The organism is Sodalis sp. RH21 (assembly GCF_047324175.1).
In the GTDB taxonomy this organism is placed as follows: Bacteria; Pseudomonadota; Gammaproteobacteria; order Enterobacterales; family Enterobacteriaceae; genus Acerihabitans.
In genome coordinates, this window is the sequence record NZ_CP178732.1 from 2,533,462 (window position 1) to 2,590,102 (window position 56,641).

The following is a 56,641-nucleotide window of genomic DNA, read 5'->3' on the forward strand; positions in this document are numbered from 1 at the left end:
CAGTAAAATTGCCGGCGATCCTGAATCCGAAGCGGTGGCGGCGCTGGTCTCCCTGGGGTATAAACCTCAGGAGGCCAGCCGCATGGTGAGCAAGGTGGCGCGGCCGGATGCCGATTGTGAATCGATAATCCGCGACGCCCTGCGTGCCGCGCTGTGAGGTAGAGGATGATTGAAGCAGACCGCTTGATTTCCGCCGGCGTGGTGATTGCCGAAGAGGTGATAGACCGGGCCATCCGGCCGAAAACCCTGGAAGACTATATCGGCCAGCCCCATGTGCGCGAGCAAATGGAGATTTTTATCGAGGCGGCCAAAATGCGCGGCGACGCGCTGGACCATTTGCTGATCTTCGGGCCGCCCGGGTTGGGTAAAACCACCCTGGCGCATATTATCGCCAATGAAATGGGCGTCAACCTGCGCAGCACCTCCGGGCCGGTGCTGGAAAAACCGGGCGACCTGGCGGCGATGCTGACCAACCTTGAGCCCCACGACGTGCTGTTTATCGATGAAATCCATCGCCTGTCGCCGGTGGTGGAAGAAGTGCTTTATCCGGCGATGGAAGATTACCAGCTGGATATCATGATCGGCGACGGACCTGCCGCCCGCTCCATTAAAATTGAGCTGCCGCCCTTTACGCTGGTGGGGGCGACTACCCGCGCCGGTTCGCTGACCTCGCCGCTGCGCGACCGTTTTGGCATCGTCCAGCGCCTGGAGTTTTACCAGGTGGCGGATTTACAGCATATCGTCAAGCGCAGCGCGGCGTGCCTGGAGCTGAACATTACCGAATCCGGCTCCCTGGAAATCGCCAAACGCGCGCGCGGCACGCCGCGCGTCGCCAATCGCCTGCTGCGCCGGGTCAGGGATTTCGCCGAAGTGCGCGCCCAGGGCAATATTACCGACGCAGTGGCGGTCGATGCCCTGAACATGCTGAACGTCGATACCGAGGGTTTCGATTTTATGGACCGCAAGCTGCTGCTGGCGATTATCGATAAATTTGTCGGCGGGCCGGTCGGCCTGGATAACCTGGCGGCGGCCATCGGCGAAGAGAAAGAGACCATTGAAGACGTGCTGGAGCCGTTTTTGATCCAGCAGGGATTTATCCAGCGCACCCCGCGCGGGCGTATCGCCACCGCCCATGCCTATAAGCACTTCGGCATCGTGCGCGGCGAGCTGTAAAGCCAGGCCGGTATCGCCGGCGCGGCAATCAAATGCGCTGGCGGTTAAACAAGCTTAATAAAAACAGCACCGAGGCGCAGAGCACCACGGACGGTCCGGCCGGCGTGTCGTACCAGGCGGAGAAGGCCAAACCGCCGGTAACGGCAATCATGCCCGCCGCTACGGCGAACAGCGCCATCTGCTCCGGCGTACGCGCAAAGCGGCGCGCGGCGGCGGCGGGAATAATCAGCAGCGAAGTGATAATCAGCGCGCCGACAAATTTCATCGCCAGGCCGATGGTCAGGGCGGTGACCAGCATCAACAGCATCTTCACGCGCGGCAGCCGAATGCCGTCCACATGGGCCAGCTCGGGGCTAATGGTTACCGACAACAGCGCCCGCCATTGCCAGGCCAGCACCATCAGCACCACCGCCACGCCCAGGGCGATAAGCGCAATATCATCCAGCGTCACCGACAGCAGATCGCCAAACAGATACGCCATCAGATCAACACGCACGTTGGACATCAGGCTGACCACCACCAGCCCCAGGGACAACGCGCTGTGGGCCATGATCCCCAACACGGTGTCTATGGCCAGCTGCGGGTAGCGCTCCAGCCATACCAGACCCAACGCCAATAACAAGGTCACCGAAATCACCGCGTAAAAGGGATTGATATTGAGCAGCAGGCCGAACGCCACGCCCAATAACGAGGCATGGGCCAGGGTATCGCCAAAGTAGGACATCTTGCGCCATACCACAAACGATCCCAGCGGCCCGGCCGCCATGGCCAGCAGGACGCCGGCCAGCCAGCCGGGCAACAGCAGTTCGATCATGACGGGCCGCCTTCGTGCCGATGTATCACCTGGCCTTGCAAATCATGCCCGTGGTTATGGCGATGCCGGTAGATGGCCAGCTGTTCCACGCCGTGATAACCGAACATGGCGATGAACTCCGGATGGGCCGACACGATTTCCGGCGTGCCGGAACAGCAAATATGCTGGTTCAGGCACAGCACGTCGTCGGTTTTCGCCATCACCAGATGCAAATCATGGGAGACCATCAACACCGCGCAGCCCAGCGTATGGCGGATTTTATCGATAAGATCGTACAGGGCCACCTGGCCGTTTACGTCCACGCCCTGGGTCGGTTCATCCAATACCAGCAACTGCGGCCGGTTGAGCAGCGCGCGCGCCAGCAGCACCCGCTGCATTTCCCCGCCGGACAGCTTTTGCATCGGCTGCTCCAGCAGATGATCGGCCTGGACCTGTTCGAGCGCGGGAAGGACGTCGGATTTTTTAACTCCCGGACGCAGGCGCATAAAACGGCCTACCGTCAGCGGCAGGGTGACATCCAGGTGAATTTTTTGCGGTACATAACCGATACGCAGTTTTGTCTCGCGGCGCAGCGTACCGCCGGTGGTGGGCACCAGGCCGAGCACTACGCGCACCAGCGTCGATTTTCCCGCGCCATTAGGCCCCATGAGCGTAAGAATGCGCCCGGGATATAAAGAAAACGAGACGTTGCGTAAAACCTGTTTTTGCCCGAAAGAGACGGAAATTTGATTTAGCGTTACCAGACTGATCATGTGAATTACGGTTACGAAACGGCTAAAATGTTATAATATCACACACCTTACCGTTGCCGAAGAGAATTATCATCATGAATCCACAGAAGAAAAAAACCATCCGGCTGCTGTTGGCCGGGCTTTGCGTGCTGGCCGTCGCCAGCGGCCAGGCCCGTGCCAATATCGTCACCTCCATTCGGCCGCTGGGTTTTATCGCCTCCGCCATCGGCGACGGGGTGATCGCCACGGACGTATTGCTGCCGGACGGCGCCTCTCCCCATGATTATGCGCTGCGTCCTTCCGATATCCGGCGCATCCAGCAGGCCGACTTGATGATCTGGGTCGGCCCGGAACTGGAGGCATTCTTGACTAAACCGGTGGGAACATTACCCGCCGGCAAAAGCCTGACGCTATCCGCCTTGCCCGCCATTGCGCCGCTGCTGATGAAAGGGGACGACCATGAGGAAGAAGCGGATCATGGTGCCGACGACCACCATCACGGCGAATATAATATGCATATCTGGCTGTCTCCCGCCATCGCGGCCCAATCCGCCATCGCCATTCATGACCAATTATTGCGGCTGATGCCCGATAAAAAATCACAATTAGACGCGAATCTACTGTTTTTCACCGCATCATTGACAAAAAATGACAAAAATATCGCTACAATGCTAGCGCCGGTGAGCGGTAAAGGCTATTTCGTGTTTCACGATGCCTATGGTTATTTTGAAAAAAAATATGGTTTGACCCCGCTGGGGCATTTTACCGTAAATCCCGAAATACAGCCGGGCGCTCAGGCACTACATCACATTCGAACACAGTTGGTTGAGCAAAAAGCCGCGTGCGTTTTTGCTGAGCCGCAATTCAGGCCAGCCGTTATCAACGCTGTCGCCAAAGGAACCCTTGTCCGTATCGGCACGTTGGATCCCTTGGGAAGCGGTATCGCATTGGGCAAGGACAGTTATATAAACTTCTTGCTGCAATTGACGAACCAGTACGTGAGCTGCCTGGAGAAGAACTCATGAGGATAGGAATCAGTGCAGCAGATACTTCGCTCTCTCACCCTTGCGTATAATAATCTGCCCAGACCCCACCGCGTAATGCTGGGGTCGTTGACCGTGGTGACCCTGGCCGTCGCGGTCTGGCGTCCCTATGTATACTCCCCGGTTATGGAACCCACGGCGCCTCCCCGCACCGCACCGGCCGTTAACCAACCCGTGCAGGAACTTACCCCCGAAGCCAGCGAACCCATCGATCAATCCGCCGCGGATAACGATGACGACGTGCCGCCGGAAGACGATCTAGACGAGAAGGTCGCAGGTGAGACGGGGGTCCATGAATATGTCGTCTCCACCGGCGATACGCTAAGCAGCATCCTGACCCAGTACGGCATCGATATGTCGGATGTCAGCCAGTTGGCCCAGCAATTCCCGCAATTACGTAATCTGAAGATCGGACAGCAAATTTCCTGGACCCTTACGGACGCCGGCGAACTGCAGCGCCTGACTTGGGAAATGTCGCGCCGCGAAACCCGCACCTACGATCGCGTGGGCAATAATTTCAAAGAGAGCATCGCCAACCTGGCCGGGGAATGGAAAAACACCAGTCTCACCGGGGAAGTGAACGGCAGTTTTGTGAATAGCGCCCGTGCGGCGGGATTGTCCAGCGCAGAAGTCAGCGCGGTGATCAAGGCGATGCAATGGCAGCTCGATTTCCGCAAATTGCAAAAAGGCGACCAGTTCGCCGTCCTGACTTCGCGCGAAATGCTGGATGGGCGCAGCGAACAAAGCGAACTGGTGGCCGTGCGCCTCAACACCGGCGGCAAAGATTATTATTCGTTCCGCGCCGAGGACGGCAAATTCTATAACCGCGACGGGGCGGGCCTGGCCAAAGGTTTTATGCGTTTTCCCACCACCAAGCAGTTCCGGGTGTCGTCCAATTTTAATCCCCGCCGGTTAAATCCGGTTACCGGACGCATAGCGCCGCACCGCGGCGTAGATTTCGCCATGCCGGTGGGCACGCCGGTAATGGCCATCGGCGACGGCGAAGTGGTGGTCAGTAAAAACGGCGACGGGGCCGGCAATTACGTGGCCATTCGCCATGGGCGCCAATACATGACCCGCTATATGCACCTGAAAAAATTACTGGTGAAACCGGGTCAGAAAGTGAAACGCGGCGATCGCATCGCGCTGTCGGGCAATACCGGGCGCTCCACCGGCCCGCACCTGCATTATGAAATCTGGATCAACCAGCAGGCGGTCAACCCCCTGACGGCAAAACTTCCCCGTACCGAAGGGCTGGCCGGTAAGGAACGGCTGGACTATCTGGCGCAGGTTCGTGAAGCCATGCCGCAACTGCAATTCAATTGATATGTTATCTTAACGGCAAGCGAAAGATGATCGCTTGCCGTTTTATGTTTATCATTATCGCGACGGTACGCTAAGCAGGGCCAGAGAGCCCGCCTAATCAATTGACGTCACAGGTCATTGACCTTTTTTGGCAATTGACAGCAAAGAGAGTTGCATGGAAAACGATAATAAAACCAACGCCATTGAGTTTGTTCCGCTATTTAAGCCCGCCTTTTATCATCCCCGTTATTGGGGCGTCTGGTGCGGCATCGGCCTGATCGCCGGGGCAACGTATATACCTCCCCGCCTGCGTGACCCGGTTTTGGGGGCCATCGGCCGCCTGGCGGGCAAAGTCGCCAAAGGCGCCCGCCATCGCGCCCGGGTTAATTTGCAATACTGCATGCCGGAATTAAGCGAGCCGGCGCGCGAACAGATCATCGACGATATGTTTGCCACGGTGCCCCAGTCAACGGTGCTGATGGCCGAACTGGCGTGCCGTGACCCCGAGCGGCTGCTCAGCCGGGTGCAATGGCACGGCGCGGAGATCATCGAACAGGCCACGCAGCAGCAGCGTAATATTATTTTCCTGGTGCCGCACGGCTGGGCGGTGGATGTGCCCGCCATGCTGATGTCATCCCAGGGGCACAAGGTCGCCGGTATGTTCCATAATCAGCGCAATGAGCTGGTGGATTATATGTGGAACCGGGTGCGCCGTCGTTTCGGCGGCCGTCTGCATGCGCGCAACGACGGCGTCAAACCTTTCGTCACGTCGGTGCGCCAGGGCTGGTGGGGGTATTACCTGCCGGATCAGGATCATGGCCCCGAGCACAGCGAATTCGTGGATTTTTTCGCCACCTACAAAGCGACGCTGCCGGCTATAGGGCGTTTGATGAAAATTTGCCGGGCGGCGGTAATCCCGTTATTCCCGGTATATAACAGTAAAACCAGCCAGCTCGATATTTACGTGCGCCCGCCGATGGATGATATCGCCGCTGCGGACGATCGCGTTATTGCCCGGCGCATGAACGAGGAAGTGGAGAATTTGGTCGGGCCGAACCCGGAGCAGTACACCTGGATTTTGAAACTGCTGAAAACCCGCAAACCCGGTGATAAAGATCCCTACAAACGGCAGCGCTGAGGAAAGCAAGGGCGCCGGGAGGCGCCCTTGACTATATTCAACTACCTTGGGATGGGCGTTATTCCACCCGCAGGATGCGGCTGGTATTGGTGGTGCCGACCATGCTCATTACATCGCCCTGGGTGATGATTACCAGATCGCCGGACATCAGGAACCCTTTGTCCCGCAGCAGGTTGGCGGCGCTGGTTGCCGCTACCACGCCATCGCCGTCGCTGTCGAAATAGACCGGCGTAACGCCGCGGTAGAGCGCGGTGAGGTTGAGCGTGTGCTCATGGCGCGACAGGGCGAATATCGGCAGACCGGAGCTGATACGCGACATCATGAGCGAGGTGCGGCCGGATTCGGTCATGGTGATAATGGCGCTGACGCCCTTGAGATGATTGGCCGCGTACATGCTCGACATCGCTATCGCTTCTTCGATATTGTCGAATTGCACATCCAGGCGATGCTTGGACACGTTGATACTGGGGATCTTTTCCGCTCCCAGACATACCCGCGCCATGGCCGCCACCGTTTCCGCGGGGTATTGGCCCGCCGCGGTTTCAGCGGACAGCATCACCGCATCGGTGCCGTCGAGCACGGCATTGGCCACATCCATGACTTCGGCGCGGGTAGGCATCGGATTGGTAATCATCGACTCCATCATCTGGGTGGCGGTAATCACCGCGCGGTTAAGCTTGCGCGCCCGGCGGATCAGTTTTTTCTGGATGCCCACCAGTTCCGGGTCGCCGATTTCCACGCCTAAGTCCCCGCGGGCCACCATCACCACATCGGAGGCCAGGATTATATCGTCCATGGCTTCGTCGCTGGCCACCGCTTCGGCGCGCTCCACCTTGGACACGATCTTGGCGTTGCAGCCGGCGTCGCGGGCCAGCCGGCGCGCGAGGTTCAGATCCTCGCCGGTACGGGGAAAGGACACCGCCAGATAATCCACGCCGATTTTTGCGGCGGTAATGATATCGGCCTTATCTTTTTCGGTCAGCGCCGGGGCCGACAATCCGCCGCCCATTTTATTAATGCCTTTATTATTGGACAGCGGGCCGCCCACGGTCACTTCGGTAAATACCTTCATGCCCTGGACTTCGCGCACCTTCAACTGCACGCGGCCGTCATCCAACAGCAGGATATCGCCGGGCACGACATCGCCAGGCAAGCCTTTATAATCGATACCGACTTGTTCCCGATCCCCTTCACCGACACCCAGATTGGCGTCCAGAAGAAACTTATCGCCCACGCTCAGGAACACCTTGCCTTCCCTGAAAGTCGAAACGCGAATTTTTGGTCCTTGTAGATCCCCAAGGATTGCCACGTGCCGTCCGAGCTTGGCAGCAATTTCACGAACTTTATTGGCACGGGTGAAATGGTCTTCCGCGGTGCCATGGGAGAAATTGAGGCGTACCACGTTGGCTCCGGCAGCAATAATTTTTTCCAAATTATTGTCACGGTCGGTGGCGGGCCCCAGTGTGGTTACAATCTTGGTTCTTCTGAGCCGTCTGGACATTGATAACTCCGTTGACTTGGATATTAAGGTGTTGCAAAAAATATCGGATCTTCCGCTTCCGGCGGATGATAACCCTGCTTGGCCGCCCGTCGGCATGAATCCGGCTGTGCTAAAATGTTCCTCACCTTTACGGCGATTCGGTCAGTTGCGGAACTTTAATAAAATTTATTTTTCATATAATACGGTATTAATCAAATTTATATGTTGCGGAATCTGCTTTATCAAAGCGCGATTCCTTCAAAGCTTCCTTGACCCTCTTCAAGTTATCCCTGAATTTAGCGCCGCGGCGCAAAGTAAATCCGGTGGCCAGCACGTCGATCAGGGTCAATTGCGCAATTCTCGATATCATTGGCATAAAGACATCGGTATCCTCTGGTACGTCAAGGGCCAGGGTCAGCGAGGCTTCATAGGCCAGGGGAGAGAACTGCGACGTGATGGCGATAACGGTGGCATCATTCTCGCGCGCCAGTTGCGCCAGGTCCACCAGCATTTTTGTCCTGCCGGTATGGGAGATAAGCACCACGACGTCCCCTTCGCTGGAGTTCATGCAGCTCATGCGCTGCATAACGATATCTTCCGAGTAGACGATGGGGATATTAAAACGGAAAAATTTGTTCATGGCGTCGTGGGCCACCGCCGCGGAGGCGCCTAAACCGAAAAACGAGATTTTTTTGGCCTGGGTGAGCAAATCCACCGCCCGGTTCACCGCTGCGATATCCAACCGGGTTTTCACCTGCTCCAGGCTGGCCATGGTAGACTCGAAAATTTTCACGGTATACGAATCGACGCCGTCATTCTCGTCCACATTACGGTTTACATAAGGTGTACCATTAGCCAAACTCTGTGCGAGCTGTAATTTGAAATCGGGGTAACCCTTGGTATCCAGGCGGCGGCAAAAACGGTTGACGGTCGGCTCGCTTACCTCCGCCATCCGGGCCAGGATGGCTATGCTGGAATGAATGGCGGTTTGCGGGGCGGCCAGAATGACCTCTGCGACCTTACGCTCTGATTTACTCAGCAATTCCATATGACCGTTGATTTTGTCCAGCATGTTCATAAGTAAATAGCTCATGGTTTTAGCCGATTTCACACAAAGGAGAAATCATTACCGATTTGATGAAATATACTACGTGCCGTAGCGCAAAGGCAGCTAATCCGGTGGCCAGGCGAGTTTTTTTGCCAGACTATGACCTGTGTCTAACTTTCAGAACTGTAATGTATTGACAATATCGTTAATAAATTACATTTTCGTTGCGGGCATTTTGGCGATTTTAGCCAAAAAACGGGTTGTGTCCCGGTTTTTCTAGCATTTTACTGGCCGGCATCAAAAAAAAACCATTTTATATGTAATAAAATTACAAACATCCTGCACGAGGAGAGGAACATGGCGGTAACATCCATAGCCCAGGCATGCGATCTGGTGATTTTCGGCACTAAAGGCGATCTGGCCCGCCGGAAATTATTGCCTTCTTTGTATCAATTGGAGAAAGCCGGTTCCATTCATCCGGAGACGCGCATTATCGGCGTCGGCCGTGCTGATTGGGACGTGAAAGCCTACGTCAAGGTGGTGCGCGAAGCATTGGAAACCTTTATGAAAGAGCCCATCGACGAGAAGCTCTGGAAGACGCTCAGCGGCCGCCTGGATTTTTGCAATCTTGATGTCAACGAAAGCAAGCATTTCAGCAAACTGGCGGACAAACTCGATCAAGAGGCCCGCGTTACCATCAACTATTTCGCCATGCCGCCCAATACCTTCGGCGCCATTTGCCAGGGCCTTGGCCTGGCCGGCCTGAATAAAGAACCGAGCCGGGTCGTGATGGAAAAACCCCTGGGCACCGATTTGGCCTCATCCAGGGTTATTAACGATCAGGTCGCCGAATACTTTAAAGAGTGCCAGGTTTATCGCATCGACCACTACCTGGGCAAAGAAACGGTGCTCAACCTGCTGGCGCTGCGGTTCGCCAACTCGCTGTTCGCCACCAACTGGGACAATCGCACCATCGATCACGTGCAGATCACCGTCGCGGAAGAAGTGGGTATCGAAGGGCGGTGGGGGTATTTCGACAAAGCCGGCCAGATGCGCGATATGATTCAAAGCCATCTGCTGCAAATCCTGACCATGATCGCCATGTCGCCGCCCTCGGATCTGACCACCGACCGTATCCGTGACGAAAAGGTCAAGGTACTGCGCTCGCTGCGTCCGATCGATCATTCCAATGTGCGCGATACCACGGTGCGCGGGCAATATACCGCCGGTTTCGTACAGGGCAAAAAGGTGCCCGGCTACCTGGAAGAAGAGGGCGCCAATAAAAGCAGCCATACCGAAACCTTTGTTTCGATCCGGGTGGATATCGATAACTGGCGCTGGGCCGGCGTACCGTTTTACCTGCGTACCGGGAAACGCCTGCCGACCAAATGTTCCGAAGTCGTGGTGTACTTCAAGAACCCCGCGCTCAACTTGTTCCGCGACTCCTATCAGGAACTGCCGCAAAACAAGCTGACCATCCGTTTGCAGCCGGACGAAGGCATGGATATCCAAATACTCAACAAGGTGCCGGGGCTTGATCACAAACATCGCCTGCAAACCACCAAGCTGGATTTGAGCTTCTCCGAAACCTTCAACCAGGAACATCTGGCCGACGCTTACGAACGGCTGCTGCTGGAAACCATGCGCGGCATCCAGGCGCTGTTCGTGCGCCGCGACGAAGTGGAAGAGGCCTGGACGTGGGTGGACTCGATCATGGACGCCTGGGCGTCGGATAATGACGCGCCCAAGCCTTACCAGTCGGGCACCTGGGGGCCGGTGGCCTCGGTAGCCATGATCACCCGCGACGGGCGTTCCTGGAACGAGTTCGAATAAACCGGCGGATGGCACCGGCGCGGATTATCCGCGCCGGACATATTTAGCCGCGGGTTTGGGCTATTTTCAGCCAAACGCGCTGCCAGGGTTAACAGGTCATTTTTACGACACGCTAATGCGGCAACGTTTTACGATAAAAGTTATTGCGGTAAAAGTTATTACGGTAAAAGGTGCGGCCGGTTATTTGCGCCAACGCAAATCCCCGTGGCAGGGGCGCGCCATTTCAAACACCTTTGCCTTTAAGGCAAGACAGGAGAGACACAGACATGAAAAATTGGAAAACAAGCGCGGAAACCATCCTGACATCGGGCCCGGTAGTGCCCGTAATCGTTATCAACAAGCTGGAACATGCGGTTCCTTTGGCGAAAGCGCTGGTGGCCGGCGGCGTGCGCGTATTGGAAGTGACGCTGCGCACCGCCTGCGCGCTTGACGCTATCCGCGCCATAGCCAAAAACGTTCCGGAAGCGATTGTCGGCGCGGGTACTGTGACCAACGTGCAGCAATTGGCCGAAGTGACCGAAGCCGGCGCGCAGTTCGCCATCAGCCCCGGTTTGACCGCTACGCTGCTCAAAGCGGCCACCGAAGGCAGCATCCCGCTTATTCCCGGTATCGCCAGCGTATCCGAACTGATGCTGGGCATGGACTACGGCTTGCGTGAATTCAAGTTTTTCCCGGCCGAAGCCAACGGCGGCGTTAAAGCGCTGCAAGCTATCGCCGGGCCGTTCTCGCAGGTTCGTTTCTGCCCGACCGGCGGCATTTCACCGAAAAACTACCGTGATTACCTGGCGCTGAAAAGCGTACTGTGTATCGGCGGTTCCTGGCTGGTGCCGAATGACGCCCTGGAAGCCGGGGATTACGCGCGCATCACCGAACTGGCTAAAGAAGCGGTAGCCGGCGCCAAGCTGTAAGCGTCATGGCGTAATGCGTAGCGGTACTTTACTTTGTTAAGGCTTCCCCGCAGGGGGAAGCCTTTTTTCCGGCCTCTACCGGCTCAGCCGGCGACCTTGACCGCCGCCGCGCAGCGTTTGGCTTCGCTGACGGCCTCTTCTACCGTATCCGCCATCGCCAGGGCCACGCCCATGCGGCGCTTGCCGCCGATCGCGGGTTTACCGAATAGTCTGATTTGCGTATGGCCCTGCAAGGCCAGCTCAAGGCCGCTAAAGCTGACGTTACCGCTCTCCAGCTCAGGCAGGATTACCGCCGACGCCGCCGGGCCATATTGCCGGATAGCGCCTACCGGCAGCCCGAGGAAGGCGCGCACATGCAACGCGAACTCGGAGAGATCCTGGGACATCAGCGTGACCATGCCCGTGTCATGGGGGCGGGGCGACACTTCGCTGAAAATCACCTCGTCGCCGCGCACAAACAGCTCGACTCCGAACAACCCCCGGCCGCCCAGGGCGGTAACCACTTTTTCCGCGATATCCCGCGCCCGCTGCAACGCCAGCGCGCTCATCCGCTGCGGCTGCCAGGATTCCCGGTAATCGCCGTCTTCCTGGCGGTGGCCGATGGGTTCGCAAAAATGAATCCCGTCCACGGCGCTGATGGTCAGCAAAGCGATCTCAAAATCAAAGGCAACCAGCCCTTCCACAATCGCTTTGCCGCCGCCGGCGCGCCCGCCGAGCTGCGCGTATGTCCAGGCGTCGTCCAGTTTAGCCGGATCGCGTACCAGACTTTGTCCCTTGCCCGAAGAACTCATTACCGGCTTGATAATCAGCGGATAGCCAATCTTGGCCACTGCCCGATCCAGCTCGGCCCGATCGCTGGCAAAAGCGTAGGCCGATGTGGGCAATGCCAGGGTTTCCGCCGCCAGGCGCCGGATGCCTTCGCGGTTCATGGTCAGCCTGGTGGCCTGGGCGCAGGGCACCACATGATGCCCCTCCTGTTCAAGGGCGACCAACATATCGGTGGCAATGGCTTCAATTTCCGGCACGATAAAATCGGGGCGTTCCGCTTCGATAAGCGCGCGCAGCGCGGCGCCATCGAGCATATCGATCACATGGGCGCGATGGGCGACATGCATCGCCGGCGCGTCGGCGTAGCGATCGACGGCAATGACTTCCACGCCCAGACGCTGGCATTCAATCGCCACTTCTTTACCCAATTCACCCGACCCCAGCAGCATCACCCGAGTCGCGCCGGCGCGCAACGCTGTTCCAATGGTTACCATTCGCATTCACCTGACTTGATAAAAATTGCGCGCAGTATAAACGAAAACGTTTGCCTATGCAGCAGGCGGGCAAGCACGGCCGCTTTTTGGCGCCGGATTTGATAAATCCCTTTCTCAAGCGAAATTTAACAGGCTATTATCATTCAATACCTTGAGAAAAGGATAACCAGAACAGTGGAGGCTTTATGCAAAAAATGGGAATCGGGCTGCTAGGCGTAATGGCGGTCGGCATGATGCTATCGTCACTCGCGGGCGCAGCGGACCAGGCCCCGCCGGTTGAACCGCAGACCTCGACCGCGCAACCCCCGGCAGACGCCGAGTCGGGCGCTCAACAGCCTGCCGGCCAGACTGACGCCAAGCCGCCCGCCAATGCCGTGCCGGCACCGGCGCCAACGCCGCCGGCGGATAATGCCGCTCCCGATAGCAGCGCCCCGGCCGACAAACCGGCGCCCGTCAACGCCGATAAAAAGCCCGCCGCCGAGAAAAAAAACGCTGTCGGGCAATCCGTGACGGGGAACGCCGCCGAAGCCAACAAGGTATCCGCGGCCAACAAAGCGCAGTCCAAAAAAGGGCAACCGCCCAGAACCTTCAAAGTATCGCCCTGTCCCGATCTCAACGCTCCCCAGGTTGCGGAACTGATTAAACAGGATTATACCCAGAATCGCTTTCCCCGCGCCGATGACGATAAAAAAGCGCTGGGCGAAACGATTGTCACCCAGGTTAACCCCGAGGATATCACCGGCAGCGGCGATAACTGGCAGGCACCGTTGAAAATTCGCGGACAAAGCGCCGACCGCGCTTTTGCGGTAACGCTGGATTGCCAGGCAGGTGAAATAAGTTACGCCTTGCAGCCCTAATCCCCGCTGTTTCGCGGTTTCTCCGGCGGTGCGGATGATTGCGCGCCGCCGGTTTGGTCTCTTGAATATCCCGCCTTGCCCCGCAGGCTTCTTTGCAAACCCTTTTAATAAATTGACAATAAATCGTCTATTTTGGTGGACAGGGATCGTGCAGCGATCCGAACTCACCAAGGGGACGGCTATGAACCAATGGATGCAAAAAATCCAAACGATGGTCCAGCAAAAGGGCGGGCAGGGCGATAGCGCCAACCTGGCCAATCTATTGGCTCCCGGTGCGCTCGGCGGCTTGGTCGGCCTGCTGATTGCCAATAAATCGTCGCGCAAGGCCATCGGCGCGGTGGGGAAAAACGCCCTGTTCATCGGGGGCGGCGCCGCATTGGGGGCGGTGGTGTGGGATCAATATAAAAAGCGCATGCGCGACGCCCAGCCCCAGGCCGTGCCCGCCGCCCAGCCAAGCCCTATCGATCGGCGCGCCCAGCGGTTGATCATGGCGCTGGTATTCGCCGCCAAAGCCGACGGGCATATCGATGACACTGAACGGCAATCCATTCAACAACATATTCACCAACTGGGCTGGGGCGACGAAGTAGAGCACCTGGTGCAGGACGCCATAATCCAGCCGCTGGACCCGGAGCGTCTGACCCGTGATATCCGCACCGAGGACGAAGCGCTGGAAATCTATTGCCTGAGCTGCGCGGTGGTGGATGTCGATCATTTTATGGAGCGAAGTTATATGGATGCCCTGGCACGGGCGCTTAAAATTCCGGATGATGTAAAAACCGAGCTTGAACAGCGGGTTAATTCCCAGGTCAGCGTTGTCGCCGTCCCATAACCCGACGCGGTGAGCGCCGGGCGCCGCTGCCGCTGCGCTTGGCAACCCGCCGGATTCGTGCCACTCTGTTTCTTATGCAAATAAGGAAGGGTGCGTATGATATTTCCCCCAATAGCTGAAAAAAGGCCTCATACATTAACCGTGCATGGTGAGACACGGATCGATAATTATTATTGGCTACGTGATGACAAGCGGGAAGACCCTGCCGTGCTCGACTACCTTGCCCAGGAAAACACCTATGGCGAAACCATGATGGCCGGCCACGACGAGCTGCGTCACAAACTCTTTACCGAAATGGTGGAGCGCATCCCGCAGCAAGACCGTTCGGTGCCTTACATCCGTCGCGGTTACCGCTATCAAAGCCGCTATGAGCAAGGCAACGAATATGCCATTTATACCCGCCAGCCGGCGGAACCGGCCGACGGGGATACGTGGGAAATCCTGCTCGACGGCAACCAGCGGGCGGCGCAAAGCGAGTTTTATACCATGGGGTCGCTGGAAATAAGCCCCGACAACGCCATTATGGCGGCGGCGGAAGATTTCTTGTCGCGCCGCCTGTACGGCATTCGTTTTAAAAACCTGGCCCGCGACTCCTGGTATCCGGAAGTCATCGAAAACGCCTCATCGGGGTTTGAATGGACCAATGATTCCAAAATTCTCTACTACGTCCGCAAACATAAAAAAACGCTGCTGCCCTATCAGGTCTACCGCCACCGGGTCGGCACGTCGACGGATCTCGACGAACTGGTGTATGAAGAACAAGACGACGCTTTTTACGTCAGCGTGCATAAAACCACCTCCGAGCGTTATATTATTATTGCCTTGGGTAGCACGACGTCCGGCGAAATCCTGCTGCTGGACGCGGACGACCCCAGCGCGACGCCGCAGCTGTTCCTGGCCCGCCGCCACGACCATGAATATTCGCTGGACCATTTTCAGGGCTATTTTTACCTGCGTTCCAATCGCGACGGTAAAAACTTTGCCCTGTATCGCAGCGAAACGCCTGATGAACGGCAGTGGCAGCCGCTGATTCCCGCAAGGGACGACGTCGTGCTGGAAAGTTTCACGCTATTTACCGATTGGCTGGTGCTCGAAGAACGGCATCAAGGCCTGACCAGCCTGCGGCAAATTCATTGGGAAACCGGGGAAGAGAAGGGCATCGCTTTCGACGATCCCACCTATGTGACCTGGCTGGCCTACAACCCCGATCCGCAAACCCAGTGGGTACGCTATGGTTATTCTTCCATGACCACGCCTACCACCCTGTTCGAATTGAATATGGCCACCGGCGAGCGCAAGCTGCTCAAACAGTCCCTGGTGAAAAACTTCGACGCGGAAAACTACCGCAGCGAACGGCTATGGGTCACCGCCCGCGACGGCGCCGAGGTACCGGTTTCGCTGGTGTATCGCAAGGATCTGTTTCATCACGGCCGCAACCCCCTGCTGGTATATGGTTATGGTTCTTATGGCAGCAGCATGGACCCTGATTTCAGCGCCAGCCGCCTGAGCCTGCTGGACCGCGGTTTTGTGTTTGCCCTGGCGCATATACGCGGCGGCGGCGAACTGGGCCAGCAATGGTATGAAGACGGCAAGCTGTTTAACAAGCTAAATACCTTCACCGACTTTATCGATGTGAGCCGGTATCTGCTTAAGCAAGGCTATGGGGATGAGCAGCAGGCCTTCGCCATGGGCGGCAGCGCCGGCGGGCTGTTGATGGGCGCGGTGATCAATATGGCGCCGACGCTGTTCAAGGGCGTGGTGGCGCAGGTACCGTTCGTGGATGTCGTGACCACTATGCTTGATGACAGCATTCCGCTGACCACCGGCGAATATGACGAGTGGGGCAATCCGGAAGAGAAGGCCTATTATGACTATATGCTGCGCTACAGCCCTTATGACCAGGTAAGCCCGCAACCCTATCCCCATCTGCTGGTCACCACCGGCCTGCACGATTCCCAGGTGCAATATTGGGAACCGGCCAAATGGGTCGCCAAGCTCAGGGCCGTCAAAACCAATGACAACCTGTTGCTGCTGTGCACCGATATGGATTCCGGTCACGGCGGTAAATCCGGGCGTTTCAAGGGTTATGAAGGAATAGCGATGGAGTACACTTTTATCCTTTCCCTGGCCGGGCAGGAACAGCAATAGCCGCCGGCAGCGCGTTAACGCGCTGCTTCTCCCTGGCTCAGGTAATGATTAATGCTAAAGCGCATATCCGCCGATAAATCCTTCAGGTTGCCCAACATCCATTTCAGATAGCCCGGGTCCTCCTTGGCGATGCGCTCCATGGGCTGGCCGCGGTATTTGCCGAATTTCAAGGTGGTCACCAATGTTGCCTGGTTGCTGAGCGCCACCATTTCCGCCGCGCTCCAGCCGGAATCGGCCATGATTTTCACCAGCAGCGCCGCCGTCACATAACAATCATACAAAGCGCGATGCGGATAAAGCCCGTCGGGCACGGTCACCGACAGGTTCAGGGCATAACGCAGATATTGATTGCTATATTTCAAGCCGGGATAGAGCTTGCGGGCAAGTTTGACGGTGCAAATCCACTCGCCGTGCATTTCCGGCAGCATGCGCCGGTCGAACGCGGCATTGTGCGCGACATAATAGGGGCTGCCGTGATAGCGGCCGACCGTTTTGGCGATACGCGGCTTATCCGCGACCATCTCTTCGGTAATATGATGGATGGCCATGGCCTCATAGCCGATGGCGCGGTCGGGGCAAACCAGGTCGCTCATCGGGTTGGTCAACAGGCCGTTTTCCACGTCAACCGAAGCAATCTCGACAACACCGCCTTCCAGGCCACAGGTTTCAGTATCAATGACACGAAAAGTCATGGTTTTTCCTATTCAGGGTACGAATGACTATTATGACCTGAATAGCAGCAACAAAAAACCCGCATCAGATGCGGGTTTATCATTGGCTCGCCTAAATTAAACGATATCAGGCTGGGTCTTTCTGTTGCGCTTGTCAGCGCGTTTTTCTTCCGGCGATTTTAACGGTTTCTTTTTCGCGTCTTTTTTACGATCCATTCCCTTACTCATATTTGCCTCTCTGTAAAAGAACCGGAAATGTAGGAATGATTAACTGCCAGTTGGCTAAGATAATCAAGTCAATTTGTGCTATTCCGCCACCCCAGGGGGACTACCAGAGGAGCGGCGAACGCCGGTACGGCGGGCTTGGGAGGGATAACGGCCAGCTTCCAGAACCCGCGATCGTGCTTATTGCGGACCGGCGGCAAAACCAGTATAGAGCAGGGCGGGATTATTTTCTCGGTTCATAGGGCAAACGGGAAAAATTTAACGATGCCTGGCGATAAAATGCCACCCGCTCGCGAAAGTAATCGCGCAACCGCTCCGGTTGTTCCCGTTCGATCTGCTCGGCAACTACCGGCATGTTGTAGCGTTCCTTGAAGGCGACGCCCGAAGCCGCCAGATCGACATTGATCTTGTCCATCACCTCAGCGTCGAGTTTTGCCAAATTATATTCCATACCACCTCCTGCGGCCGATAAGGGACAACGATGCTAAAAATAATGGACGGCGCTTAAAAACGCAAGGGCGGCGGACGCCATCGGGATAGAAATAATAATCGTTTGTATTCACAACGCCGGTGCGGCTAATGCGGCAATAATATTTTTCATTTTATTTCTCAATTCATAATACAAATAAGAATGCCTATCAATTCCATTTTGAATAATTAATTTATAGCAGGTCGATTTCATGGAAATAAATATTTAATATATTGATTTGTATGGTCTATTTAATTAGTATGCCATGCAGGTTAAATAATAGTATATATTTTGTTATCATTTGGGCATAATGATTGCGTCTACTTTTTAATTACCGGAACAAGGAAGCCTGCCCATGTTAAAACAAGAAATGGCTAATAAGCTTAACGAACAGCTAAATCTGGAATTTTTTTCCGCTAATCTTTATCTGCAAATGAGCGCCTGGTGCAGCGATAAAGGTTATGAAGGCGCCTCCGCTTTCCTGAAGACCCAGTCTCTTGAAGAGATGGATCATATGCGCCGCCTGTTCGATTACCTCAACGACGCTGGCACCATGCCGGTGCTGGGCGCCATCGAGGCGCCGCCCACCGGCTTTACGTCGCTGGCTGAACTGTTCAAACGCACCTACGAGCATGAGCAGATGATCACCCAGAAGATCAACGAACTGGCTCATGCGGCCATCACCTCTCAGGATTACTCCACGTTTAACTTCCTGCAGTGGTATGTGTCCGAACAGCATGAAGAAGAAAAATTGTTCAAATCCATTCTCGATAAACTGTCGCTGGTTAATACCAGCAACGGCGGGCTGTTCTTTATCGATCAGGATCTGAAAAAAATGAACGGCGGCGATAACACCCCCGCCGCGATTTAATCCCCGGCGCCGCCCTTGGCCAGGGCGCGCTCGACAGAAGTCCCGGCAATCGCTATCATCAGCTTGCGTCCAGGTAAGCGGAGCAGCGGCGCCGGGGCTTTTTTTATCCCCGGTTATTTCCTGCCCGGTATCGCGATAAAACCCCTACGGCTGCGCAATGGACGGCAAGCGTCGGTATAACCGACATGGCATGTTTCAGTATAAGGAAATGACGTTAATGTCCAGCCTTCGTATTACCGCCCCCGCCGTTGCGCTGATACTGACGGCGCTCACCGGCTTTGCGGCGCAGCAAGCCCAGGCCCATGCGCATCTCAAATCGCAATACCCGGCCGCCGGCGCCACCATGAGCGCCGCCCCCCAGGCGTTAACCATGACCTTTAGCCAGGGCATCGACCCCGCGGCCAGCGGCCTGGCGCTCACCGGGCCCGGCAACGTTCCTATTCCCACCGGCGTGATAAAAGCCGATCCGGCTAATCCCGCCCATATCATTATCCCAATCGATAAGCCTCTGACCGCCGGCGTTTATCAGGTGCAATGGCATGCCGTTTCCGTTGACGGCCATACCACCGAAGGCCGCTATCACTTCAGCGTAAAATAAATGATAAGCCTAGCGGCCAGCTACTCCGCCTGCCGATTTGTTCATATTGCCGCTATCATGCAGGGGTTCGGCATCGCTTTGTTTTGTGAATGCCTGGCTCCCGCCCGCCTGCGCGTCGCTTTGCGTAATTCCCTGGGCGGCGCCACCCGGATTATGGCATGGCTCAGCCTGCTGACGTCCGCGGGCATCCTGGCCCTGCAAGCCGGACAAATGGGCGACGGCTGGCCGCAAACCTTGAGTCCAGCCGTTTGGCTGGCGGTCTTAAACACCGCATTTGGGTCGGTATGGCTATGGCACCTGGCGGTGGCGCTGCTGGCGGTTTTAGCGGCGGGCCTGCATACCCTGTCGGCCATGCGCCATCGTCTCCTGCTCGCGGCGTTAAGCGGCCTGCTGATAAGCCAGGCCCTGGTGGGGCATTCCGCCATGTACGACGGAATGCGGGGCGCCTTGCAGCGCGGCAACCAAATATTGCACCTGTTCTCGGCGGCCTGGTGGCTGGGATGCCTCTTGCCGTTGCTGATCTGTTTGCCCCGGCTGCGCGGCGTGGGGCGCAACGATGCGCTGCACGCGCTGGTAAGATTTTCGCGCAGCGCCCATTTTGCCGTGGCGCTGGTGATTTTCAGCGGTTTGGTCAACACCTGGCTGGTGCTTGGCCAATGGCCGCTGGATTGGGCGTCCGCCTACCAGCGCCTGCTGTTGTTTAAAATCGCCGCTGTGGTGCTGATGGTGGCCCTGGCCATCACCAACCGCTATGCCGTGGTGCCGGCCATGGGACGCCAGCCGGAGGGTGCCATACGCCTGCTGACGTTGCTTACCTTAGGGGAACTGGTGCTGGGGTGCGCCGTGATGCTGCTGGTGAGCGTGTTCGCCACCTTTGAACCTTGATTAATCTGCGTGACGCCCGGCGGGCGGCACGGTAAACCGTAGGAAAAACCATGAAAATTCGCAATATGCTAGTTCTGGTAATCGCCCTGGCGGCGCAGTCGGCCGGCGCCGCGCAAATTATCACCGTCAGCAAATTTCAGTATGGTAAACAGTGGGCGTTTACCAAGGAGGAGGTGCAGCTGTTGTGCCGCCAGGACGGTTCCCTGCTGGCGCTCAATATGAGCACCCTGATGCAATATCCGCTGAACGACCAGGCGACGCGGCAAATGAATGCCGGCCAGATCAAAGCCCAGCCCATTGATACCATCCTGCTGGACGACCCGGCCCGGCCCGGCCAGAAGATGAGCGTCGCGCCATTCGCGCAGCGGGCGCAGCAGCTGTGCGACACGCCCAAGCAGTAACCGGAGGGAATCTCTTTAGCAAACTTATAATTTATTATGTTAATAATTTTAAGTGTGCTTGATATCACAAAGTTGCATTTTAGTGAATTACATTAGGGCGTAATGGGACCGGGGCGATGGAAAAGCGCTCGCGAGCTTCTATAATCAACGATGTAAGGCTAAACAGCTTACTTTAATGCCAACTTTTAGCGCACGGCTCTCTCCCAAGAGCCATTTCCCTAGACCGAATATAGGAATCGTATTCGGTCTTTTTTTTGCAGGCTAGGGGATTGGCGTGACCTATTCTTTTGCCCGCGAGGTGTTGCTCGATGCGCTGATCGCGCAGAGTTTTAGCCCGGCCTCGATTTACCTCATTGGCGGTGGTACGAAAAACCGGATGGACTACACGTGCAAATGAGTGGGTTAGGGCGGATAAATTTCATGCCAGGACGGATGAATCGCCCATAACACCATCGGGAAGTTGATATTGCTTATGTTTGCCAGAAATAAATATTAAATAGCGGGTTTATTCATGGCGTTTATGAGCAGGCCGTTCTATAGCTAAAGGGCACCAAATCGATGCGTACCGCAAGGATAATATTATGCCGCCAAAAGATGGTGATTTTATTAACTTCAGCCAAGACTATGAATTGGACTATGTTCTCGGCCATCACCTGGCTCGCGATGAAAACCAGGCTAACAGAGCGTTGCTGGTCCAAATCGGGGACGCCTACAAAAAAGATAAAGGTGTTGAACGTGCGAAACATGAAAAACCATTTTATGACTATGTGAGAAAGCACCCTCTGTTTTCTAAAATGTCCTGATCATGATAAACATTATTAACGTTAAGCCCGCCTCTGGCGGGCTTCGTTGTTAAAGCAGTTCTATGTTAAAGCAGTTCTATCGGCCAGATGACAGAATCCCGCCGACGGCCGGATACGTATTGCCGCTATGTATATTCCGTGCGTAATTAAATGCGGCGATCGTCCCGGCGTTTATAAATTTTTGTCGGGTCAGGTTATTTTTTATCTGCGTTTTGCTGTTTTGCTTTTTTTGCCGCCATATGATGCCCAACCGCGCAGCCGCCAGCCGCGCCTAATACCGCGTGGTGCTTGACATGGCCCACTACGCCGCCCACCGCCGCGCCTTTAAGACAGCCGGCCGCGTAGGTGAACGAAGAGGTGCATACCAGCGCGGTGAAGAGTAACGAGCAACTTATTTTTCGATTCATTAATTTATCTCAAATGGTTAAATGAATTTAATAGAACACCATGCCATTACCGGCGCGCTGCTGTCATGCGGTCTTGTGTAACAGGGTAATGCTTGCAATGTCGTCATAAGGCCGCAGGCCAAGGGTCTGTTGGTATCAAGGCTGGCGTACCGTCCTGCGATTCAATAAGCGGCCGCCGAATACATTGATCAGCAGCCCCAGCATAACGACGGTTACGCCGATAATTTGCAGCCGATTGAGCAGCTCACCCAAGAGCAGCGCGGCGCTGGTTAATCCCACCACCGGCACCAGCAGGGCGAAAGGGGTCACGCGCCAGGTTTCATAGCGCGACAGCAGCTTGCCCCATAGTCCATAGCCGATAATGGTGGAAATAAAGGCCAGGTAAATCAGGGAAAATATCGTCGGCGCCTTGATATGAACAATGCTATCAGCGATGGCCGTTTGGCCTTCGAACAGCCATGAGCACAGCAAAAAGGGAATGATTGGGAGTAGCGCGCTCCAAACCACCAGCGAAAGAATCGGGGTCTTGGGCGCGTTGGTCATGATGATTTTATTGATGATATTGCCTAACGCCCAGCACAAGCCGGCTACCAGCGTCAGCAACAGCCCGAGGAGTGGGATGGCGGACAGCGTATTGGTCATGCCGCCTTCGGCCAGGACCACCATGCCCGCCGCGGCGATGAGTGTACCCAGGATTTGCGTGACTTTGATTTTTTCCGATAGAAAAAGGGTGCCCAGTATGATGGTGAAAAATACCTGGGACTGTAGCACCAGCGAGGCTATGCCGGTGGGCATACCCAGGTTGATAGCGCAAAACAGGAAGGCGAACTGCAGGAAACTGATGGTCAACGCATAAAGCGCCAGCCACTTGAACGGGATTTTCGGCGCAGGAATGACCAGGATGGCCGGAAGCGCCACCAGCAGGAAACGCAAACCGCCCAGCAGCAGGGGCGGCATGCCGTGCAGGCCCACTTTGATGATCACAAAATTAATGCCCCAGATGACTACCACCAACAGTGCCAACAATGTATCTCTTAAAGACATCCCCTGTTCCTTGCTCATTGACGTTATTATCGACGCCCGGCAAGGGACGTCGTTTAGGTTGATAGGTAAAAATACACGTAAAATAACTTATTTTATACATACAGATCTTGCCGAGATGGGGTAGTACAGCCGGCGAAAAACGGGGGACTGCGGCAGAATAGGCGTCGCAGCGGCGAAAAAATGGTCCGGCGGCGCTAACCGGCGGTAAGTGATTACGATGAATTAAAAATCATTTCCCTTGCTAATAATGGAGTCTGTGGGTGACGAATAATGATGATTTTTACTAGCGCGAATAAAATCTTTAATACCGGAAAGGCGGTTTTTTACAGGCGCTTTTTCTATTACCTGGCATCATGGCCATATTATTATTGCCATGATGATAAAATAAATGCCATGATCGCCGCCAATTATGTATTTCTAGTGTTTATAGGGAATATTAGTTGTGTTAATTAACTAATCATTATTTAGCTATAAAATCAACCTCTGTATTATCACCGGCGCCAAGTATTCAGAACGGCGTATTAACAGCATGTCGAATGGTATTTTAATGGACTCACTCAATAATAACGCGCAACTAAACCACCCCTATACTGATAAGAATTTATCCTCTTCAACCCGGACTGTCCCTGAATGGCCTGGGACGAATTCATTGGCTTACTCATTATTCAACGTGGAAAACACTTCGCAGCGCCTCGCGCAGCGCGGCGAAACAGATAAGACATACGACGTTAAGCATGCAGGCGCTGATGGGCTGGCCGCTGATTATCCCTGCAACCATGATGGGGCTCGCCTGCGGCCGTGGCTCCCTGGGACCGGTATATTTAACGGTTCGGCGAAAACATGGAATCAATTGCCAAGCCGCGATGTGATCAAAAACCTGCAACTGGGTGAGGGCGATGCGCCCAACACGGTACATATTTCAACCTACGGGGATGAAAGCAGCGAAATGGCGCTATTTCCCGAATATGGCATCCCCTTGCACCAGGCGCCAATAGATCTCAGGCAGTATGAGCAGGCATTCGACGCCTTGCCGGGTAATGAAAAACTGGCGGTACGCGTATGGACTCTGATGGAAGACGACACCATGTCTTATAACGATGGCAGCCCCAACCTGACGCTGCTGGGTTTATCACCGGTTAACACCGGGATGAATGAACAACTGCGGCGCAATGTCCCCGTAGACCAATGGAGCAAGCCGGAAAAAATAATGTACCGGTCACTGCTGAATGCATTTAATAGTGATCTTCCGACCCAGCACGGCAGCTATTTGCGGGCGGCGGAATATAAAATCGGCCAATATATCCCCTGGGCGGATACCATCAGCCCAGGGGATATCGTTACCAATTATCCGGCATTTATGAGCGTTTCGGCGCAGGACACCTATGCCAGACTCTTGGTCATGCAGGTGATGGAGGATGCCATAGGCAATCGGGAGCATATCCAGGCGCTGATTTTTTATAAAATTGAAAACGCCAGGCAATGCATGCCTCTGCTATACGGAATCGCCAGCACCTCGGAAATGGAAAATGAATATTTATATCGTCCAAAATCATTTTTCAGGGTTAAAGGCATCTCGACCTGTTATGCCATCGAGGGGGATATGGAACCGGGTATGCGAATAGCCGTGGTGCTGGAAGAACTGGAGCACCACGTGGCCTCGGCAAAAAATCTGTTCAGCGGCGCGGTCGTAGATAATTTCCTGCCGCCGTCGGCCTGATGCATCGATGACGGTTTAGCCGCTGAGCTTAGCGCGAATAAGGGCCCTCCACAGGCGGTGCTGCGTTTTCCACGCCGGCTACCGCCAGTTGCGCTTCAAGCACCTGCTTGACCACCCGGTAGCAATCGTCAATATGTGCGTTACCCAGGACTTTCATGGCGCTGAAACTCAGCCCGGCCGCGGCGGCCTGGCCAATAAAAGGTACATAGCGCGCCACGGATTTGGTGGCGACGCGGATACCTACCCGACGCAGGATCATCATCACCAGCTCTTTGGTGATGGTTCTGCCGATTAACCGGCTGCCGATACCGGTAATCGCCACCAGGGTATATTTTTTGCGATTGGGGTGCAGGCCGTTGATTTGTTGCTCGCTGAGGCCGAATTTTTCATTAATGGCCGGTAATAGAGCCATCAATAACGACACATCGGTACCGATATCCAGGCCGGGAATCGGAATCGCCGCCGCGCCGGCTGAGATACCCGCACGCCGCGTCACCATCTTTTTGCATTGCGCGCGCGCCTGCTCCAACTCTGCCAACGTATTAATCATCATGCGCTCCCTGGTGGATAATCCAAACATTTTGCGGCATGGTTCCATGCCCCGATGCGGCAGTTGTCGCGTCCCTGGCTATCGGAGCGATAGGTAGCGGTTTATTCCATTAAGGATAAAATCGAACCATTACCCTCAGTAATAATATTCTCCGACTTGCCTTTAGTCGTCAGCCTTCGGGCTGACTTTTTTTATGGATTAAAAATCCGCGTATTCGTGCGCCGGCAGCCAGAATCCATCGATAAACTGCTCAATGGGATAACACCCGCCGTAGCGCAGCCGCTGTTCAGTCATGGCGGACAGGCATTGCGTTTCATTACTATAAGCGCCTATCAATAGATCCTCACAGTCCTGGCCCAAATAGCAAATAAAGACCACTAATGCGTACATGCGTTAACCCTATGCTAAGAAATACCGTCGTGGGAAAACCGTTTCCCCGAACTCATAACAGCCCGTACTTATTACAGTAAGTATAGCCAATGCGGCAACCGTGCGACAACGCCATCACAGGCCGGACAGGTATCTGGACAATATCGCGGGGCAGGGAGACTGGCGCAGAGGATAGCCCGCCTTGGCGGCGGGAATTAGCGGCTTATTCCAGACGCATGATCCAGGCATCGGCATCGTGGTCGTAATGCTGGCGAAACAGCACATGCTCTTTTCCATCCAGAAAGGCGGGAATACTGGTGCTTTCATCCCATCCGTCGAGTTGTTTGCAAAGATCGGGATCGGATTTGCAAGGGATGCGCAGGATATTATTGACGTTCTGATCCGCGCCGGCGGAAAGCTCGGCGTCGTCAACTTCAAAACTTCCTATTTTGACAGTGGTCTTGGTCATAATAAGCCCTTTTAAAGGTATATCGCCGGGAAAAATCCCCGCGTTGTTTATGTTTTAAGCCTGATTTGTTTAAAGCCAGCCCAGAAGCATAGTTTAAAAACCGGTCCTTAAAGCATAGACAAGATCACACGATTTGCTAAAAAACGGTCCGGCCGAAGAAAAAAAGGGAGCCGGGCATCATCGGTCATGATTCTGCCCGGCGCGGTTTAATTTTGCGGTACGGCGGTACCCCAATCACGCCACTCTTTCTGTTCTTCGCTATTGAGCAGGAAATGCTTGCCCGGATTGGCCTTGGGCGCCAGCGGCGTGGTTGGCGGGGTGGCAAAGGCAATGCCGCCGCGGATAAACTGCTGGAAGGTGCCGCTTTTCACGACGCCGCCGGTGAGGCCGAATTTCAGATCGTAGCCGGACGCCAGCCAGAATACCGAATTATTGCGTACCAGATGCTGGTATTGCTTGCTGATGCGCAGCATGACATATACCCGATCCGCCAGCGACCCCAGCGACAGGCCGGTTACGGTTCCCACCTCGATGCCGCGGTATAATACCGGCGTGCCGATTTGCAGCGAACCGGCTTCCGGGGTATCCACCACCACGCTCAAACCGTCTAGATAGCGCGAGTCGGTAATCGTCGCCTCCTGTAATTCAAAATTACGGGTGGCCTGGCCCCGGCCGGGCTCGACATTGATATAAGGCTGCAGCAGCGTTTCCAAATGATTAACCCCGGCGGCGGAGATTTCCGGTGTGACCACCGAGAAATGGGTGCCGACCCGGGCGAAGGTCTGCACATATTCCGGATACAGCACCGCTTGCGCCATCACTTCACTGTTCTGGGTGGATAATTTCAACGTTTCCAACTGGCCGATATCAATGCCCAAATAGCGGATCGGCATGCCCGGCGACAATTTGCTGGCATCAAAGGTACGCAGCACTATCTGGCTGCCTACCGCCCGCGCCGCATTTTCCGACCCATAAAGTTTACGCTGCGCGCCCTTGGCCTGTACCGCGCCCTCCAGGTTATCAAAGCTGATGGCCCCTTTAAGGGCGCGATCGAGCGGCGAGGCCTGCACGGTGATACCGTTGCCGTTAATTTGCACTTTGGCGCCGCCTTCGGCCCAGAAGATGCTGTTGGCGGTCAGCAAATGGCGGTATTGCGGATGGATATAGACATCCACGTCAAAGCTTTGCTTGGTAGGGCGCACATCAATGATTTCCCCTACCTGGAATTTCCGGTACATCACAATGGAGCCGGTCTGGATATCCGGCAGACTTTCGGCGGTCAGCGTCAGGGTTGGCGCGGGTTTTTCCCCCTGGATGCCCTGTTCCGCCATTTCGCGGTTGCCGTAAAGCGGATAATGATCCAGCGGTGCGCCCTGCGAACCGGGGAGCATAACGATACCGCCGTCCAGCCACTCCTGGGCGCTGGTGCCGAGCACCCGCACGCCGTCCAGGCCGAATTTGACATCGACCCGGCTATTAACGATAAATTTAGTGTTTTTATGCAATAACTGCGTATATTCCGGCTTGATGGCGGCGACAAAAGTCACGCCGTTATCATCCAATTTGCGGCTGATCACTTTGCCGATGGGGATGCCGTATAGCGTCAGCGGCTGTCCGCTGTCGATGCCGTAGCTTTGCGGCGCCGACAGGGTCAACGTTCGCACCCCGGGCTCTTGCAATAGCATATGGTTGCTATCGAGCAGGGTAAAATGCTGTTGCGGTTCGCCTTCCCCCGGTACGAGTTGCAGGGTGGTGCCGCTCAACAGGCCGCTGATATCGGTATTATTTAACGAGAATTGCGGCGCGTTCATCTCGATACGGGTGCCGGTGCGCATCAAATCGGCTATCGCCGGGTTGATGGTCAGTTCGCCGGTGACTTTTTTCTCATTATTCAGCGTCAGTTTGGTCAGGGTGCCGACTTCAAGACCTTGATATAACAATGGCGTATGTCCCTCGCTCAGATGATCGCCGTCAGGCAGATCGAGGGTAATGATTACGCCCCGCTGGCTATGGGCCAAATCGGGATAAAGCACGTAATTATCATCGGTTTTCGCCTGCTCTCCTGTGGCCGGGGAATCAAACGCGATGGCCCCGTTCACCAGCGCCGCCACGCTTTCCATTTCCACCTGGGCGCCGTGCAAATCCACATTGGCCTTCAAGCCCGACACATTCCAGAACCGGCTCTCTTTTTTAACCAGATCGGTAAAGCGCCGGTCAATCAGCACATCGATATTAACGCCGCCTTTCTCCCGGGCGACATCATAATCGTACACCTTGCCCACCGGCAGTTTGCGGTAGTACACCAGCGAACCGGTGTTCAGCGAACCGAGATTCTCAGCGTGCAGGTGAATTAGCAGTTCACCGGTGTTCACCCGGTATTTCGGCTGGGTCTCCAGAGCGACGAAATGCGTTTCTTCCGCGCCCGGCCCCGGCATCATGCCGATATAGTTGCCGCCGACCAGGGCATCCAGGCCGGAGATTCCCGCCAGGGACGCCTTGGGGGTGACCAGCCAGAATTGCGTGCCTTTACGCAGGGCGTCGCGCATATCGCTCTTGATGCTGACCTCTACCTGGATATTCTTAAGATCGTCGCTCAGCTTGATATTTTGAACCGTGCCGACTTCCACCCCTTGATAACGCACCGGCGTGCGCCCGGCCACGATGCCGTCGGCGGAAATAAAGTCAATGGTGACCGTGGAACCGCGTTCCTGGATGGTGCTGTAGACCAGCCAGCCGGCAATCAGTAAAGCAATAAACGGCAGTAACCAAAATGGCGACACGCGGCGCTTATTTTTGACTGCCGCGCTAGTCGGTGTAGTCGGCGTTTGTTGCATATGCATCCCATATCAAACGGCTGTCCAACCACTCGACAGCCAGAATTGTCAAAATAACGGCGGCGCCGAAAAAGAAGGCCGCCGGTCCCATGGTAAAGGCCAGCAATTGATCGCGATCCACCAGCGACATGGTGACGGAAATCACAAACAGATCCAGCATTGACCATCTGCCGATCCAGGTGACGAACCGCAACAACCGAATCCGGGTTTTCAGGCCTTGCCTGACGTTGAAATGAATGCTGATTAATAATGTCAGCAGCACCACGACCTTAATAAACGGCACCAGGATACTGGCGATAAACACCACCGCCGCCACCGGAATATTATCGGCGGCCAGCGAGCCGATACCCGATAAGATCGTGCTCTCGTTGCGCGCTCCATTAATGTAAATAATGGAAATCGGCAAAATGTTGGCGGGGATGAGCAGCACAATGGCCGCGATCAGCGCCGCCCAGCTTTTTTGCAGGCTGTGGCGCCGGCGTTGGCGCAGCGGGACGTGGCAGCGCGGGCAACGGCCGCGCTCATCGCCGATGGCGGTATAATTACAGGCCAGGCACACCCTTAACGCCGCGGTATTGGTGCGATAGGGCAGTTTTTCCGGCTGGGGATAGAACCTTTCCCATAACTGCTCGATATTTAAATGCGTCATCGTCAGAATGCTTAATAACGTCAGGGCGATAAACGCCGGCAGCGCCATACCGGTGCTGACCGCGGCATAATCCTTCACTTTGATCGCGGCCACCGCCATGCCGATCAGATAAATATCCAGCATTACCCACTCTTTCAGGCGATCGAGCATCAATAGCACCGGACGCAGGTTCATCCCCCACCGTTCGCCAAAAAACAGGTATAGCAGCGAAAACACTAGGGTACAGGGGGCGCCAATGGTACAAAAGGCCACCATGCTGGCGGTTATGGGATCGCCTTGCAGCGCCATTTGCCAGATGCCATGCAGCAGATTGGCGCTGATCGAGGCGCCCAACAGACGGACGCTGATTAACGGATCGGCATAGGCGAACGGCATCAGCAGCAGCATGGTGGTCGCCACGGCCGCCAACTGGTTAATCGTCCACTCGTTGCCTTTGGCGATCCTGGCGCGGCAGCGCGGACAAAAGGCATCCTGGTTTTGGCGCAGTGCGGGCAGGATAAATAACGCGTCGCATTGCGCGCAGCGCTGATATCGGCCTTCGGGCAGAGGGGATAGAATGTGATGTATTTTCATAATCCGGGATGCTGGGCTCGTTCGCACGCTGTCATGCCTGCCTTACTAACACCGTCAATGGTCGTTCGTCCCCGGCTGCAAGAGCCGGGTGGGGTTGCGCAAACATACCTGCTGATACTGGCTTTGTGAAGCCATAAAGGTTTAACCTTGTGGCCTTGGGCATTTATTGCTTAATTTAAACAGGCTGGGGTTCCCGGCTGATAATAAACAGATTAGCTCATTTATTGGTTTTAATATGAAAAAACAACAATGCTATGCTGAATTACTACAAGATATGTCGGCGCTGATTGACGGCGAAACGCATTTCATCGCCGCGATGGCCAATTGCAGCGCATTGCTGTACGAACATCTCGATGGGGTCAATTGGGCCGGTTTTTATCTGCGCCACGGTGATACACTGGTGCTGGGACCTTTTCAGGGCAAAGTGGCCTGCGTACGTATTCCGGTGGGCAAAGGCGTCTGCGGCGCGGCGGTGGCGGAAAACCGGATTCAAAGGGTGGATGATGTCCACGCTTTTCCCGGACATATCGCTTGCGACGCCGCCAGCAATGCGGAAATCGTGCTGCCAATCGTCCTGGATGGCCGCGTTGTGGCGGTGCTGGATATCGATAGCACGATTTATCATCGTTTTGATCGGGACGACGAAGATGGCCTCAAAGCCTTGGTAGAACGGCTTTGCCAGCAGTTAGAACAAACCGATCTGCGAAGTTTTATCAATAATACTTTATATTGATATACGGATAACGTGGCATTTGCCGATGGCGTCATTATAATGACGCCTGTTCATGCCTGCGCTGGTTGGCAAACCCGTTGTAATCAGGAAAATTCATGGAAAATCAACCCAAGTTGAACAGTAATAAAGAAGTCATCGCCTTTTTGGCCGAGCGGTTTCCGCTTTGTTTCACCGCCGAGGGCGAAGCACGGCCTTTGAAGATCGGTATTTTCGCCGATCTGGTCGCGCGCATCCAGGAGGAAGATAGCCTGAGCAAAACGCAGTTGCGTTCAGCATTGCGGCTGTATACGTCGAGCTGGCGTTATCTGTACGGCATCAAGCTCGGCGCACAGCGTGTCGATCTCGACGGCAACGCCTGCGGCGAATTGGAAGCTCAGCATGTTGAACATGCGCGTAAGCAGTTAGAGGAAGCCAAGGCCCGGGTTCAGCAACAGCGCGCTGCCCAGCAGGCCAAAAAACGTGAAAATGGCGAAGCACCGGCACCGCGACGCGCAGCGTCCGCCACGCCGCCTGCCGCTGCCGACAAGAAAAATTCTGGCGAAACCGCCGCGCCGCGCAAGCCGCGTCCGGCCAACCGGCCCAAAGCGGATCGTCCTGCCAAACCGGTGAAACCCGCCGCTCCCGCAGCGCGTCATATACCGGTTACCGATATTTCAAAACTGCAAGTTGGCCAGGCAATCAAAGTCAAAGTGGGCAAAGATCCCATGGAAGCGACCGTGATGGAAATTGCCAAAGAAGGGGTACGTGTGCAGCTCTCTTCCGGGATGGCTTTGATAGTACGCGCAGAACACCTGCAGTTCTGATACGGAGGCCAACCAGGGCATGAACAAATTTGTCAGAGTAACTGCAATTGCAGGGTTGTTTTTGGTGGGTTCGGCGGCGGCGAATGATAATAAAATCACCCGCGCCGATCAGATTCCCCAACTGCACGAAGAAGCGCAACAAGAAACCGTCAGTGAACGTGTTACCGCTCGATTTACCCGTTCCCATTATCGCCAGTTTGATCTGGACGATGCGTTTTCGGCAAAAATCTTCGACCGCTATCTCAATATGCTGGATTACAGCCATAATGTATTGCTGGCCTCGGACATTGCCCAATATGCGGATAAGAAAAACCAGCTGGATGACGAACTGAAAAGCGGCAAGCTGGATATTCCTTTTGCGCTTTACAACCTGGCGCAGAAACGGCGTTTCGAGCGCTATGAATACGCCCTCGCGCAGTTGGCCAAACCGATGGATTTCACGGGTAGCGATACCATTGAACTCGATCGCAGCAAGGCGCCATGGCCGCAAAGCGAGGCTGAGCTCAATAAGCTATGGGACGCCAAGGTCAAATACGATCAGTTGAGTCTCAAGCTTACCGGCAAGGATGATAGCGAAATCCGCGATGTGCTGACCAAGCGCTATCAGTTTGCCGTGCGCCGCCTGGCGCAAAGCAACAGCGAAGACGTGTTTCAACTGGTCATGAACGCTTTCGCCCACGAAATCGATCCGCATACCAACTATCTTTCCCCGCGCAATACCGAACAATTCAATACCGAGATGAGTTTGTCCCTGGAAGGGATTGGCGCGGTGCTGCAAATGGACGACGACTACACGGTCATCAACTCCCTGGTGCCCGGCGGGCCTGCGGCGAAGAGCAAAACCATTACGGTGGGCGATCGCGTGGTCGGGGTGGGTCAGACCGGCAAACCGATGGTCGATGTGATTGGCTGGCGTCTCGACGACGTGGTGTCCCTGATCAAAGGCCCGAAGGGCAGCAAGGTGCGCCTGGAAATCCTGCCTGCGGGCAAGGGCAACAAGACCCGTATCGTGACGGTGACCCGTGAGCGCATACGTCTTGAAGACCGCGCGGTGAAACTGACGGTGAAAGAGGTCGGCAACCAGAAGGTCGGGGTGCTGGATATCCCCGGCTTTTATGTCGGCCTCACCGATGACGTGAAGGTCCAACTGCAAAAACTGCAAAAACAGAATGTCAGCAGCGTCATTATCGATCTGCGCACCAACGGCGGCGGAGCGTTGACCGAAGCCGTTTCATTATCGGGATTGTTTATCCCGAGCGGCCCGGTGGTGCAGGTGCGCGACAATAACGGTAAAATCCGTGAAGATAGCGATACCGACGGCATCGTTTATTACAAAGGGCCGCTGGTAGTGCTGGTCGATCGTTTCAGCGCCTCGGCGTCGGAAATATTCGCCGCCGCCATGCAGGATTATGGCCGGGCGCTAATCGTTGGCGAGCCGACCTTCGGCAAAGGCACGGTGCAGCAATACCGTTCCCTGAATCGTATTTACGATCAGATGCTGCGCCCGGACTGGCCGGCGCTGGGATCGATCCAATATACCATTCAGAAATTCTACCGGGTCAACGGCGGCAGTACCCAGCGTAAAGGGGTCGTGCCGGATATCATCATGCCTACCGGCGACGAGACCATCGAAACCGGCGAGAAGTTTGAAGATAATGCCTTGCCCTGGGATAGCATCAATGCGGCCACCTTTACCAAGACCGGCGATTTGAAACCTTTCTCCGCCGAATTGCTTAAAGCGCATCAGGATCGCATTGCCGCCGACCCGGAGTTCCAGTATATCGCCCAGGATATCGCCCGCCTGCATGCGTTGAAGGATAAACGCAATGTGGCCTCGCTCAATCTTGCCCAGCGCGAGAAAGAGAACCACGAGGATGACGCCATCAGGTTGCAGCGCACCAATGAACGCTTGCAGCGTCAGGGCAAAAAGCCGATCAAATCCCTGGACGCCATGCCGAAAGATTACCACGAGCCCGATCCGTACCTGGATGAGACCGTGCATATCGCCCTGGATTTGTCGAAAGCGGAAAGCGGCAAGCCCGCGACCCAGCCCGCTCCGATAAAATAGGGATGGCAGGCAGGGGTAAATACATCCTTGCGATTAATACAGGCGCCTCCGGGCGCCTTTTTTATTGTGTAAAACCGGCGCGCAAAAGATTAACAAAATGTAAAGTTATGTCTTTTTAGACACTTAATGGCGCGTAGCGCTTGAAAATGTCCCATAAGCCCATACGATCACCATAACGCATTGGGCGTTAATCTTGCAGAGGAACCAACCTTTTATGATGCGCATCGCTCTCTTTCTCCTCACCAACCTGGCTGTCATGGTGGTTTTCGGTCTGGTACTGAGCCTGACGGGGATACAGTCATCCAGCGCGGCCGGGTTAATGGTCATGGCCGGCCTGTTCGGTTTTGGCGGCGCGTTTGTCTCGCTGCTGATGTCGAAATGGATGGCGCTGCGTTCGGTCGGCGGCCAGGTCATCGAACAGCCGCGTAATGAAACCGAACGCTGGCTGCTGGATACCGTGCGCCGTCAATCCCAGCAGGCGGGCATCGTGATGCCGCAGGTGGCCGTGTACCAGGCCCCCGATATCAACGCCTTCGCCACCGGCGCGCGCCGCGACGCTTCGCTGGTCGCGGTAAGCACCGGCCTGCTGCAAAACATGAGCCGTGACGAAGCGGAGGCGGTCATTGCCCACGAAATAAGCCACGTGGCGAACGGCGACATGGTGACCATGACGCTCATCCAGGGCGTAGTGAATACCTTTGTGATTTTTATTTCCCGGATACTGGCGCAGCTGGCCGCGGGCTTTTTGTCGTCCAACCGCGACGAAGGGGAGAGCGGCAACGGCAATCCGATGATCTATTTCGCCGTCTCGATGGTGCTGGAAGTGGTCTTCGGCGTCCTGGCCAGTATCATAACCCTCTGGTTCTCCCGCCACCGCGAGTTCCATGCGGATGCCGGTTCGGCCAGATTGGTCGGGCGTGAAAAAATGATCGCCGCGCTGCAGCGGCTGAAAACCAGCTATGAGCCCCAGGAAGAGAGCAGCATGCTGGCTTTTTGCATCAACGGCAAATCCAAGTCGTTCAGCGAACTGTTTATGTCCCATCCGCCTTTGGACAAGCGCATCGAGGCGCTGCGTTCGGGAGCCTATCTGAAATAAGCCGCGGCTACTCGGCCGGCCCGCCGCCGGACGTTTTCTGGCGCTGCGGGTTCGGCTGGGTAATGCGCAGCGCGCTCACCAACGCCGCCGCCGTGGCAAAGATCCCGGCCAATACCAATGACGCGTGGGTCCCGCTGCCGCCAAACAGATTAAACATCAGCGCGACCAGCGCGGCGCCAGAGGTTTGGCCGAACAGCCGGGCGGTGCCCAGCATGCCGCTGGCACCGCCGCTGCGGTTGCGGGGCGCGGCGGTGATAATGGTATGGTTATTGGGCGATTGGAACAGGCCAAAACCGGCACCGCATAACATCATGCGCCAGATTATCGCCATATCCCCCGGCGCCGCCGGCAGCCACGCCAGCGAGAACAACCCCACGGCAAACAGGCCAAGGCCAACCGCCCCCAGCAAGCCGGCGTGCACCCGGCCTATGAGCCTGCCCGCCACCAGCGCCAGCAGCATGGTCGCCAGCGGCCAGGGCGTGAGCAATAGTCCGGTGGCGACTTCATCGCGGCCTAGCACGCTTTGCAGGTAAAACGGCAGCGACACCATCGCCAGCATTTGGGCGCAAAAGGAGCAAATAGAAGTGCAAAGGGACAAAGAGAATAGGGGGATGCGCAGCAAATCCACCGGTAATAGCGGCCATTCCTGGGAAAGCTGGTGGCGCACAAACACCACGCCGGCCGCGGCCGCCAGAACCAGTTCGGCAATAATCCATTGGCCGTTGACCCGCTGCGAGAATCCCCCAAGCGCCGACAACACCAGACCGAAGGTCAGGGCGTTCATCGCGGCGCTGAACCAATTAAACCGCTGGCCGCTGTTTTTCTGGTTGTTCACCGGCAGGAACCGGCGCCCCAGATAAAAAGCCAGCAGGCCGATAGGCACATTGATGGCGAACAGCCATTGCCAGCTGGCTATGGCCAGCACCCCGGCGGCGACGGTGGGGCCGGCGGCGGTGGATACCGCCACCACCAGGGTGTTTATCGCCATGCCGCGCCCCAGCAGCCGGGTTGGATAAATGATCCTTATCAACGCGGTATTGACGCTCATCAGCGCCGCGGCCCCCAAGCCCTGCAACACCCGGGCGCCAATCAACATCCACAAATTATCCGACAGGGCGCAAACCAGCGACATCACGCAGAAAACCGACAGGCCGTACTGATAAACCCGCCGGTAGCCGTAAATATCCCCCAGGGTGGCAAACGATAGCAGCGTCATGATGATGGCTAACTGATAAGCGTTGATGACCCAGATCGAGGCGGCCGGGCTGGCATGCAGTTCGCGGGCGATGGTCGGCAGCGCCACGTTGGCGATGGCACCGTCCAAAACGGCGATACTGATGCTAATGGCGATGGTTAAAATGGCACCGTAGCGTTGTGGGGTTGGAATGCCGTCGGCATAATTCTGGGTCATGAAGGTTTAACATACCGTTAAAAGCTTTATCCTAGCATCAATTCAGTGCCTTAGAGATCGTAAGGTAAACTGATAAATGTAATAAAACCTAAATGTAGGGTAAAAAAGCGCCGCATTAGCAATGGTGATTGCGTTAAATGTCGGCTTTCCTTTATAATAAAAATCATGTTCTATTTTTTTTAAAACAAAACGCTGATTAGGATTTTTATAACAATGGCGATTACAGATTTAGATAAACAACCCGATTCCGTGTCGTCAGTTTTGAAGGTTTTCGGGATCTTGCAGGCTTTGGGTGAAGAACGGGAAATCGGCATTACCGAGCTTTCGCAGCGGGTCATGATGTCCAAAAGCACCGTATACCGTTTTCTCCAGACGATGAAATCCCTGGGGTATGTTTCACAGGAAGGCGAATCGGAAAAATACTCATTAACCCTGAAACTTTTCGAGCTGGGCGCCAAGGCTTTACAGAATGTCGATCTGATCCGCATTGCCGACATCCAAATGCGGGTGCTGTCCAACCTGACCCGGGAAACGATTCATCTGGGCTCGCTGGATGAAGACAGCATCGTGTATATCCACAAGATTGACTCCATGTACAATCTGCGCATGTACTCGCGCGTGGGGCGCCGTAACCCCCTTTACAGCACCGCGATCGGCAAAGTGCTCCTGGCCTGGCGCGATCGGGAGGAAGCCCGTGAAATCCTGTCCGACGTGGTGTTTCACCGCAGCACCCCGCATACCGCCGCGGACGCCCAGGCGTTGCTGCCCGAGCTGGACCTGGTGCGTGAACAGGGGTACGGCGAGGATAACGAAGAACAGGAAGAAGGGCTGCGCTGCATCGCGGTGCCGATTTTCGATCGCTTTGGCGTGGTGATCGCCGGCCTGAGCATCTCATTCCCTACCATCCGTTTTTCGGAAGCCAGTAAAAGCGATTATGTGAAGATGCTACATGATGCGGCGCGCAATATTTCCAAGCAAATTGGTTATCAACAGTACCCATTTTGATGTGGGTTGGTAAACAGGGCATAGCATGTCAGAACAATTTTCCGAAAATCAGGAACTGGTATCCGATTTAGTCGCTTGCCAGCTGGTCATCAAGCAAATCCTTGATGTCATTGATATCATCGCGCCCGCCGACGTCAGGGATAAAATGTCGGCGCAGTTGCGATCTATCGATTTCGCCACGCATCCGGCGGCAAAAGACCCCATTACGCGCCGGGCCATACAAAAAGCGATTGCGCTGATCGATATGAAGTTCGATCGTTCGACGGAGCATTGATTACCCATAAGACGCGGTGCCAGGGCTAATCATTGGCACCCTATTTCCTTCCACCCATATCATCTGCTATTAAAATCATTATTCGGGTAATGAATACCCTTGGTAGTTATCATTCGTTTAAGTTTCGCTGGCTAGAATAATGATATCGGGGCAGTACAGGACATGGGTTTTGAAAAAAAATACAACAATATCAATATTTGCCATTCTGGTGCTTTGCCTGATGCTGTGGCTTTCGGCATTAAATAGTTTCTGCGATCAGGGTGGCGATTTCTTTAGCGGAATGTGTCTGGTGACCAAATGGATGCCGTGGTAGGGCTGCATTTTTCGGTTGCGGGGTACATTGATGGCCGCGGAGTGATAAGATAGCGTCTGGTCTTATCAGTGGCAAGGTCGCTTTATGAACGAATTTGGATTAAACACGGTTAACATCGCCTCGGTGGCGCTCTGTCTTATTGCCTTCATTTTCTGCCTGGTATTCTGGTTTTTCCTCAACCGCGCCAGCGTCAGGGCAAATGAACAAATCGTCCTGCTTAACGAACTGCTGGAGCAGCAGAAAAAACAAACTGAAATCCTGCAACGCCTGGGCCAGGGCGCAAACCCGGATAATGGCGTCAAGGCTTTCCCGGCCAGCGAACCCATCATGTTCAAGGATTTCATCGCCGAACGTTAAGCCTTCCTTATTTAATTCTATGCCATCGCGCCGCGCGCCGCGGTGGCAGCCATCACATAATCCACTCGTTGCATTAATTTTTATGCCTGAGGCTATGCTAAAAGCGGGCGGAGCCAATTTTATGGAGAACCGGGCGCCAAATGACAAAAAAGAATCCTTGGTATGATGCCTCTAAACTGCACCACACCCCCGACGGTTTTCGCAATATCGAACCCGGGGAGCGCGGTGCCGGCGATTATAAAAAATGGCAGAATGAACGCAAGCAGTTGGGATTGCCCAAAGCCCCGCAGGAGGGGTATCCAGGATTCATCGAACGCTGGTGGCAGCCGGCCGATTTCAGCGGCACCGGCGACACCATCTGGTGGCTCGGCCACGCTTGCATGCTGATCCGGGTGGCGGGACGCTATTTATTAATCGACCCGGCATTGGGCGATCGCGCTTCGCCGCTGCCGTTTATCGGCCCCAGGCGTAAAACGCCGCTGGCGGTGGATATTGCCGATCTGCCGCCGATCGCCGGGGTCATTTATTCCCATAACCATTATGATCATTTAGACAAAGGCACGCTGAAGCGGCTGATTAAACGTTTCCCGGCGCTGCAGGTGATGGCGCCCCTGGGTATGGGCAAATGGCTGCGTAAACGCGGCGTCAGGAGCGTTACGGAATGCGACTGGTGGGATAGCCTGGATTTTCGCGGTATCCGCCTGCATTGCGTGCCGGCGCGCCACTGGAGTATGCGCACCCTCAAAGATCGCAACCGCAGCTTATGGTGCGGCTGGGTGGTTGAAACCAAGGCCTGGCGTTTTTATTTTTCCGGGGATAGCGGTTACTCTCCCGGCCTGGTTGAAATCGGGCAGCGCCTGGGACCGTTTGACATCGCCGCCTTGCCCATCGGCGCCTATGCACCAGAATGGTTCATGGGCGAGAGCCATATGAGCCCGGCCAGCGCCGTGAAGTTATACCAGCAATTGAACTGTCCAACGGCGATCCCCATACATTGGGGGGTATTCGAGCTGGCGGACGAATCCCTCGACGAACCCCCGCTGGAGTTAGCGCAGGCCTTATTAACCGCCGGGATAAGCGAGCATCGTTTCCATCCGCTGAAAATTGGCGGAAAAATAGCGCTGTGACGCTTGAGCAAAGGCATGTTTCACCGGCGCGCATCGACGCGCCGTTTATTTCATTAAAATGACATAGATCAATTTCGTTATATTATGACCCGGGCACGCCGACGGAGTATGAATTAATAATATGCGATCTCCAGACCGCGTCTTCCCCGTTTTAACCTACTACCCGCATGGTCGAATAACTGTTTTTCTTATGGCTGGCCTAAAGCCAGGCTGCGGTTTTTAACGCGGCGAACCTATGTCTGCACAATAATGGTGATCACAAATAGCGCGCTGCGACATTATGCTGCCGATATAATCACTCAGGGTAAATTATCCGCCGCGCCGTTGGCGACCGACCGTCATGGCCGGGTGGGGCATATAGCCGGCCGCACTCTTGGCAGCGGCACCCCCAGCGGCACTCGCAGCCGCGTCCTGCCGCGCCGGACGGCCTGGCCGCGCGCGCCGGGCGCATTTATCGGATTGGAAAGTTTTATTACATGGATAGTCGAATAGGGTATAAGCAAATCTGAAAAAATGTGAGCGGAACCTCTTGTTTTCTTTTATAAGTAAATGAATAGTTATTCTCGAATAATGCATTGGACGTTGGCAGATGTTTGCGCTAAGGTTATCGATAAATGGTACAGAAATCATGACGGTGGTTAACGCCATTATCCAACGGGCTAAATTTTCGACTGTTGGCGGTGAGTGTTGTCCCTGGATGTAACTGAACGATTTAATTATGTGCGACATATCCGGCCCTGATCAAAAATGGCTTGCCATTGATAACAGAGTATGTGATAACGCATTTGGGTAAAACGAGGTACAGTTCTGTATATGAATGGCATTTTCAGTAAAGAAGTTTTGCGTAAAGACGATATCGTTGCATACCGCTTCTCTGCCGATCCTAATCTTAGTGCCTCAAGCAGTAACGACTCCAGTTTGTCTCTGTCTCGCCTAAGGGCGATTTAAACACTCCAAAGGAAATATGCAAGATGGCAAAGATCAAAGGTCAAGTGAAGTGGTTCAACGAGTCTAAAGGTTTTGGTTTCATCACTCCGGCCGATGGTAGCAAAGATGTGTTTGTTCACTTCTCCGCTATTCAGGGTAACGGCTTCAAAACTCTGGCCGAAGGCCAGAACGTAGAATTCGAAATCCAGGATGGCCAGAAAGGCCCTTCAGCAGTTAACGTAACTGCTCTGTAATCCGCGTTGCTTCGGCAACAGTCAGTCATTTGACTGACGGATAACATGTAATTCCCCCTGCCAGTCCCGAACTGGCAGGGTGTTTAAATTTCCTGCGCTTTACTATCCCGCCTACCCCAGATTTCATTTTCGTTGCCAAACCCGGCTCGGCGCCATGGTACAGGTCACGCTGATTTTGCGGTCCCGACTCCGGTCATGGCAAAATAATCGCGCCCGAATGCTGATTGCGTCCGCTGATGGTGGGATAAGACGGATCGACCGCGCGCCGCCGGCTATTGCGCCGAAAGCTGGTGTAACAAAAACCGGATTGCCCCTGCGCTCGGGTGCAAATGGTGCAGCGATCGGTGCTATCCACCGCCGTAAACCCCAGTGCGGCCAGCTTGTAGCGGGCAATGGCCGGCAAATCCAAATGGCGGAACGAGGGTGAAATAATCGCCGCCGGTATGGCCAATTGGGCTAAAAAATCCTCCACCAGGCTTTCGCTGACCTCATAACAGCAGGGGCCGGCCGCCGGACCGATGGCCGCCACCCACAATGCGGGATCGTCGCCGTCGGCCAGCAAATCGGCAAACCGCTCGATAATACCTGCCAGCAGCCCGCGCCAGCCGGCATGCAGCACCGCAATGCGCCGGCCATCGCGCCGGCTGAACACCAGCGGCAGGCAGTCGGCGGTAAGCACGCTGAGCAACACGCCCGGCGTAGAGGTGATCAGCCCATCGGCCATGCCGCACTCTTCGCCCGGGCTGCCAACCTCGTGAATGTGTACGCCGTGAACCTGTTTTTTTACCGGCAGGGTGGACTGCCAGGGTTGCAAGGCGGTCGGCATCAGGTGGGCTTTGTCGCCAAAGCCGTGCAGCACGCCGGGTATGCTTTGCAGGAGAGGGGAATACGCTGTCATTTCCGTTTGGGAGCTACCTGGGGACATCGGAATAAAGTGACCCCAGTTTAAACGCGATTGGGGGATGCGCGCAGCAACAAACGGGCAATAGTTTTGCTATTGCGGGAGAAATTCGCGCTTTGTTGCAAAATAGTAAGCCTTGTAGCACTGTTTTAGCCCATTTGTGCTGATGGATCGGGTTTAATGCCTGCAATAACCGCATTGGCAACAAGAGAACCGTGTGAAAATCAGTCCTGACCCGGGTAAGAAAAATTTTATCCAATGGCGCTTCGGTTTGATGTGCGTGGGTATTTCATTAATTTTGGCCGTGCTGTTAATCCGCATCGGCTGGCTGCAGGTAATTAAGCCGGATAATTTGGTGGCGCAACAAAATATGCGCTCGCTGCGGGTCGAGCAGACGCCCATTCCCCGCGGCATGATAACCGATCGCAACGGACAGCCGCTGGCGGTCAGCGTACCGGTGGACGCCATCTGGGCCGATCCCGCGGAAGTCGCGCAAAAGGGCGGGGTGGTGGATACCTCCCGCTGGCAGGCTCTGGCGCAGACGGTGAATTTGCCCTTCAGCGAACTGGCCGCCAGAATCAACCACGATCCCCATATGCGTTTTATCTACCTGGCGCGCCAAATCGAACCCAACGTGGCGGAATACGTCAAGCAGCTTAAATTACCCGGAATTTATTACAAGGAAGAATCCCGGCGCTTTTATCCGGCCGGCGAGACGGCGGCCAATCTGGTGGGTTTTACCAATATCGACGATCAGGGCATTGAAGGGGTGGAAAAGAGCTTCAACCACATGCTGACGGGCGTCGCCGGCCAGCGGGTGGTGCGTAAGGACCGCTTTGGCCGCGTGGTGGAAACGCTCTCCTCCACCGATAGCTCGCCGGCGCACAACGTGGCGTTAAGCATCGACCTGCGATTGCAGCGCGAGACCGAAGAGGCGCTAAGCAATGCGGTGGCCTTTAACAAGGCGGATTCGGGCGCGTCGGTCTTGGTGGATATCGCTACCGGCGAAATTCTGGCCATGGCCAGTTATCCCACCTTTAATCCCAATAACCGCGCCGGGGCGACCGAGGATGATTTTCGCAACCGCGCCATCAGCGATATTTTCGAGCCGGGTTCGACGGTGAAACCCATGGTGGTCATGACGGCGCTCAGGCAGGGTATCGTCAAGCCGGATACGTTGCTCGACACCCATCCTTATATTCTCAGCGGCCACGAAATCCGCGATGTGGCCTTTTATCCCCAATTGACCCTCACCGGTATTTTGCAAAAATCCAGCGATGTCGGCGTGTCGCGCATGGCCCTGGCGATGCCGATCACCGCCTTGTTGAAAACCTATCAGGGGTTTGGCCTCGGACAGCCCACCGACCTGGGCCTGACGGGCGAAAGCGCGGGCTTGATGCCCCATCGCCAGCGCTGGAGCGAACTTGATCGCGCCACCTTCTCTTTTGGTTACGGCCTGATGGTGACGCCGGTGCAGCTGGCCCGGGTCTACGCCACGATTGCCAGCGACGGCATTTATCGTCCGCTTTCCATTACCCGCATCGACCCGCCGGTGGTCGGCCAGCGCATTATGGAAGAAGGCTGGGTGCATGAGGTCAAACATATGATGGAAAGCGTCGCGCTGCCCGGCGGCGGCGGTATCAAAGCCGCCGTACGCGGCTATCGCGTGGCGGTAAAAACCGGTACGGCTAAAAAAATCGGCCCGGACGGCCGCTATATCGATAAGTATATCGCCTATACCGCCGGCATCGCTCCCGCCAGCCATCCGCGTTTTGCGCTGGTGGTGGTGATTAATAACCCGCAAGGGGGCAAATATTATGGCGGCGCGGTTTCGGCCCCGGTTTTCAGCACCATTATGTCGGAGGTGCTGCGCATCATGAACGTGGAGCCCGATGCCCTGCCGGAAGAGAACAATCGCCTGGTCACCGCCGTCAAGCCGGTCGGCCGCGCTTCCTGACACCGTTGCCGCCTCGCCCGCGCGTACCGGCGATAATGCCGCTGCCGGTACGGGCGATTTTGCGGTAAGATGCGCACCTGTTTGTGGTTTAGCCCGGAATCGGTTATGTCCTGTTATCAGTGCCCCCTCTGTCATTTGCCCTTGACGCTGTCCGGCAACGTTTGGTCCTGCGAGCGGCAGCACCGTTTTGATTGCGCCAGGGAAGGGTATGTCAACTTGCTGCCCGTACAGTTTAAACGCAGCAAAGTCCCCGGTGATAACCAGGAAATGATGCAGTCGCGCCGCGCGTTCCTGGATGCCGGCCATTATCAGCCCCTGCGCGATCGGGTGGTGGAACTTATTCGCGATCTGCTGCCGGCCCGGTCCGTCGACTGGCTGGATATCGGCTGCGGCGAAGGATATTACACCGCGGCGCTGGCGGCGGCCGTGGCGGAGCATTCTGGCGGCGGGGAGGTCTATGGACTGGATATCGCCAAAACCGCGGTGCGCGCCGCGGCCAGGCGTTACGGGCAAGTGCGGTTTTGCGTCGCGTCGAGCCAGCGCCTGCCGTTTACCGATGCCGCGCTGGACGGCATTTTACGCATTTATGCGCCCTGTAACCCGGCCGAGATGTCGCGCACGGTTAAACCCGGCGGACGGGTGGTGACGGTGACGCCGGGGCCGCGGCATTTGTATCAGCTTAAAGCGCGTATTTATCCCCAGGTCATGCTCCATCCTTTCAAGGACGAAAGCTTCGACGGATTCACGGCGGAACATACGCAGAGCCTGGGTTACGGGATGGATTTGACCGGTGAGGAGGCCGCGGCCCTGCTGCAAATGACCCCGTTTGCCTGGCGGGCCGCCCAGGACGTCGCGGCGCGGTTAAGCGAACTGGCGCATTTTGCCTGTGAAACCGATTTTATTATCCGCGTCTGGCGACGGGACGCGGCGGATTACATACCGGACAGTGCGGTGTGAGAGAGATGGGCGTAGAGGATATTGCAGCCGATGCCGATAAGTATGACGCCGCCGATTATCTCCGCCTTTTTGCCCAACAGCGGGCCGATAAAGCGCCCCAGCAGCATGCCCAGCGTGGCCATGACCATGGTGGCCATGCCGATAATCATGGCCGTATGGAGGATATTGACCTCTAAAAACGCCAGGCCGACGCCAATCGCCATCGCATCGAGGCTGGTGGCGATGGCGGTGGTCACCAGCACCCGCAGGCTGTGATGGCCGGCCATCGGCGCCCCCTCGGGCTGCTTTTTAAAGCCGGTAATCACCATGCGCACGCCCAGGCAGCCGAGCAGGGTAAAGGCGACCCAATGATCCCATTCCATGATATAACGGCTGGCTATCAGGCCAAGCGACCACCCTATCAGCGGGGTGCAGGCTTCAATCACGCCAAAAATAAGGCCGGTGCGCAGCGCTTCGCGCAGGGGAGGTTTATGCAGGGTGGCGCCTTTGCCGATGGACGCGGCAAACGCATCCATCGACATGCCAAAGGCCAAAATCAATGTTGAGGAAAGGTTCATCATAGTCATGTCTACCTCGGCCGGGAGCCAAATCCACGTGTACCCATCACCCCAACCTAACGATGGTTCCGCGTGTCTATAGTCTCGCCAACCATCCTGGTCGTCCGCACCACGTTGTAAATAAGCAACGAGTATGTTGATACGGACATTTCCGTTAATAAATACGGAAACCGGCTACTCCCCAATGACGCGGCAACCTTACCATAATATTTCCTCCCAAAACAACCACAAAAAAATAATAGCATTTTAAACGCAAGTGATAATTATTTACATCGAAATAATATAGCCAAAGCTATACAGAAATAAGTACGAAAATACGGCTTGGTATAGCCGCGGCTATATTAAGCTGAACCGAAAAATAAGGGTATTTTATAGCCAATGCTATATTAGCAAAGGCGTAAACCAGGGGTTTGGGCAGGGCGGGTAATGACCCTTTTTACTGCTTTATCATCTTATTATCATTATAAAATGAGGTTGTATTTATGTTAATGATTTTCTAAGAAAAAGTTATAAATTGTCTCTAAATCATCCAATTGCTGTACCTGAATCAGCAACCGCCGTTGTTCTAAATCGATGACTAAATAACCATCTTCCGATAAATTCATATTTTTTATGCGGGTATAGCGGATAAAGACGTTGGCATAGAAAAACCCTTCTTGTTTAAAGAGTATTTTTGGCCGGCGGATATAGGCAAGATAGGCAGCCATGGCGATCAAAATTAATAATAGCGTGGTGGTAATAACGGTACCGTTATTGTTGATATTCTGGTAGACCAAAATTAATACCAAGCCGATAAAAATCAGGCCGTCAATACGGCTTTGGCGGCGCAAGCCGATTTTTAACTTGGTTTTACCCTTAAGTATCCAGTCGACGATAAATTCATCATACAGGGCAAACGCCAGAGCCAGCGCAATAATCACCACCAGGCCAATATCGGTAACAGACATCTTATCTCCCAAAAAAAACATAAAAAAGCCGGGGTAAAAACCCCGGCTTGATCATTTACGCTTACAGGCCCAACAGACCAATCCAGTAACCGAAGATACCGATGGCAAAGAAGCCGACGATAATCCACAGCGCGTTCACCTTGCGCCTTAACAGCCACATACAACCGAAGGTCAGCAGCAGCGGCACCAGGCCGGGCATCAACTGATCCAGGATGGTTTGCACGCTGGTTACCGTGGTATGGCCGTCCGGACCGGTGATGCGCGACACCACCATGGGAATGTTCACATGGGTCCACTTATTTACCAGCGCCCCCATGACAAACAGCCCCAGGATGGAGGCGCCCTCCGTCAGTTTCTGGAGGAAACCGCCGCCCATATCGTTAACGATATCCACGCCCTTTTTATAACCGTAAGCCACGCCGTAATAGCGGGTAGCCAGACGCACGGCGTTAAACAGGATAAAGAACAACAGCGGACCGAGCAGGCTGCCGCTCATGGCAATCCCGGCGCCCAACGCGGCGAATACCGGACGCACGGTGCCCCAGAATATCGGGTCGCCCACGCCGGCCAGCGGCCCCATCAACCCGACTTTCAGGCCATTGATGGCCGCATCGTCGATCGGGGCGCCGTTGGCGCGCTGTTCTTCCATCGCCATGGTTACGCCTAATACCGGCGCGGCCACGTACGGATGGGTATTAAAAAACTCCAGGTGGCGTCTAATCGCCTGTTTGCGATCGTCATTGTTCTCAGGATACAGGCGACGGATCACCGGTACCATGGAGAAGCAAAAACCCAGCGCCTGCATACGTTCAAAGTTCCATGATCCCTGGAAAAGGTTCGAGCGAATAAAGACAGCACGCACGTCGCCGGGAGTCAGTTTCTTTGGGGCATTAGTAATATCGACCATTTCGCTCACCTATTAATCAAGTTCATTATCAAGATCATTAACGCCCCTGGCGCCGCCATTTCCACCGTTGGTCTGGTTATATTTCGGACTCAACTGGATATAAAGGACAGCCATGACCACGCCAATCACACCGAGGGAAACCAGGTTGAAATTGGTGAAAGCCGCGGTGACGAAACCAAGATAGAAGAAGGGCATCAGGTAACCGGCGCGCATCATATTGATGACCATCGCGTAACCTACTACCACGATCATGCCGCCGGCGATATTCAGACCGTTGGTCACGACTTCCGGGATGGAACTGAGCATGGCGTGGACGGCATCGGTACCGACGGAAACACCGACGATCACGGCCGGAATGGCGATACGCATTGCTTGTAACAGTAACGCGCCGACGTGAATCCAGCTTAAAGCGCTGAGGTTGCCGTTTTCGGCAGCTTTATCAGCGGCATGCTGGAAGGCGACGGTAATGGTACGAACGATAATGGTCAGCACCTGGCCGGCGGCGGCCAGCGGGATAGCCAGGGCAATGCCGGCCCCCACGCTTTGATTACCGGCGATAACCAGGATGGTGGAGATTATCGATGCCAGCGCGGCATCGGGCGCCACGGCGGCGCCGATGTTCATCCAGCCCAGGGCAATCATCTCCAGCGTACCGCCGATGATGATACCGGTCTTCATGTCACCTAATACCAAGCCGATTAACGTACAGGCCACCAGTGGGCGGTGGAACTGGAACTCATCGAGTATTGAACCCATACCTGCAATACAGGCCACTATAAAAATCAGCACAATTTGAAGCGTGGTGATCTCCATTGTACTTCTCCTCTGACAAACGTAAGAGAGCGGTAAACCATTTTTTCAGAAAATTTATACGCTCTTGGGTGTTAGTTTTTTTCGGCTGAATTTACTTACCGAGTTTATTTATTAAATCCATCATCTTCAGCGGCGAGTCTGAAGAGACCTTACGGACTTCCAGCTCAATCCCTCTGTCATTTAACTTGCGAAACGCGGCGATATCTTTCTCATCAACCGATACTGCGTTATTCACCTGGGTTTTGCCCTGACGGAAAGCCATACCGCCAATATTGACCGTGGTGATTTTAACCCCGCCTTCCACCACACGTTCAACGTCGGTAGGGTTGGTGAACAAAAACATGACGCGATCTTTGGCGTAAGCGGGATTGTCATAAACCCGGATAGCCTTGGCCACGTCAACGACATGCGCCGTAACGCCCGGGGGAGCCACCTGGGTAAGCAGTGTTTTGCGCACGGTATCGGCGGCGACTTCGTCACTCACCACGATAATGCGTTTGACATTGGTTTCCTTGGTCCAACGGGTGGCCACCTGGCCATGAATCAGACGGTCATCGATGCGCGCCAAGCCTATGGTCATATGACCACCGGCATTCGGATGCGCTGCGGCGGCAGGGGCTGCTGCGGCGGCAACCGGCGCGGTCGCCGCTTCGGCCTCAGGTTCCGGTGCTTTTAATGCCCTGACGCCTGCGCGCCCGGTTTCCACGGCAATTTTCACCAACTCGGCAAAAGCCGGGTTGTCGTCACGCGCCATGAAAGTTTCTGCCAACATGGGAATATTGACGCCGGTTACCACTTCGTAGTTTTCTTTATCGACAACAATGCGGCTGGCCGCATTAAATGGGCTGCCTCCCCAGGTATCAACCAGAAATAACACGCCTTCCTGAGTATCAAGTTGCGCTAAACGCGCGGTATACTTTTCAATCAGTGTTTCAGCATTTTCCCCGGGAACAAAATCAATCCAGGCGACGTTTTGTTGTGCGCCCAATATCATTTCTGCGGTTTTTAGCAGTTGCTCGGCCGCTGACCCGTGAGTGCCAATTATGATAGCAATACTCACTGATACCTCCTCTGTTAACAAATTGGGTTAAGCAGTAAAACCACCCGGCGTTTTAAGGCCTGAACATCTGGCGGAATGACCTCTTAGCCAGGGTAAATTTTCGCCACCCTGTTTGATGTCCGCTGTTTTGGTTGAAACGATTCGCGTTAGCGTGTCGCTCAATAGCGGTTAAACGCGATTTATTTTAGTGTGTAAAAAAATAAAAATTGTGACGGCGCTCAGTTATTTGTGCATGAGGAAACATATGAGGGTACAAATAGTGTAGATGACACTTATTACAACTTGCAGACAAAAAAAGTTTTATGCGTCGGTAAAGTTACCTGCTAAAGTGAAGTGTTTAAATTGATAAGGAGCGATGGGCCGCAGCCCCCCCATATGGACTGTCACCGAAAAAATTTCACCCTTGATTTGCCATTTCTATCCCTGCCAGCCCAGACCCGACCGGCGCTGTTTGCCAGCTTCTGGTTACGCCTTTTTGACATGCCGTTTATCTGCCGTCCGGACGATCCTTTACCCTGGTCCGATCCCGCATGTCTATTTTGCATCCCGCACGCATCTCATCCGGCGCAGGCGCTATTACCTCCGCCGGTCGGCGCCGGGCATGCCCGCGCGCCGACCGGGATGATGCGTCATAACGTTTGTGTTGACCGGATAACAACGCCCTGGAGCCCCCGATGGAATTCTTAATGGACCCGACCCTGTGGGTGGGCCTGCTGACCTTGATATTGCTGGAAATCGTACTGGGTATCGATAATCTGGTATTTATCGCTATCCTGGCTGAAAAAGTGCCGCCGAAGCAGCGTGATAAAGCGCGGGTCATCGGCCTGGCGCTGGCGCTGGTGATGCGTCTGGGACTGCTGTCGCTGATTTCGTGGATGGTGACGCTGACCAAACCGCTGGTCGCGTTCGGCGCTTTTAGCTTTTCGGGCCGGGATTTGATCCTGCTGCTGGGCGGCCTGTTTTTATTATTCAAGGCGACCACCGAGCTCCATGAACGGCTGGAAAACAAAGACGCCCACGACAACGGCGATCGAGGCTACGCCAGTTTCTGGGTGGTGGTGGTGCAGATTGTTATTCTCGATGCGGTATTCTCCCTGGATGCGGTGATCACCGCGGTCGGCATGGTGAATAACTTGCCGGTGATGATGACCGCCGTGGTCATCGCCATGGGCATCATGCTGTTGGCTTCCAAGGCGCTTACCCGTTTCGTCAATGCCCATCCCACCGTGGTGGTGCTGTGCCTGAGCTTTTTGCTGATGATAGGCCTGAGCCTGATAGCCGAAGGCTTTGGTTTCCATATTCCGAAAGGCTATTTGTATGCGGCCATCGGCTTCTCCGTGCTGATAGAACTGTTTAATCAAATCGCCCGCCGTAACTTCCTGAAAAACCAGTCGCGGGGGCCGATTCGGCAACGTACCGCCGAAGCCATTCTGCGTCTGATGGGCGGTCCGAAACCGCGCGAGCAGGGGGCCTCGCCGTCACACGACGAGCCGAAGGGGCAGTTTGCGGATGAAGAGCGCTATATGATTACCGGTGTGCTCTCCCTGGCCTCCCGTTCATTGCGCAGCGTGATGACGCCGCGCAATGAAATATCCTGGGTGGATTGCCGCGGGCCGGTGGAGGAACTGCGGGCGGCGTTGCTGGCCACGCCGCACAGCATGTTCCCGGTTTGCGACGGCGAGCTGGATCAACTGATCGGCATCGCCAGGGCCAAGGATTTAATGGTGATTCTGGATCGGGGCGAGGACGTTAAGTCCTATGCGGCGCAAAATCCGGCGATTGTCGTGCCGGAGACGCTGGCCGTGCTTAATTTGCTGGGCGTGCTGCGCCGGGCGCGGGGCAGTTTGGTGGTGGTTTCCAATGAGTTCGGCGTGATTCAGGGATTGGTTACGCCGCTTGATGTGCTAGAAGCCATCGCCGGCGAGTTTCCCGATGAAGATGAAACGCCGGATATCGTTGTGGAAGAGCACGGCTGGCTGGCGAAAGGCGGGACCGATTTACACGCCTTGCAGCAGGCGCTGGACAGTTATGAATTGACCCGGGAACATACCAACGTGGCTTCCCTGGCCGGCATGCTGCTGGCCGAGCGCGATACGCTGCCGGTGGTGGGCGAGGTAATAGAGCTGGGCCAATGGCGATTTACCATTTTGCAAATGTTGGAGTACCGCATCGAACTGGTGCGCATCGAGCGGATTGCGCCGATGGCCGGCGATGGGGATGAAGAGGAGTAGGGGCAGCCGGGGCTTCGCTGCGCGGCGGGACGAGCCCGCCGCGGACGGGTCAATCGCACTGCACCTTGATGGCCAGGCCGCCGCGCGAGGTTTCGCGGTATTTGGCGTTCATGTCCTTGCCTGTTTCGTACATGGTTTCAATCACTTTATCCAGCGAAACGCGCGGCGCGCTGGTGCGTCTAAGCGCCATGCGCGAGGCGTTGATGGCCTTGACCGAGGCAATGGCGTTGCGTTCGATACATGGAACCTGCACCTGGCCGGCCACCGGATCGCAGGTCAGGCCGAGATTGTGCTCCATGCCGATCTCCGCCGCCACGCACACCTGTTCCGGGCTGCCGCCCATTAGCTCCGTCAAGCCGGCCGCCGCCATGGAACAGGCCACGCCCACCTCGCCCTGGCAGCCCACTTCCGCCCCGGATATGGAGGCATTGAGTTTATAGAGAATGCCGATGGCGCCGCAGGCCAGAAAATAGCGCAGGTAAATGGCGGGGCTTACCGGTTCGATAAAGTGATCGTAATAGGCCAGCACCGCCGGGACGATGCCGCAGGCGCCGTTGGTGGGCGCGGTAACCACCCGCCCGCCGGCGGCGTTCTCTTCATTGACCGCCAGGGCGAACATATTCACCCAGTCGATAACGATCATCGGATCGCTGGAGTGCTTATCCGATGAAACCAGGATGCGGCGCAGGGCCGATGCCCGGCGCGGTACCCGCAGCGGGCCGGGCAATACCCCTTCGGTGTTGAGCCCGCGATCGATGCAGGCGCGCATGGTTTGCCAGATGCCGGCGAAGTACGCATCGATCTCTTCGCGTCCGTGGAGCGCCAGCTCGTTTAACAGCACCAGCCCGGACAGCGACAGGCCGGTCTCTTTGCAATGATCCAGCAATTGCTGGGCGCTGGCAAAGGAATGGGGCACGGCGATTTTTTCGATCACCGGCTGGCCGAAATGTTCTTCATCAACGATAAAACCGCCCCCAACCGAATAATACGTCTGGCTATAGAGCCGTTTTTCCCCGGCGAAGGCGTGGATGCGCATGGCGTTTTCATGCAGCGACAGGTAATCGCTGTGGAAAATCATGCCCCCTTCCCGCGGGAAGTCCACTTCATGAGGCCCGCCGGCCAGCATCAGGCGCTCGCGCTGCTCCACGTCGCGGATAAACGCCGGCACGGCGTCGATGTCGACGGTATCGGGCCTGTTGCCCGCCAGCCCCAGGATAATGGCGATGTCCGTATGGTGGCCCTTGCCCGTGAGCGATAGCGAGCCATAAACATCAACGGCCACGCGCGTAACGCTGCTGAGCAGCCGCCGCGCAGCGAGATCGTCCACGAATTGTTTACCGGCTTTCATGGGCCCAACGGTATGGGAACTTGACGGACCGATGCCGATTTTAAACATATCGAAAACGCTAATCACGTTGACTCTCCTTAAAACATAAGTGTGACGCTTACCCGGGCGGTAATGCGTTAAGTGTAATGACTGCCGCCGGTTTAGGCTTGCGCTTTCGCATGAAATAAACTAATCATAAAACCCGTTTTCATCCTGCGCCTGACCGGCGGCGCTGCGGTACGACGCCGCCGTGCCGTGCACTTTCGCCCCCCGCGCGGCTAATCTGAAGCGCCGCGCCGCGCCCTTTACCTTCCCTGCCCAGGGACAACGTATGTTTCAGGCGTGGCCCAGGCTGCGGCCCGGAGGGCCATAAGGAATAATCATGCCGCAATATGAATGAATGAGTTGTATGAAATACCAGATTATAATAATTAAATGGTATTATATTCTGTTTTAAACCGCGGCCCGGCAGATTCTAACGGTAATTTATTTTTTGAAAAGGATTTTCTTATGACGCAGTGACGGGGATCGCTGCGCGGCGGTCAGCGATGGATATGTTCACCCAGCCGATACAGGATCTGCGCGGTCATTCCCCAAACCATGTGGCTTTGGTACCAGGAGAAATAGACCCGCAGGGATTTGGATCGGCGCTGAATCTGCAAGGGGGTGTAGCTGGCAAGCCGTAAGGCCTGGTGCAGGGGGATTTCGAACATTTCCGCCACTTCGTCCTGGCTGGCGCGCAACCGGGTATCCGGCGCCAGCAGGCCGACGATGGGGGTAACCTGAAAGCCGCTGCTGCTGTCCACCGGCGGTAATCGGCCCAGCACCCTGACCGAATCCGGCGCAATGGCCACTTCCTCCTGGGCTTCGCGCAGCGCTGTGGCAATCAACGTGGCATCTTCCCTGTCCGCCGAACCGCCGGGGAACGCCACCTGCCCGGCATGTTTGCGCAATGAAGCGGCGCGGCGGGTCAATAATACCGTCGGCGTACGGTGGCAAATAATGGGAATCAGCACCGCCGCCTGGCGCAAATTGCGCGCGGGTTCGCCATAATGCGGCAGTTGCAACTGGAAACGGGTAATAAAATCATCCAGGGTCAGGGCGGCATCGGAATTATTCATCCGCGTTCAGCTCCGCCAGCAGGGGCAATATTTTGGCCACTTTCGCCAGGGTCTCCTGGTATTCGGCCTCCTCCTCGCTGTCCGCCACGATGCCGCCGCCAGCCCAGCAGTGGATGTGCCCGCGCTCCGCGAGCAGGGTACGGATGGCGATATTGCTGTCGAGGGTGCCGCACAGGCTCAGGTAACCGATACTGCCGCACCAGGCGCTGCGGCGCTGCGGCTCAAGCTGGTCAATCAGGGTCATCGCCTTGATTTTGGGGGCGCCGGTAATGGAACCGCCGGGAAAACAGGCGCGCAGCAGTTCGCAGGGGCCGCGATCCGCGGGCAATTGCGCGGTAATGGTGCTCACCATATGATACACCGCCGGGAACGCTTCGATTTTGAACAGTTCGGGCACCCGTACGCTGCCGGGTACCGCGATGCGCCCGATATCATTGCGCAGCAGATCCACAATCATCAGGTTTTCCGCCCGATCCTTCGGGGAATCGGCCAATTTTTGCGCCTGCAGCCTGTCGTCCCGCGCATCGGCCAGACGCGGCAATGTGCCTTTTATCGGCCGGGTTTGGATACGCCGGCGGCGAATATGCAGAAAACGCTCCGGCGACAAACTCAATATCGCCTGTTCCGGCAGGCGCATAAACGCGGAAAAGGGCGCGCCGTTGCGCTCCAGCAAATAGCCGAACGCCTGCCACTCATCGCCGGTGTAGGCGGCGCTGAACCGCTGGGCCAGGCAGATTTGATAACATTCCCCCGCCAGCAAATGGCGCTGGATCTGGCGAAACTTGTCTCCATATTCCCCGCGGGTCATATTGGCCCGCCAGCGGCCGTTGAGCCGAAAGGGCGCGGCGGCGGGGGCGCAAGGGAGGGGCAGCAATGCGGCGAGCAAGGGGGCGGGGTCCTGATAACACACCAGCGTCAGGCGGCCAAGGCGGTGATCGGCAATGACCGCCCAGGTATAAATGCCGATGGCCATGTCCGCCATGGCCAGATCCCGCCGCGCCTGATTGGGCAGTGTTTCGAGGCGCCGCGCCAGATCGTAACCGAACAGGCCCAGGGCGCCGCCCAAAAAAGGCAGGTCCTCCAGCGGGGCGGGGGCGATTCCCAGGCTGGCCGCCTGCTCCTGCACCAGCATAAACGGGTCCCCGGCGCTGCGAATGCTGCCGCCGTCGCGGGTTATCACCGTCTCCCCGCCCCGGGTAACCAGGGTGATGGCGGGGTCCGCGACCATGATATCAAAACGGCTGTCCCGGTGATCGGCATGGCCCGAATGCAGCAGCACCGACCAGGGCCGGGAGGCAAAAGGGGCGAACAGCGCCACAAGGGCGTCGCGATGGTACGGCAGGGCAGTCAGTTGCGGCAGCATGTCACCAGGGATTCCAAAAAAATTTATGATGGGCGTCAATGATCGCGCCAGGGGCCGGCATAATGCGCCGGCGGCCGACGAAACGAATAATAACGGCTCCCGGCCATAACATAAAGCGCATTGCATGGCGCGGGCGGCCTCGGCGTGAGACAATACCCCTGCCGATAAACCTACCTGGAGAAAAACCATGCTGACCGATATGCCCGCATTGAATCACCAACAGCAGCAGGAGGCCGTTGAGCGCATTCAGGCATTAATGTCCGAAGGAATGAGCAGCGGCGAGGCCATCCGGCTGGTATCCAGCGAAATCCGCGCCACCCATACCGGTGAACGGGTATCGATACGCTGGGACGACGACGAAGAGGACCAGCGGCCCGATCCCGCCCTGCAGGATGAAGCGCAGGACGAAGACGAAGAGGACGGGGCCATCTAGTCCCGGCCTACCGCCGGTAGCTTAGACCGCGGCGATAACCTTGATTTCCACTTTATACTGCGGGTTCATCAGGCGCGCCTCGACGGTGCATCTGACCGGGGCGCTGCCGGGCACCACCCAGGCGTTCCAGGCCGCATTCATGGCGGCGAAGTCGTTCCCGTCGGCCAGGAACACGGTGACATCCAGCAGGCGGGTTTTGTTGGACCCGACCCGTTTTAACAGCCGGTCGATCACCGCCAGCGCATCGGCGGTCTGTTCGGTGGCGTTGCCGGCCAGATTTTCCGGCACGCTGGTGTAATATACCGTCTGGTTATGAATCACCGCTTCCGACATACGGGCGCCTGGATCGATCCGCTCAATGGTCATCCGTTCATTGCTCATGTTATCTCGCTTTTACGTCTGGCAGAAAAGCCACCAGCATACCATACGGCGGTTTTAATCGAAGATAGTGGTGGATAAACCCCGGGCTTGGCATAATCCGACAGCAACCGAATCATAGAGAGAACGCGTGACAGATGATTTTGCGCCACAGGGCGCGTTGGCCAAGGCCATAACCGGCTTCAAACCGCGCGAATCGCAACGCCTGATGGCCGAGGCGATTCGCGAAGCCATTGCGTTAAAACAGCCGTTGGTGGTGGAGGCGGGCACCGGTACCGGCAAAACTTACGCCTACCTGGTGCCGGCGCTGCGATCCAAACGAAAAGTCATTATCTCCACCGGCTCCAAAGCCTTGCAAGACCAGCTCTATGCCCGCGACCTGCCCAAGGTGGCCGCCGCGCTGGAGTATCAGGGCCAAATCGCGCTGCTGAAAGGCCGCTCGAACTACCTGTGCCTGGAGCGGTTGGAGCAGCAAACCCTGGCGGGGGGGACTATCGCCCCGGAAACCCAGGCCGAGCTGGTGGGCGTGCGCGGCTGGTCGTCGCAGACCGTGGACGGCGATATCGCCAACTGCGCCGGCATTGCCGAAGACAGCCCGGTATGGCCGCTGGTGACCAGTACCAACGACAACTGCCTGGGAGGCGATTGTCCGTTGTACAAAGATTGCTTCGTGGTCAAGGCCCGGCGCAAGGCCATGGAGGCCGATGTCATCGTGGTGAATCACCATTTGTTCCTGGCGGATATGGTGGTCAAGGAAGGGGGATTCGGCGAACTGATCCCCACCGGCGATGTGATGATTTTCGACGAAGCCCATCAAATGCCGGATATCGCCAGCCAGTATTTCGGCCAGCAGTTGACCAGCCGGCAATTGCTGGATTTGGCCAAGGATATGACCCTGGCCTATCGCACCGACGTGCGGGATATGGCCCAGTTGCAAAAAAGCGCCGACCAGTTGACCTTCCGCACCCAGGATTTCCGGTTGGCCCTGGGGGAGCCGGGCTTTCGCGGCAACCTGCGCGACGTGCTGGCGCAGCCTTCGCTCCAGCGCGCGCTGCTGCTGCTCGACGACGCCCTGGAGTTATGTCACGACGTGGCCAAACTGGCGCTGGGACGTTCGGCGCTGCTCGATGCCGCTTTCGAACGCGCGGCGCTCTATCGCACGCGCCTCAAGCGGCTGAAAAATGTCCAGGAGCCGGGGTTCAGCTATTGGTACG

The 56,641-nt window shown here is 55.8% G+C and carries 58 protein-coding genes and 1 riboswitch (2 of these 59 running past the window's edge); of the genes, 33 read left to right on the forward strand and 25 right to left on the reverse strand.

Annotated elements, in window-relative coordinates:
* Positions 1-157, forward strand: the 3' portion of a protein-coding gene (gene ruvA / locus ACL2XP_RS11615) for a Holliday junction branch migration protein RuvA (protein WP_413738659.1). Its footprint begins 461 nt before the window's first position; the window shows 157 of its 618 coding nt (coding positions 462-618); its start codon lies off the left edge, out of view; the stop codon is at positions 155-157.
* Positions 158-165: 8 nt separating this feature from the next.
* The gene (gene ruvB / locus ACL2XP_RS11620) at positions 166-1,173 is read left to right on the forward strand and encodes a Holliday junction branch migration DNA helicase RuvB (protein WP_413738660.1); all 1,008 of its coding nucleotides are present in this window, start codon (positions 166-168) and stop codon (positions 1,171-1,173) included.
* Between the two features lie 28 nt (positions 1,174-1,201).
* On the opposite strand, the gene znuB is transcribed toward ruvB, so the two are convergent.
* Both znuB and znuC read right to left on the reverse strand, forming a co-directional pair.
* Positions 1,202-1,987 (reverse strand): zinc ABC transporter permease subunit ZnuB, encoded by a 786-nt coding sequence (gene znuB / locus ACL2XP_RS11625; protein ID WP_413738661.1) that lies wholly within the window; start codon positions 1,985-1,987, stop codon positions 1,202-1,204.
* Complete coding sequence (gene znuC / locus ACL2XP_RS11630) at positions 1,984-2,739, reverse strand: zinc ABC transporter ATP-binding protein ZnuC (protein ID WP_413738662.1); 756 nt, start codon at positions 2,737-2,739, stop codon at positions 1,984-1,986. Before znuC ends, znuB begins: the two co-directional genes overlap by 4 nt.
* A 74-nt stretch (positions 2,740-2,813) precedes the next feature.
* Between znuC and znuA the strand changes: the two genes are divergently transcribed.
* The 3 genes from znuA (at position 2,814) to lpxM (ending at position 6,204) form a co-directional block, all read left to right on the forward strand.
* On the forward strand, positions 2,814-3,743 hold the full coding sequence (gene znuA / locus ACL2XP_RS11635; RefSeq protein WP_413738663.1) for a zinc ABC transporter substrate-binding protein ZnuA: 930 nt from the start codon (positions 2,814-2,816) through the stop codon (positions 3,741-3,743).
* Between the two features lie 12 nt (positions 3,744-3,755).
* Positions 3,756-5,087 carry a murein DD-endopeptidase MepM gene (gene mepM / locus ACL2XP_RS11640; RefSeq protein WP_413738664.1) on the forward strand — a complete coding sequence of 444 codons (1,332 nt, stop codon included), beginning with the start codon at positions 3,756-3,758 and terminating at the stop codon, positions 5,085-5,087.
* A gap of 154 nt (positions 5,088-5,241) precedes the next feature.
* The gene (gene lpxM, locus ACL2XP_RS11645) at positions 5,242-6,204 is read left to right on the forward strand and encodes a lauroyl-Kdo(2)-lipid IV(A) myristoyltransferase (protein ID WP_413738665.1); all 963 of its coding nucleotides are present in this window, start codon (positions 5,242-5,244) and stop codon (positions 6,202-6,204) included.
* A gap of 58 nt (positions 6,205-6,262) precedes the next feature.
* Here lpxM and pyk read toward each other — a convergent pair whose 3' ends face one another.
* Positions 6,263-7,705 carry a pyruvate kinase gene (gene pyk / locus ACL2XP_RS11650; protein ID WP_413738666.1) on the reverse strand — a complete coding sequence of 481 codons (1,443 nt, stop codon included), beginning with the start codon at positions 7,703-7,705 and terminating at the stop codon, positions 6,263-6,265.
* 187 nt (positions 7,706-7,892) lie between these two features.
* Positions 7,893-8,762 carry a MurR/RpiR family transcriptional regulator gene (locus ACL2XP_RS11655; RefSeq protein WP_413739130.1) on the reverse strand — a complete coding sequence of 290 codons (870 nt, stop codon included), beginning with the start codon at positions 8,760-8,762 and terminating at the stop codon, positions 7,893-7,895.
* A gap of 327 nt (positions 8,763-9,089) precedes the next feature.
* On the opposite strand from ACL2XP_RS11655, the gene zwf reads away from it, so the two are divergent.
* Positions 9,090-10,565: a glucose-6-phosphate dehydrogenase gene (gene zwf, locus ACL2XP_RS11660; RefSeq protein WP_413738667.1), complete on the forward strand. Its 1,476-nt coding sequence runs from the start codon at positions 9,090-9,092 to the stop codon at positions 10,563-10,565.
* A gap of 266 nt (positions 10,566-10,831) precedes the next feature.
* Positions 10,832-11,473 (forward strand): bifunctional 4-hydroxy-2-oxoglutarate aldolase/2-dehydro-3-deoxy-phosphogluconate aldolase, encoded by a 642-nt coding sequence (locus ACL2XP_RS11665; RefSeq protein WP_413738668.1) that lies wholly within the window; start codon positions 10,832-10,834, stop codon positions 11,471-11,473.
* Positions 11,474-11,556: 83 nt separating this feature from the next.
* Here the strand turns inward: ACL2XP_RS11665 and purT are convergent, their stop codons facing one another.
* Positions 11,557-12,735: a formate-dependent phosphoribosylglycinamide formyltransferase gene (gene purT / locus ACL2XP_RS11670; protein WP_413738669.1), complete on the reverse strand. Its 1,179-nt coding sequence runs from the start codon at positions 12,733-12,735 to the stop codon at positions 11,557-11,559.
* Positions 12,736-12,920: 185 nt separating this feature from the next.
* On the opposite strand from purT, the gene ACL2XP_RS11675 reads away from it, so the two are divergent.
* The 3 genes from ACL2XP_RS11675 (at position 12,921) to ACL2XP_RS11685 (ending at position 16,572) form a co-directional block, all read left to right on the forward strand.
* Positions 12,921-13,592: a YebF family protein gene (locus tag ACL2XP_RS11675; protein WP_413738670.1), complete on the forward strand. Its 672-nt coding sequence runs from the start codon at positions 12,921-12,923 to the stop codon at positions 13,590-13,592.
* 181 nt (positions 13,593-13,773) lie between these two features.
* The gene (locus tag ACL2XP_RS11680; RefSeq protein WP_413738671.1) at positions 13,774-14,424 is read left to right on the forward strand and encodes a tellurite resistance TerB family protein; all 651 of its coding nucleotides are present in this window, start codon (positions 13,774-13,776) and stop codon (positions 14,422-14,424) included.
* A 96-nt stretch (positions 14,425-14,520) separates the two neighbouring features.
* The gene (locus tag ACL2XP_RS11685; RefSeq protein ID WP_413738672.1) at positions 14,521-16,572 is read left to right on the forward strand and encodes a S9 family peptidase; all 2,052 of its coding nucleotides are present in this window, start codon (positions 14,521-14,523) and stop codon (positions 16,570-16,572) included.
* Between the two features lie 14 nt (positions 16,573-16,586).
* On the opposite strand, the gene exoX is transcribed toward ACL2XP_RS11685, so the two are convergent.
* Both exoX and ACL2XP_RS11695 read right to left on the reverse strand, forming a co-directional pair.
* Complete coding sequence (exoX, locus tag ACL2XP_RS11690; RefSeq protein ID WP_413738673.1) at positions 16,587-17,264, reverse strand: exodeoxyribonuclease X; 678 nt, start codon at positions 17,262-17,264, stop codon at positions 16,587-16,589.
* 427 nt (positions 17,265-17,691) lie between these two features.
* Entirely contained in the window at positions 17,692-17,919 is a 228-nt protein-coding gene (locus ACL2XP_RS11695) for a DNA polymerase III subunit theta (protein ID WP_413738674.1), read from the reverse strand.
* Between the two features lie 373 nt (positions 17,920-18,292).
* On the opposite strand from ACL2XP_RS11695, the gene ftnA reads away from it, so the two are divergent.
* From ftnA to ACL2XP_RS11725, 6 genes are all read left to right on the forward strand, one after another.
* Positions 18,293-18,808 (forward strand): non-heme ferritin, encoded by a 516-nt coding sequence (gene ftnA, locus ACL2XP_RS11700; RefSeq protein ID WP_413738675.1) that lies wholly within the window; start codon positions 18,293-18,295, stop codon positions 18,806-18,808.
* Between the two features lie 217 nt (positions 18,809-19,025).
* Complete coding sequence (gene yobA / locus ACL2XP_RS11705; protein ID WP_413738676.1) at positions 19,026-19,406, forward strand: CopC domain-containing protein YobA; 381 nt, start codon at positions 19,026-19,028, stop codon at positions 19,404-19,406.
* On the forward strand, positions 19,407-20,291 hold the full coding sequence (copD, locus tag ACL2XP_RS11710; RefSeq protein ID WP_413738677.1) for a copper homeostasis membrane protein CopD: 885 nt from the start codon (positions 19,407-19,409) through the stop codon (positions 20,289-20,291).
* A gap of 65 nt (positions 20,292-20,356) precedes the next feature.
* Entirely contained in the window at positions 20,357-20,692 is a 336-nt protein-coding gene (locus tag ACL2XP_RS11715; RefSeq protein WP_413739131.1) for a YebY family protein, read from the forward strand.
* A gap of 274 nt (positions 20,693-20,966) precedes the next feature.
* Entirely contained in the window at positions 20,967-21,089 is a 123-nt protein-coding gene (locus ACL2XP_RS11720) for a hypothetical protein (protein WP_413738678.1), read from the forward strand.
* Positions 21,090-21,273: 184 nt separating this feature from the next.
* The gene (locus ACL2XP_RS11725) at positions 21,274-21,495 is read left to right on the forward strand and encodes a hypothetical protein (RefSeq protein ID WP_413738679.1); all 222 of its coding nucleotides are present in this window, start codon (positions 21,274-21,276) and stop codon (positions 21,493-21,495) included.
* Positions 21,496-21,689: 194 nt separating this feature from the next.
* Here ACL2XP_RS11725 and ACL2XP_RS11730 read toward each other — a convergent pair whose 3' ends face one another.
* Together ACL2XP_RS11730 and ACL2XP_RS11735 are read right to left on the reverse strand one after the other, a co-directional pair.
* Positions 21,690-21,902 carry a hypothetical protein gene (locus ACL2XP_RS11730; protein WP_413738680.1) on the reverse strand — a complete coding sequence of 71 codons (213 nt, stop codon included), beginning with the start codon at positions 21,900-21,902 and terminating at the stop codon, positions 21,690-21,692.
* Positions 21,903-22,037: 135 nt separating this feature from the next.
* On the reverse strand, positions 22,038-22,946 hold the full coding sequence (locus tag ACL2XP_RS11735; RefSeq protein ID WP_413738681.1) for an EamA family transporter: 909 nt from the start codon (positions 22,944-22,946) through the stop codon (positions 22,038-22,040).
* An 850-nt stretch (positions 22,947-23,796) separates the two neighbouring features.
* Here ACL2XP_RS11735 and ACL2XP_RS11740 point away from each other — a divergent pair.
* Positions 23,797-24,663, forward strand: coding sequence for a hypothetical protein (locus ACL2XP_RS11740; protein WP_413738682.1), 867 nt, complete (start codon positions 23,797-23,799; stop codon positions 24,661-24,663).
* Positions 24,664-24,691: 28 nt separating this feature from the next.
* On the opposite strand, the gene ACL2XP_RS11745 is transcribed toward ACL2XP_RS11740, so the two are convergent.
* From ACL2XP_RS11745 to yebS, 5 genes are all read right to left on the reverse strand, one after another.
* Entirely contained in the window at positions 24,692-25,216 is a 525-nt protein-coding gene (locus ACL2XP_RS11745) for a hypothetical protein (protein WP_413738683.1), read from the reverse strand.
* A gap of 195 nt (positions 25,217-25,411) precedes the next feature.
* Positions 25,412-25,603 carry a YebW family protein gene (locus ACL2XP_RS11750; protein WP_413738684.1) on the reverse strand — a complete coding sequence of 64 codons (192 nt, stop codon included), beginning with the start codon at positions 25,601-25,603 and terminating at the stop codon, positions 25,412-25,414.
* A gap of 202 nt (positions 25,604-25,805) precedes the next feature.
* Positions 25,806-26,051 carry a DUF1480 family protein gene (locus tag ACL2XP_RS11755; RefSeq protein WP_413738685.1) on the reverse strand — a complete coding sequence of 82 codons (246 nt, stop codon included), beginning with the start codon at positions 26,049-26,051 and terminating at the stop codon, positions 25,806-25,808.
* A 206-nt stretch (positions 26,052-26,257) separates the two neighbouring features.
* Positions 26,258-28,885, reverse strand: coding sequence for an MlaD family protein (locus ACL2XP_RS11760; protein ID WP_413738686.1), 2,628 nt, complete (start codon positions 28,883-28,885; stop codon positions 26,258-26,260).
* Positions 28,857-30,107, reverse strand: a complete 1,251-nt coding sequence (gene yebS / locus ACL2XP_RS11765; protein WP_413738687.1) for a membrane integrity lipid transport subunit YebS — start codon at positions 30,105-30,107, stop codon at positions 28,857-28,859. The genes ACL2XP_RS11760 and yebS overlap by 29 nt, the downstream gene beginning before the upstream one ends.
* A gap of 235 nt (positions 30,108-30,342) precedes the next feature.
* On the opposite strand from yebS, the gene ACL2XP_RS11770 reads away from it, so the two are divergent.
* From ACL2XP_RS11770 to htpX, 4 genes are all read left to right on the forward strand, one after another.
* Complete coding sequence (locus ACL2XP_RS11770; protein ID WP_413738688.1) at positions 30,343-30,840, forward strand: GAF domain-containing protein; 498 nt, start codon at positions 30,343-30,345, stop codon at positions 30,838-30,840.
* Between the two features lie 95 nt (positions 30,841-30,935).
* Positions 30,936-31,643: an RNA chaperone ProQ gene (gene proQ / locus ACL2XP_RS11775; RefSeq protein ID WP_413738689.1), complete on the forward strand. Its 708-nt coding sequence runs from the start codon at positions 30,936-30,938 to the stop codon at positions 31,641-31,643.
* A gap of 19 nt (positions 31,644-31,662) precedes the next feature.
* Positions 31,663-33,711 (forward strand): carboxy terminal-processing peptidase, encoded by a 2,049-nt coding sequence (gene prc / locus ACL2XP_RS11780; protein ID WP_413738690.1) that lies wholly within the window; start codon positions 31,663-31,665, stop codon positions 33,709-33,711.
* A gap of 214 nt (positions 33,712-33,925) precedes the next feature.
* Positions 33,926-34,807 carry a protease HtpX gene (gene htpX / locus ACL2XP_RS11785; RefSeq protein ID WP_413738691.1) on the forward strand — a complete coding sequence of 294 codons (882 nt, stop codon included), beginning with the start codon at positions 33,926-33,928 and terminating at the stop codon, positions 34,805-34,807.
* 7 nt (positions 34,808-34,814) lie between these two features.
* Here the strand turns inward: htpX and ACL2XP_RS11790 are convergent, their stop codons facing one another.
* On the reverse strand, positions 34,815-36,218 hold the full coding sequence (locus tag ACL2XP_RS11790) for an MFS transporter (protein ID WP_413738692.1): 1,404 nt from the start codon (positions 36,216-36,218) through the stop codon (positions 34,815-34,817).
* Between the two features lie 213 nt (positions 36,219-36,431).
* Between ACL2XP_RS11790 and kdgR the strand changes: the two genes are divergently transcribed.
* The 7 genes from kdgR to cspE all read left to right on the forward strand — a co-directional run bounded on the left by kdgR (position 36,432) and on the right by cspE (position 40,475).
* The gene (kdgR, locus tag ACL2XP_RS11795; RefSeq protein ID WP_413738693.1) at positions 36,432-37,223 is read left to right on the forward strand and encodes a DNA-binding transcriptional regulator KdgR; all 792 of its coding nucleotides are present in this window, start codon (positions 36,432-36,434) and stop codon (positions 37,221-37,223) included.
* A 25-nt stretch (positions 37,224-37,248) separates the two neighbouring features.
* Positions 37,249-37,497, forward strand: coding sequence for a DUF2766 family protein (locus ACL2XP_RS11800; protein WP_413738694.1), 249 nt, complete (start codon positions 37,249-37,251; stop codon positions 37,495-37,497).
* A 220-nt stretch (positions 37,498-37,717) separates the two neighbouring features.
* Positions 37,718-37,810, forward strand: a complete 93-nt coding sequence (locus ACL2XP_RS11805) for a PhoP/PhoQ regulator MgrB (protein WP_413739132.1) — start codon at positions 37,718-37,720, stop codon at positions 37,808-37,810.
* Positions 37,811-37,894: 84 nt separating this feature from the next.
* Positions 37,895-38,167 (forward strand): YebO family protein, encoded by a 273-nt coding sequence (locus ACL2XP_RS11810; RefSeq protein ID WP_413738695.1) that lies wholly within the window; start codon positions 37,895-37,897, stop codon positions 38,165-38,167.
* A 140-nt stretch (positions 38,168-38,307) separates the two neighbouring features.
* A complete protein-coding gene (locus ACL2XP_RS11815) occupies positions 38,308-39,294 on the forward strand; it encodes an MBL fold metallo-hydrolase (protein WP_413738696.1) in 987 nt (328 codons plus the stop codon).
* An 813-nt stretch (positions 39,295-40,107) separates the two neighbouring features.
* Entirely contained in the window at positions 40,108-40,242 is a 135-nt protein-coding gene (locus tag ACL2XP_RS11820; protein WP_132921323.1) for a DUF2627 domain-containing protein, read from the forward strand.
* A 23-nt stretch (positions 40,243-40,265) separates the two neighbouring features.
* Positions 40,266-40,475 (forward strand): transcription antiterminator/RNA stability regulator CspE, encoded by a 210-nt coding sequence (gene cspE, locus ACL2XP_RS11825; protein ID WP_005968829.1) that lies wholly within the window; start codon positions 40,266-40,268, stop codon positions 40,473-40,475.
* Between the two features lie 193 nt (positions 40,476-40,668).
* Here cspE and ACL2XP_RS11830 read toward each other — a convergent pair whose 3' ends face one another.
* Positions 40,669-41,373 (reverse strand): polyphenol oxidase family protein, encoded by a 705-nt coding sequence (locus tag ACL2XP_RS11830; RefSeq protein WP_413738697.1) that lies wholly within the window; start codon positions 41,371-41,373, stop codon positions 40,669-40,671.
* Positions 41,374-41,593: 220 nt separating this feature from the next.
* Between ACL2XP_RS11830 and ftsI the strand changes: the two genes are divergently transcribed.
* Positions 41,594-43,333 carry a peptidoglycan glycosyltransferase FtsI gene (ftsI, locus tag ACL2XP_RS11835; RefSeq protein WP_413738698.1) on the forward strand — a complete coding sequence of 580 codons (1,740 nt, stop codon included), beginning with the start codon at positions 41,594-41,596 and terminating at the stop codon, positions 43,331-43,333.
* A gap of 105 nt (positions 43,334-43,438) precedes the next feature.
* The gene (gene rlmA / locus ACL2XP_RS11840; protein ID WP_413738699.1) at positions 43,439-44,290 is read left to right on the forward strand and encodes a 23S rRNA (guanine(745)-N(1))-methyltransferase; all 852 of its coding nucleotides are present in this window, start codon (positions 43,439-43,441) and stop codon (positions 44,288-44,290) included.
* Here the strand turns inward: rlmA and mntP are convergent.
* The 5 genes from mntP to manX form a co-directional block, all read right to left on the reverse strand.
* Positions 44,266-44,847: a manganese efflux pump MntP gene (mntP, locus tag ACL2XP_RS11845; RefSeq protein ID WP_413739133.1), complete on the reverse strand. Its 582-nt coding sequence runs from the start codon at positions 44,845-44,847 to the stop codon at positions 44,266-44,268. The two genes, rlmA and mntP, sit on opposite strands and share 25 nt — an antisense overlap.
* Positions 44,848-44,856: 9 nt before the next feature.
* Positions 44,857-45,042: riboswitch (yybP-ykoY riboswitch) on the reverse strand.
* Between the two features lie 290 nt (positions 45,043-45,332).
* Entirely contained in the window at positions 45,333-45,794 is a 462-nt protein-coding gene (locus tag ACL2XP_RS11850; RefSeq protein ID WP_413738700.1) for a DUF986 family protein, read from the reverse strand.
* Positions 45,795-45,855: 61 nt separating this feature from the next.
* Complete coding sequence (locus ACL2XP_RS11855) at positions 45,856-46,701, reverse strand: PTS mannose transporter subunit IID (protein ID WP_413738701.1); 846 nt, start codon at positions 46,699-46,701, stop codon at positions 45,856-45,858.
* Between the two features lie 12 nt (positions 46,702-46,713).
* Positions 46,714-47,514 carry a PTS mannose/fructose/sorbose transporter subunit IIC gene (locus ACL2XP_RS11860; RefSeq protein ID WP_413738702.1) on the reverse strand — a complete coding sequence of 267 codons (801 nt, stop codon included), beginning with the start codon at positions 47,512-47,514 and terminating at the stop codon, positions 46,714-46,716.
* Between the two features lie 91 nt (positions 47,515-47,605).
* A complete protein-coding gene (gene manX / locus ACL2XP_RS11865) occupies positions 47,606-48,574 on the reverse strand; it encodes a PTS mannose transporter subunit IIAB (RefSeq protein ID WP_413738703.1) in 969 nt (322 codons plus the stop codon).
* Positions 48,575-49,248: 674 nt separating this feature from the next.
* On the opposite strand from manX, the gene ACL2XP_RS11870 reads away from it, so the two are divergent.
* Positions 49,249-50,805, forward strand: coding sequence for a TerC family protein (locus ACL2XP_RS11870; RefSeq protein WP_413738704.1), 1,557 nt, complete (start codon positions 49,249-49,251; stop codon positions 50,803-50,805).
* Between the two features lie 49 nt (positions 50,806-50,854).
* On the opposite strand, the gene ACL2XP_RS11875 is transcribed toward ACL2XP_RS11870, so the two are convergent.
* From ACL2XP_RS11875 to pabB, 3 genes are all read right to left on the reverse strand, one after another.
* On the reverse strand, positions 50,855-52,219 hold the full coding sequence (locus ACL2XP_RS11875; protein ID WP_413738705.1) for an L-serine ammonia-lyase: 1,365 nt from the start codon (positions 52,217-52,219) through the stop codon (positions 50,855-50,857).
* A 455-nt stretch (positions 52,220-52,674) separates the two neighbouring features.
* Positions 52,675-53,253 carry a CoA pyrophosphatase gene (locus tag ACL2XP_RS11880; RefSeq protein WP_413738706.1) on the reverse strand — a complete coding sequence of 193 codons (579 nt, stop codon included), beginning with the start codon at positions 53,251-53,253 and terminating at the stop codon, positions 52,675-52,677.
* Positions 53,246-54,616, reverse strand: a complete 1,371-nt coding sequence (pabB, locus tag ACL2XP_RS11885) for an aminodeoxychorismate synthase component 1 (protein ID WP_413738707.1) — start codon at positions 54,614-54,616, stop codon at positions 53,246-53,248. The genes ACL2XP_RS11880 and pabB overlap by 8 nt, the downstream gene beginning before the upstream one ends.
* A 187-nt stretch (positions 54,617-54,803) precedes the next feature.
* Here pabB and ACL2XP_RS11890 point away from each other — a divergent pair, with 187 nt between their 5' ends.
* Positions 54,804-55,049 (forward strand): YoaH family protein, encoded by a 246-nt coding sequence (locus tag ACL2XP_RS11890; RefSeq protein ID WP_413738708.1) that lies wholly within the window; start codon positions 54,804-54,806, stop codon positions 55,047-55,049.
* 21 nt (positions 55,050-55,070) lie between these two features.
* Here ACL2XP_RS11890 and ACL2XP_RS11895 read toward each other — a convergent pair whose 3' ends face one another.
* Positions 55,071-55,415: a RidA family protein gene (locus tag ACL2XP_RS11895; protein ID WP_413739134.1), complete on the reverse strand. Its 345-nt coding sequence runs from the start codon at positions 55,413-55,415 to the stop codon at positions 55,071-55,073.
* A gap of 142 nt (positions 55,416-55,557) precedes the next feature.
* Between ACL2XP_RS11895 and ACL2XP_RS11900 the strand changes: the two genes are divergently transcribed.
* Positions 55,558-56,641, forward strand: partial view of an ATP-dependent DNA helicase gene (locus tag ACL2XP_RS11900; RefSeq protein ID WP_413738709.1) — the 5' portion only. 818 nt of this gene lie beyond the right edge of the window; the window shows 1,084 of its 1,902 coding nt (coding positions 1-1,084); its start codon is at positions 55,558-55,560; its stop codon lies beyond the right edge, outside the window.

Bases quoted from the DNA above. Each gene is read 5' to 3' on its own strand.
- kdgR (WP_413738693.1), top strand. From the start codon at position 36,432: ATGGCGATTACAGATTTAGATAAACAACCCGATTCCGTGTCGTCAGTT.
- ftnA (WP_413738675.1), top strand. From the start codon at position 18,293: ATGTTAAAACAAGAAATGGCTAATAAGCTTAACGAACAGCTAAATCTG.
- ACL2XP_RS11725 (WP_413738679.1), top strand. From the start codon at position 21,274: ATGCCGCCAAAAGATGGTGATTTTATTAACTTCAGCCAAGACTATGAA.
- ACL2XP_RS11815 (WP_413738696.1), top strand. From the start codon at position 38,308: ATGACAAAAAAGAATCCTTGGTATGATGCCTCTAAACTGCACCACACC.
- znuC (WP_413738662.1), bottom strand. From the start codon at position 2,739: ATGATCAGTCTGGTAACGCTAAATCAAATTTCCGTCTCTTTCGGGCAA.
- exoX (WP_413738673.1), bottom strand. From the start codon at position 17,264: ATGACTTTTCGTGTCATTGATACTGAAACCTGTGGCCTGGAAGGCGGT.
- ACL2XP_RS11715 (WP_413739131.1), top strand. From the start codon at position 20,357: ATGCTAGTTCTGGTAATCGCCCTGGCGGCGCAGTCGGCCGGCGCCGCG.
- ACL2XP_RS11655 (WP_413739130.1), bottom strand. From the start codon at position 8,762: ATGAACATGCTGGACAAAATCAACGGTCATATGGAATTGCTGAGTAAA.
- ACL2XP_RS11850 (WP_413738700.1), bottom strand. From the start codon at position 45,794: ATGTCTGTTACCGATATTGGCCTGGTGGTGATTATTGCGCTGGCTCTG.
- prc (WP_413738690.1), top strand. From the start codon at position 31,663: ATGAACAAATTTGTCAGAGTAACTGCAATTGCAGGGTTGTTTTTGGTG.
- ACL2XP_RS11810 (WP_413738695.1), top strand. From the start codon at position 37,895: ATGAACGAATTTGGATTAAACACGGTTAACATCGCCTCGGTGGCGCTC.
- ACL2XP_RS11830 (WP_413738697.1), bottom strand. From the start codon at position 41,373: ATGACAGCGTATTCCCCTCTCCTGCAAAGCATACCCGGCGTGCTGCAC.
- cspE (WP_005968829.1), top strand. From the start codon at position 40,266: ATGGCAAAGATCAAAGGTCAAGTGAAGTGGTTCAACGAGTCTAAAGGT.
- pyk (WP_413738666.1), bottom strand. From the start codon at position 7,705: ATGTCCAGACGGCTCAGAAGAACCAAGATTGTAACCACACTGGGGCCC.
- ACL2XP_RS11805 (WP_413739132.1), top strand. From the start codon at position 37,718: ATGCTGTGGCTTTCGGCATTAAATAGTTTCTGCGATCAGGGTGGCGAT.
- ACL2XP_RS11855 (WP_413738701.1), bottom strand. From the start codon at position 46,701: ATGGTCGATATTACTAATGCCCCAAAGAAACTGACTCCCGGCGACGTG.
- yebS (WP_413738687.1), bottom strand. From the start codon at position 30,107: ATGAAAATACATCACATTCTATCCCCTCTGCCCGAAGGCCGATATCAG.
- ACL2XP_RS11665 (WP_413738668.1), top strand. From the start codon at position 10,832: ATGAAAAATTGGAAAACAAGCGCGGAAACCATCCTGACATCGGGCCCG.
- zwf (WP_413738667.1), top strand. From the start codon at position 9,090: ATGGCGGTAACATCCATAGCCCAGGCATGCGATCTGGTGATTTTCGGC.
- ACL2XP_RS11745 (WP_413738683.1), bottom strand. From the start codon at position 25,216: ATGATGATTAATACGTTGGCAGAGTTGGAGCAGGCGCGCGCGCAATGC.
- ACL2XP_RS11680 (WP_413738671.1), top strand. From the start codon at position 13,774: ATGAACCAATGGATGCAAAAAATCCAAACGATGGTCCAGCAAAAGGGC.
- ruvB (WP_413738660.1), top strand. From the start codon at position 166: ATGATTGAAGCAGACCGCTTGATTTCCGCCGGCGTGGTGATTGCCGAA.
- pabB (WP_413738707.1), bottom strand. From the start codon at position 54,616: ATGCTGCCGCAACTGACTGCCCTGCCGTACCATCGCGACGCCCTTGTG.
- ACL2XP_RS11685 (WP_413738672.1), top strand. From the start codon at position 14,521: ATGATATTTCCCCCAATAGCTGAAAAAAGGCCTCATACATTAACCGTG.
- ACL2XP_RS11750 (WP_413738684.1), bottom strand. From the start codon at position 25,603: ATGTACGCATTAGTGGTCTTTATTTGCTATTTGGGCCAGGACTGTGAG.
- copD (WP_413738677.1), top strand. From the start codon at position 19,407: ATGATAAGCCTAGCGGCCAGCTACTCCGCCTGCCGATTTGTTCATATT.
- ACL2XP_RS11895 (WP_413739134.1), bottom strand. From the start codon at position 55,415: ATGACCATTGAGCGGATCGATCCAGGCGCCCGTATGTCGGAAGCGGTG.
- ACL2XP_RS11730 (WP_413738680.1), bottom strand. From the start codon at position 21,902: ATGAATCGAAAAATAAGTTGCTCGTTACTCTTCACCGCGCTGGTATGC.
- ACL2XP_RS11800 (WP_413738694.1), top strand. From the start codon at position 37,249: ATGTCAGAACAATTTTCCGAAAATCAGGAACTGGTATCCGATTTAGTC.
- htpX (WP_413738691.1), top strand. From the start codon at position 33,926: ATGATGCGCATCGCTCTCTTTCTCCTCACCAACCTGGCTGTCATGGTG.
- ACL2XP_RS11880 (WP_413738706.1), bottom strand. From the start codon at position 53,253: ATGAATAATTCCGATGCCGCCCTGACCCTGGATGATTTTATTACCCGT.
- ACL2XP_RS11860 (WP_413738702.1), bottom strand. From the start codon at position 47,514: ATGGAGATCACCACGCTTCAAATTGTGCTGATTTTTATAGTGGCCTGT.
- ACL2XP_RS11675 (WP_413738670.1), top strand. From the start codon at position 12,921: ATGCAAAAAATGGGAATCGGGCTGCTAGGCGTAATGGCGGTCGGCATG.
- purT (WP_413738669.1), bottom strand. From the start codon at position 12,735: ATGGTAACCATTGGAACAGCGTTGCGCGCCGGCGCGACTCGGGTGATG.
- proQ (WP_413738689.1), top strand. From the start codon at position 30,936: ATGGAAAATCAACCCAAGTTGAACAGTAATAAAGAAGTCATCGCCTTT.
- ACL2XP_RS11820 (WP_132921323.1), top strand. From the start codon at position 40,108: ATGAATGGCATTTTCAGTAAAGAAGTTTTGCGTAAAGACGATATCGTT.
- ACL2XP_RS11770 (WP_413738688.1), top strand. From the start codon at position 30,343: ATGAAAAAACAACAATGCTATGCTGAATTACTACAAGATATGTCGGCG.
- ACL2XP_RS11760 (WP_413738686.1), bottom strand. From the start codon at position 28,885: ATGCAACAAACGCCGACTACACCGACTAGCGCGGCAGTCAAAAATAAG.
- rlmA (WP_413738699.1), top strand. From the start codon at position 43,439: ATGTCCTGTTATCAGTGCCCCCTCTGTCATTTGCCCTTGACGCTGTCC.
- mntP (WP_413739133.1), bottom strand. From the start codon at position 44,847: ATGAACCTTTCCTCAACATTGATTTTGGCCTTTGGCATGTCGATGGAT.
- ACL2XP_RS11870 (WP_413738704.1), top strand. From the start codon at position 49,249: ATGGAATTCTTAATGGACCCGACCCTGTGGGTGGGCCTGCTGACCTTG.
- ACL2XP_RS11735 (WP_413738681.1), bottom strand. From the start codon at position 22,946: ATGTCTTTAAGAGATACATTGTTGGCACTGTTGGTGGTAGTCATCTGG.
- ACL2XP_RS11695 (WP_413738674.1), bottom strand. From the start codon at position 17,919: ATGGAATATAATTTGGCAAAACTCGACGCTGAGGTGATGGACAAGATC.
- znuB (WP_413738661.1), bottom strand. From the start codon at position 1,987: ATGATCGAACTGCTGTTGCCCGGCTGGCTGGCCGGCGTCCTGCTGGCC.
- ACL2XP_RS11790 (WP_413738692.1), bottom strand. From the start codon at position 36,218: ATGACCCAGAATTATGCCGACGGCATTCCAACCCCACAACGCTACGGT.
- znuA (WP_413738663.1), top strand. From the start codon at position 2,814: ATGAATCCACAGAAGAAAAAAACCATCCGGCTGCTGTTGGCCGGGCTT.
- ACL2XP_RS11755 (WP_413738685.1), bottom strand. From the start codon at position 26,051: ATGACCAAGACCACTGTCAAAATAGGAAGTTTTGAAGTTGACGACGCC.
- ACL2XP_RS11890 (WP_413738708.1), top strand. From the start codon at position 54,804: ATGCTGACCGATATGCCCGCATTGAATCACCAACAGCAGCAGGAGGCC.
- lpxM (WP_413738665.1), top strand. From the start codon at position 5,242: ATGGAAAACGATAATAAAACCAACGCCATTGAGTTTGTTCCGCTATTT.
- yobA (WP_413738676.1), top strand. From the start codon at position 19,026: ATGTCCAGCCTTCGTATTACCGCCCCCGCCGTTGCGCTGATACTGACG.